Origin of the sequence: Paracraurococcus ruber, from assembly GCF_004353985.1 — a bacterium.
GTDB lineage: Bacteria > Pseudomonadota > Alphaproteobacteria > Acetobacterales > Acetobacteraceae > Paracraurococcus > Paracraurococcus ruber.
This window is the reverse complement of the sequence record NZ_SMOA01000003.1, coordinates 51,719-106,364: the sequence shown is the minus strand read 5'-3', so window position 1 is coordinate 106,364 and position 54,646 is coordinate 51,719. Positions and strand designations below refer to the sequence as shown.

The 54,646-nt window shown below is 72.1% G+C and carries 54 protein-coding genes and 2 tRNA genes (1 of these 56 only partly in view); 19 read left to right on the top strand and 37 right to left on the bottom strand.

Annotated features, from left to right (window positions below; all coding sequences use genetic code 11):
* Positions 1-40: 40 nt before the first annotated feature.
* On the bottom strand, positions 41-3,661 hold the full coding sequence (putA, locus tag E2C05_RS01950; RefSeq protein WP_133217912.1) for a trifunctional transcriptional regulator/proline dehydrogenase/L-glutamate gamma-semialdehyde dehydrogenase: 3,621 nt from the start codon (positions 3,659-3,661) through the stop codon (positions 41-43).
* A gap of 85 nt (positions 3,662-3,746) precedes the next feature.
* Positions 3,747-4,898, bottom strand: coding sequence for a DNA polymerase IV (gene dinB, locus E2C05_RS01945; protein ID WP_240046515.1), 1,152 nt, complete (start codon positions 4,896-4,898; stop codon positions 3,747-3,749).
* A 70-nt stretch (positions 4,899-4,968) separates the two neighbouring features.
* Between dinB and E2C05_RS01940 the strand changes: the two genes are divergently transcribed.
* The gene (locus E2C05_RS01940; RefSeq protein ID WP_133217910.1) at positions 4,969-6,651 is read left to right on the top strand and encodes a dihydroxyacetone kinase family protein; all 1,683 of its coding nucleotides are present in this window, start codon (positions 4,969-4,971) and stop codon (positions 6,649-6,651) included.
* A 205-nt stretch (positions 6,652-6,856) separates the two neighbouring features.
* Here the strand turns inward: E2C05_RS01940 and E2C05_RS01935 are convergent, their stop codons facing one another.
* A complete protein-coding gene (locus tag E2C05_RS01935; protein WP_205082681.1) occupies positions 6,857-7,621 on the bottom strand; it encodes a PPC domain-containing DNA-binding protein in 765 nt (254 codons plus the stop codon).
* Between the two features lie 438 nt (positions 7,622-8,059).
* Between E2C05_RS01935 and E2C05_RS01930 the strand changes: the two genes are divergently transcribed.
* The 7 genes from E2C05_RS01930 to E2C05_RS01900 are packed head-to-tail and all read left to right on the top strand — an operon-like array spanning position 8,060 to position 15,287.
* Positions 8,060-9,694, top strand: a complete 1,635-nt coding sequence (locus E2C05_RS01930; protein WP_240046514.1) for a TIGR04028 family ABC transporter substrate-binding protein — start codon at positions 8,060-8,062, stop codon at positions 9,692-9,694.
* Positions 9,694-10,629, top strand: coding sequence for an ABC transporter permease (locus tag E2C05_RS01925; RefSeq protein ID WP_200305290.1), 936 nt, complete (start codon positions 9,694-9,696; stop codon positions 10,627-10,629). Before E2C05_RS01930 ends, E2C05_RS01925 begins: the two co-directional genes overlap by 1 nt.
* Positions 10,626-11,456 carry an ABC transporter permease gene (locus E2C05_RS34485; protein ID WP_240046513.1) on the top strand — a complete coding sequence of 277 codons (831 nt, stop codon included), beginning with the start codon at positions 10,626-10,628 and terminating at the stop codon, positions 11,454-11,456. The genes E2C05_RS01925 and E2C05_RS34485 overlap by 4 nt, the downstream gene beginning before the upstream one ends.
* Entirely contained in the window at positions 11,453-13,057 is a 1,605-nt protein-coding gene (locus tag E2C05_RS01915) for a dipeptide ABC transporter ATP-binding protein (protein WP_240046512.1), read from the top strand. Before E2C05_RS34485 ends, E2C05_RS01915 begins: the two co-directional genes overlap by 4 nt.
* Positions 13,054-14,079 (top strand): putative FMN-dependent luciferase-like monooxygenase, encoded by a 1,026-nt coding sequence (locus E2C05_RS01910; RefSeq protein WP_133217906.1) that lies wholly within the window; start codon positions 13,054-13,056, stop codon positions 14,077-14,079. The genes E2C05_RS01915 and E2C05_RS01910 overlap by 4 nt, the downstream gene beginning before the upstream one ends.
* Positions 14,080-14,094: 15 nt before the next feature.
* Positions 14,095-14,691, top strand: a complete 597-nt coding sequence (locus E2C05_RS01905; RefSeq protein WP_133217905.1) for a CMD domain protein — start codon at positions 14,095-14,097, stop codon at positions 14,689-14,691.
* Positions 14,691-15,287 carry an alkylhydroperoxidase domain protein gene (locus E2C05_RS01900; protein ID WP_133217904.1) on the top strand — a complete coding sequence of 199 codons (597 nt, stop codon included), beginning with the start codon at positions 14,691-14,693 and terminating at the stop codon, positions 15,285-15,287. Before E2C05_RS01905 ends, E2C05_RS01900 begins: the two co-directional genes overlap by 1 nt.
* A 122-nt stretch (positions 15,288-15,409) precedes the next feature.
* On the opposite strand, the gene E2C05_RS01895 is transcribed toward E2C05_RS01900, so the two are convergent.
* The 6 genes from E2C05_RS01895 to E2C05_RS01870 all read right to left on the bottom strand — a co-directional run bounded on the left by E2C05_RS01895 (position 15,410) and on the right by E2C05_RS01870 (position 24,472).
* Positions 15,410-17,098, bottom strand: a complete 1,689-nt coding sequence (locus tag E2C05_RS01895) for a dipeptide ABC transporter ATP-binding protein (protein WP_133217903.1) — start codon at positions 17,096-17,098, stop codon at positions 15,410-15,412.
* The gene (locus E2C05_RS01890) at positions 17,095-17,940 is read right to left on the bottom strand and encodes an ABC transporter permease (RefSeq protein ID WP_133217902.1); all 846 of its coding nucleotides are present in this window, start codon (positions 17,938-17,940) and stop codon (positions 17,095-17,097) included. Before E2C05_RS01890 ends, E2C05_RS01895 begins: the two co-directional genes overlap by 4 nt.
* On the bottom strand, positions 17,937-18,968 hold the full coding sequence (locus E2C05_RS01885) for an ABC transporter permease (RefSeq protein WP_133217901.1): 1,032 nt from the start codon (positions 18,966-18,968) through the stop codon (positions 17,937-17,939). The genes E2C05_RS01890 and E2C05_RS01885 overlap by 4 nt, the downstream gene beginning before the upstream one ends.
* A complete protein-coding gene (locus E2C05_RS01880; RefSeq protein WP_133217900.1) occupies positions 18,968-20,581 on the bottom strand; it encodes an ABC transporter substrate-binding protein in 1,614 nt (537 codons plus the stop codon). The genes E2C05_RS01885 and E2C05_RS01880 overlap by 1 nt, the downstream gene beginning before the upstream one ends.
* A 117-nt stretch (positions 20,582-20,698) precedes the next feature.
* On the bottom strand, positions 20,699-22,396 hold the full coding sequence (locus E2C05_RS01875; protein WP_133217899.1) for a hydantoinase B/oxoprolinase family protein: 1,698 nt from the start codon (positions 22,394-22,396) through the stop codon (positions 20,699-20,701).
* 3 nt (positions 22,397-22,399) lie between these two features.
* Positions 22,400-24,472 carry a hydantoinase/oxoprolinase family protein gene (locus E2C05_RS01870; protein ID WP_158291886.1) on the bottom strand — a complete coding sequence of 691 codons (2,073 nt, stop codon included), beginning with the start codon at positions 24,470-24,472 and terminating at the stop codon, positions 22,400-22,402.
* Positions 24,473-24,654: 182 nt separating this feature from the next.
* On the opposite strand from E2C05_RS01870, the gene E2C05_RS01865 reads away from it, so the two are divergent.
* Positions 24,655-25,986 carry an MFS transporter gene (locus E2C05_RS01865; RefSeq protein ID WP_133217897.1) on the top strand — a complete coding sequence of 444 codons (1,332 nt, stop codon included), beginning with the start codon at positions 24,655-24,657 and terminating at the stop codon, positions 25,984-25,986.
* 186 nt (positions 25,987-26,172) lie between these two features.
* On the opposite strand, the gene E2C05_RS01860 is transcribed toward E2C05_RS01865, so the two are convergent.
* The 3 genes from E2C05_RS01860 to E2C05_RS01850 all read right to left on the bottom strand — a co-directional run bounded on the left by E2C05_RS01860 (position 26,173) and on the right by E2C05_RS01850 (position 29,849).
* Complete coding sequence (locus tag E2C05_RS01860) at positions 26,173-27,714, bottom strand: hydantoinase/oxoprolinase N-terminal domain-containing protein (RefSeq protein WP_133217896.1); 1,542 nt, start codon at positions 27,712-27,714, stop codon at positions 26,173-26,175.
* Entirely contained in the window at positions 27,711-28,880 is a 1,170-nt protein-coding gene (locus E2C05_RS01855; RefSeq protein WP_205082678.1) for a DUF917 domain-containing protein, read from the bottom strand. Before E2C05_RS01855 ends, E2C05_RS01860 begins: the two co-directional genes overlap by 4 nt.
* A gap of 399 nt (positions 28,881-29,279) precedes the next feature.
* Entirely contained in the window at positions 29,280-29,849 is a 570-nt protein-coding gene (locus tag E2C05_RS01850) for an NUDIX domain-containing protein (RefSeq protein WP_133217894.1), read from the bottom strand.
* An 85-nt stretch (positions 29,850-29,934) separates the two neighbouring features.
* On the opposite strand from E2C05_RS01850, the gene E2C05_RS01845 reads away from it, so the two are divergent.
* From E2C05_RS01845 to E2C05_RS35075, 5 genes are all read left to right on the top strand, one after another.
* Complete coding sequence (locus E2C05_RS01845) at positions 29,935-30,297, top strand: HPF/RaiA family ribosome-associated protein (RefSeq protein WP_158291885.1); 363 nt, start codon at positions 29,935-29,937, stop codon at positions 30,295-30,297.
* A gap of 145 nt (positions 30,298-30,442) precedes the next feature.
* On the top strand, positions 30,443-32,371 hold the full coding sequence (locus E2C05_RS01840) for a PHA/PHB synthase family protein (RefSeq protein ID WP_133217892.1): 1,929 nt from the start codon (positions 30,443-30,445) through the stop codon (positions 32,369-32,371).
* Between the two features lie 303 nt (positions 32,372-32,674).
* Positions 32,675-33,919 carry a non-hydrolyzing UDP-N-acetylglucosamine 2-epimerase gene (gene wecB / locus E2C05_RS01835; protein ID WP_240046511.1) on the top strand — a complete coding sequence of 415 codons (1,245 nt, stop codon included), beginning with the start codon at positions 32,675-32,677 and terminating at the stop codon, positions 33,917-33,919.
* Positions 33,916-35,022, top strand: coding sequence for a hypothetical protein (locus E2C05_RS01830; protein ID WP_133217890.1), 1,107 nt, complete (start codon positions 33,916-33,918; stop codon positions 35,020-35,022). Before wecB ends, E2C05_RS01830 begins: the two co-directional genes overlap by 4 nt.
* Positions 35,023-35,034: 12 nt before the next feature.
* Positions 35,035-35,811 carry a WecB/TagA/CpsF family glycosyltransferase gene (locus tag E2C05_RS35075; RefSeq protein ID WP_133217889.1) on the top strand — a complete coding sequence of 259 codons (777 nt, stop codon included), beginning with the start codon at positions 35,035-35,037 and terminating at the stop codon, positions 35,809-35,811.
* Positions 35,812-35,906: 95 nt separating this feature from the next.
* Here the strand turns inward: E2C05_RS35075 and E2C05_RS01820 are convergent.
* The 9 genes from E2C05_RS01820 to E2C05_RS01780 all read right to left on the bottom strand — a co-directional run bounded on the left by E2C05_RS01820 (position 35,907) and on the right by E2C05_RS01780 (position 43,536).
* Positions 35,907-35,992: transfer RNA gene (locus E2C05_RS01820), tRNA-Leu, on the bottom strand.
* Positions 35,993-36,243: 251 nt separating this feature from the next.
* The gene (locus E2C05_RS01815) at positions 36,244-37,161 is read right to left on the bottom strand and encodes an NAD(P)-dependent oxidoreductase (protein WP_133217888.1); all 918 of its coding nucleotides are present in this window, start codon (positions 37,159-37,161) and stop codon (positions 36,244-36,246) included.
* Between the two features lie 168 nt (positions 37,162-37,329).
* Positions 37,330-37,533 carry a hypothetical protein gene (locus E2C05_RS01810; protein ID WP_133217887.1) on the bottom strand — a complete coding sequence of 68 codons (204 nt, stop codon included), beginning with the start codon at positions 37,531-37,533 and terminating at the stop codon, positions 37,330-37,332.
* Positions 37,534-37,675: 142 nt separating this feature from the next.
* On the bottom strand, positions 37,676-38,767 hold the full coding sequence (locus E2C05_RS01805) for an enolase C-terminal domain-like protein (RefSeq protein WP_158291884.1): 1,092 nt from the start codon (positions 38,765-38,767) through the stop codon (positions 37,676-37,678).
* Positions 38,768-39,481: 714 nt separating this feature from the next.
* The gene (locus E2C05_RS01800) at positions 39,482-40,402 is read right to left on the bottom strand and encodes an SAM-dependent methyltransferase (protein ID WP_133217885.1); all 921 of its coding nucleotides are present in this window, start codon (positions 40,400-40,402) and stop codon (positions 39,482-39,484) included.
* Positions 40,402-40,770, bottom strand: a complete 369-nt coding sequence (locus tag E2C05_RS01795) for a DUF423 domain-containing protein (RefSeq protein ID WP_133217884.1) — start codon at positions 40,768-40,770, stop codon at positions 40,402-40,404. The genes E2C05_RS01800 and E2C05_RS01795 overlap by 1 nt, the downstream gene beginning before the upstream one ends.
* A gap of 129 nt (positions 40,771-40,899) precedes the next feature.
* Entirely contained in the window at positions 40,900-41,655 is a 756-nt protein-coding gene (nfi, locus tag E2C05_RS01790) for a deoxyribonuclease V (protein ID WP_133217883.1), read from the bottom strand.
* A gap of 63 nt (positions 41,656-41,718) precedes the next feature.
* Positions 41,719-42,627, bottom strand: coding sequence for a metal ABC transporter solute-binding protein, Zn/Mn family (locus E2C05_RS01785; protein WP_133217882.1), 909 nt, complete (start codon positions 42,625-42,627; stop codon positions 41,719-41,721).
* Positions 42,628-42,780: 153 nt separating this feature from the next.
* The gene (locus E2C05_RS01780; protein ID WP_133217881.1) at positions 42,781-43,536 is read right to left on the bottom strand and encodes a hypothetical protein; all 756 of its coding nucleotides are present in this window, start codon (positions 43,534-43,536) and stop codon (positions 42,781-42,783) included.
* Positions 43,537-43,693: 157 nt separating this feature from the next.
* On the opposite strand from E2C05_RS01780, the gene pip reads away from it, so the two are divergent.
* Entirely contained in the window at positions 43,694-44,641 is a 948-nt protein-coding gene (gene pip, locus E2C05_RS01775) for a prolyl aminopeptidase (protein ID WP_133217880.1), read from the top strand.
* A gap of 72 nt (positions 44,642-44,713) precedes the next feature.
* Here pip and E2C05_RS01770 read toward each other — a convergent pair whose 3' ends face one another.
* Complete coding sequence (locus E2C05_RS01770; RefSeq protein WP_158291883.1) at positions 44,714-45,223, bottom strand: ferritin-like domain-containing protein; 510 nt, start codon at positions 45,221-45,223, stop codon at positions 44,714-44,716.
* A 140-nt stretch (positions 45,224-45,363) separates the two neighbouring features.
* On the opposite strand from E2C05_RS01770, the gene E2C05_RS01765 reads away from it, so the two are divergent.
* Positions 45,364-45,440: transfer RNA gene (locus E2C05_RS01765), tRNA-Arg, on the top strand.
* Positions 45,441-46,198: 758 nt separating this feature from the next.
* Here E2C05_RS01765 and E2C05_RS01760 read toward each other — a convergent pair.
* The 12 genes from E2C05_RS01760 to E2C05_RS01705 all read right to left on the bottom strand — a co-directional run bounded on the left by E2C05_RS01760 (position 46,199) and on the right by E2C05_RS01705 (position 52,335).
* A complete protein-coding gene (locus tag E2C05_RS01760; RefSeq protein WP_133217878.1) occupies positions 46,199-46,684 on the bottom strand; it encodes a VOC family protein in 486 nt (161 codons plus the stop codon).
* Between the two features lie 105 nt (positions 46,685-46,789).
* Positions 46,790-47,011 (bottom strand): hypothetical protein, encoded by a 222-nt coding sequence (locus tag E2C05_RS01755; RefSeq protein WP_133217877.1) that lies wholly within the window; start codon positions 47,009-47,011, stop codon positions 46,790-46,792.
* A gap of 199 nt (positions 47,012-47,210) precedes the next feature.
* Positions 47,211-48,425 carry a site-specific integrase gene (locus E2C05_RS01750; RefSeq protein ID WP_133217876.1) on the bottom strand — a complete coding sequence of 405 codons (1,215 nt, stop codon included), beginning with the start codon at positions 48,423-48,425 and terminating at the stop codon, positions 47,211-47,213.
* The gene (locus E2C05_RS01745) at positions 48,373-48,744 is read right to left on the bottom strand and encodes a DNA-binding protein (protein WP_240046510.1); all 372 of its coding nucleotides are present in this window, start codon (positions 48,742-48,744) and stop codon (positions 48,373-48,375) included. The genes E2C05_RS01750 and E2C05_RS01745 overlap by 53 nt, the downstream gene beginning before the upstream one ends.
* A gap of 2 nt (positions 48,745-48,746) precedes the next feature.
* Complete coding sequence (locus tag E2C05_RS01740; RefSeq protein WP_133217875.1) at positions 48,747-49,097, bottom strand: DUF4326 domain-containing protein; 351 nt, start codon at positions 49,095-49,097, stop codon at positions 48,747-48,749.
* Positions 49,090-49,449: a hypothetical protein gene (locus tag E2C05_RS01735; protein ID WP_133217874.1), complete on the bottom strand. Its 360-nt coding sequence runs from the start codon at positions 49,447-49,449 to the stop codon at positions 49,090-49,092. Before E2C05_RS01735 ends, E2C05_RS01740 begins: the two co-directional genes overlap by 8 nt.
* Positions 49,449-49,664 (bottom strand): hypothetical protein, encoded by a 216-nt coding sequence (locus E2C05_RS01730; protein ID WP_133217873.1) that lies wholly within the window; start codon positions 49,662-49,664, stop codon positions 49,449-49,451. The genes E2C05_RS01735 and E2C05_RS01730 overlap by 1 nt, the downstream gene beginning before the upstream one ends.
* Positions 49,661-50,578, bottom strand: coding sequence for a hypothetical protein (locus E2C05_RS01725; protein ID WP_133217872.1), 918 nt, complete (start codon positions 50,576-50,578; stop codon positions 49,661-49,663). The genes E2C05_RS01730 and E2C05_RS01725 overlap by 4 nt, the downstream gene beginning before the upstream one ends.
* A gap of 4 nt (positions 50,579-50,582) precedes the next feature.
* On the bottom strand, positions 50,583-50,876 hold the full coding sequence (locus tag E2C05_RS01720) for a hypothetical protein (protein WP_133217871.1): 294 nt from the start codon (positions 50,874-50,876) through the stop codon (positions 50,583-50,585).
* Complete coding sequence (locus E2C05_RS01715) at positions 50,873-51,532, bottom strand: hypothetical protein (protein ID WP_133217870.1); 660 nt, start codon at positions 51,530-51,532, stop codon at positions 50,873-50,875. Before E2C05_RS01715 ends, E2C05_RS01720 begins: the two co-directional genes overlap by 4 nt.
* Entirely contained in the window at positions 51,529-51,924 is a 396-nt protein-coding gene (locus tag E2C05_RS01710) for a hypothetical protein (RefSeq protein WP_133217869.1), read from the bottom strand. The genes E2C05_RS01715 and E2C05_RS01710 overlap by 4 nt, the downstream gene beginning before the upstream one ends.
* Before the next feature lie 87 nt (positions 51,925-52,011).
* On the bottom strand, positions 52,012-52,335 hold the full coding sequence (locus E2C05_RS01705; protein ID WP_133217868.1) for a helix-turn-helix domain-containing protein: 324 nt from the start codon (positions 52,333-52,335) through the stop codon (positions 52,012-52,014).
* Positions 52,336-52,428: 93 nt separating this feature from the next.
* Here E2C05_RS01705 and E2C05_RS01700 point away from each other — a divergent pair, with 93 nt between their 5' ends.
* Complete coding sequence (locus tag E2C05_RS01700; protein WP_133217867.1) at positions 52,429-52,635, top strand: helix-turn-helix domain-containing protein; 207 nt, start codon at positions 52,429-52,431, stop codon at positions 52,633-52,635.
* 20 nt (positions 52,636-52,655) lie between these two features.
* Here E2C05_RS01700 and E2C05_RS01695 read toward each other — a convergent pair whose 3' ends face one another.
* The 3 genes from E2C05_RS01695 to E2C05_RS34130 form a co-directional block, all read right to left on the bottom strand.
* A complete protein-coding gene (locus tag E2C05_RS01695) occupies positions 52,656-52,946 on the bottom strand; it encodes a hypothetical protein (protein ID WP_133217866.1) in 291 nt (96 codons plus the stop codon).
* Between the two features lie 249 nt (positions 52,947-53,195).
* Positions 53,196-53,345 carry a hypothetical protein gene (locus E2C05_RS32730; RefSeq protein ID WP_158291881.1) on the bottom strand — a complete coding sequence of 50 codons (150 nt, stop codon included), beginning with the start codon at positions 53,343-53,345 and terminating at the stop codon, positions 53,196-53,198.
* 152 nt (positions 53,346-53,497) lie between these two features.
* The gene (locus E2C05_RS34130) at positions 53,498-53,635 is read right to left on the bottom strand and encodes a hypothetical protein (protein ID WP_205082675.1); all 138 of its coding nucleotides are present in this window, start codon (positions 53,633-53,635) and stop codon (positions 53,498-53,500) included.
* A 335-nt stretch (positions 53,636-53,970) separates the two neighbouring features.
* On the opposite strand from E2C05_RS34130, the gene E2C05_RS01690 reads away from it, so the two are divergent.
* Positions 53,971-54,213 carry a hypothetical protein gene (locus E2C05_RS01690; protein ID WP_133217865.1) on the top strand — a complete coding sequence of 81 codons (243 nt, stop codon included), beginning with the start codon at positions 53,971-53,973 and terminating at the stop codon, positions 54,211-54,213.
* A protein-coding gene (locus E2C05_RS01685) for a GcrA family cell cycle regulator (RefSeq protein WP_133217864.1) crosses the window boundary here: on the top strand, positions 54,210-54,646 show its 5' portion. 82 nt of this gene lie beyond the right edge of the window; only the first 437 of its 519 coding nucleotides appear in the window; the start codon lies at positions 54,210-54,212; its stop codon lies beyond the right edge, outside the window. The genes E2C05_RS01690 and E2C05_RS01685 overlap by 4 nt, the downstream gene beginning before the upstream one ends.

Here is a 54,646-nt window from a genome sequence, read left to right as displayed (position 1 = left end):
CAGGCGCGAGAGCCTTGCCGCCCCCCGCGATGCATCGGCGTCAGCCGATCGTCATCAGGGATGCATTGCCGCCGGCCGCCGTGGTGTTGGTGCAGACCGCGCATTCCCGCAGCAGCAGATCGGGCGGCGCATCGCCATCGGCCATGACGAGGACCGGGCGGATTGGGCCGTCCCAGCCCGCAACCTCCGCCAACAGGGCGGGCAGCGAGCCGGTATCGCCCCGCGCCAGCACCGCATCCGGCACGGCGCTGCCCACCGGCAGCACACGCCCGCCCAGACCGGGCAGCCCGGCCGAAGCCGGGACCAGCGCGCGATTGCCCTGGGCCAGCGCTGCGGCGGCCAGGTCGGGCAAGGCCCCCGTATCCGCCGCGACGCAGAGCACCGTGCCGCGCGGCCGCAGGTCGTAGCGGTTGCGCTCGCCGACCGGGCCAGGCAGGTCCAGCGCCGCGCCGTTGCGTCCCTGGGCGATGATGCGATCACATCGCGCCGCCGCTGCCGGATCGCGCCCCGCCAGCCAGCGGCGGAATTCCAGCGCCGCCGGATCAGGCGCCGTGGCGGGCAGCGGCGGCACGGCCGGGCAGGCCGAGAGCAGCCGACGGAGATAGAGCGGCCCGCCCGCCTTCGGCCCGGTACCGGACAGCCCGTGCCCGCCGAAGGGCTGCACGCCCACCACCGCGCCGACCAGGTTGCGGTTGACATAGATGTTGCCCGCCGGGGCCTGCGCGGTCAGCCACGCGATCGTCTCGTCGATGCGGCTGTGCACGCCGAAGGTCAGCGCATAGCCGGTGGCTGCGATCTCCCGCATCAGCGCGTCCAGCCCGTCCCGCCGGAAGCGCAGCACATGCAGCACCGGGCCGAAGACCTCGCGCTCCAGCTCCGCCACGGACCTGATCTCGATCAGCGTGGGCGGGACGAAGCTGCCTGCCGCGCAATCCGCCGGCAGCGGCAGGGTGTGCACCGCGCGGCCGCGGGCGCGCATGGCCGCAATATGCGACAGGATGGCCTGCCGCGCCTCCTCCGAGATCACCGGCCCCACATCGGTCGAGAGCCGGTCGGGGTTGCCGACGGAAAGCTCGGCCATCGCGCCCTTCAGCATGGCCAGCACGCGCGGCGCGATATCCTCCTGCACGCACAGGACGCGCAGCGCCGAGCAGCGCTGGCCGGCGCTGTCGAAGGCCGAGGCGAGGACATCCGCCACCACCTGTTCCGGCAGGGCGGAACTGTCCACCACCAGGGCGTTCTGCCCGCCCGTTTCGGCGACCAGCGGGACGGGGCGGCCATCGGGCCCGAGGCGCCGGGCAAGCTGCCGGTTGATCAGCCGCGCAACCTCGGTCGAGCCGGTGAACATCACGCCGCAGATGCGCGGGTCGGCGACCAGCTGCGCGCCCACCTTGCCGTCGCCGGGCAGCAACTGCACCACCGCCGGCGGCACGCCCGCCGCGCGCAGCAGGCGCACCGCCTCCGCGGCGGCCAGCGGCGTCTCCTCGGCCGGCTTGGCGAGCACCGGGTTGCCGGCCGCCAGCGCGGCCGCGACCTGGCCGGTGAAGATGGCCAGCGGGAAATTCCACGGGCTGATGCAGGCGACGGGGCCGAGCGGGCGATGCGTGGCATTGTCGAACCCGTCCCGCACCTGGGCGGCGTAGTAGCGCAGGAAATCCACAGCCTCCCGCACCTCGGCCACGGCATTGGCCAGCGACTTGCCGGCTTCCCGCACCAGCGGGCCAAGCAGCGCCGGCAGCCGCGCCTCCATCAGGTCGGCCGCATGCAGCAGCAAAGCGGCGCGTTGCGCGGGCGGCGTGGCGGCCCAGGCGGGCGCCGCCGCCACAGCCTGGGCCAGGGCGGACTCCACCACCCCGGGCGTTGCCTCGACCACATGCCCGACCAGGTCGCGCCGGTCCGCCGGGTTGCGGACCGGCCAGGCCTCGCCCGCGGCCTCGCCATCGCCGAGCAGCGGCGCGGCGTGCAGCGGGGTGGATGCGGCCAAGCTCCGCGCGAGATCCGCCAGCACCTGCTCATTCGCCAGATCGAGGCCGGTGCTGTTCGGGCGCTCCGGGTACAGGTCGCGCGGCAGGGCGATGCGCGGATGCGGCGCGCCCAGGGGCCCCTCGGCGCGCAGGGCGTCCACGGGGTCCTCGATCAGCGCCTCCACCGGCACGCATGCATCGCCGATGCGGTTGACGAAGGAGGAATTGGCGCCGTTCTCCAGCAGCCGGCGGACGAGATAGGCCAGCAGCGTCTCATGCGTGCCGACCGGGGCATAGATGCGGCAGGGGCGGCCAAGCTTCTCCTCGCCGACCACCTCCTCGTAGAGCGGCTCGCCCATGCCGTGCAGGCACTGGAATTCGTAGTCGCCCGGCCGGAAGGCATCGCCCGCCATGGCATGGATGGCGGCCAGGGTCTGGGCATTGTGGGTGGCGAATTGCGGGAAGACCGCATCGGGCGCCGCCAGCAGCTTGCGCGCGCAGGCGAGGTAGCTGACATCCGTGTGCCGCTTGCGGGTGAAGACCGGAAAGCCATCCAGGCCGTCCACCTGCGCGCGCTTGATCTCGCTGTCCCAATAGGCGCCCTTCACCAGGCGCAGCATCAGGCGGTGGCCCGTGCGCCGGGCCAACGCGATGATCCAGTCCAGCACGGAGGGCGCGCGCTTCTGGTAGGCCTGCACGACGAAGCCGATGCCGTGCCAGCCCGCGAGGTCGGGCGCCTCGCACAGCCTCTCCAGCAGGTCGAGCGAGAGGTCGAGCCGGTCGGCTTCCTCGGCGTCGATGTTCAGGCCGATGTCGTAGCGGCGCGCCAGCAGCGCCAACCCCAGCAGCCGCGGCCAGAGCTCCGCCATCACCCGCGCGCGCTGCGCCCGGGCATAACGCGGATGCAGGGCGGAGAGCTTGATGGAGATGCCCGGCCCTTCCACGATCCCGCGGCCGGCGGCGGCCCGGCCGATGGCGTGGATCGCCGCTTCGTAGGCACGCAGGTAGCGGGCGGCGTCCTCCGCCGTCACCGCCGCCTCGCCCAGCATGTCGTAGGAATAGCGGAAGCCGCCCGCCTCCATGGCGCGGCTGCGGGCCAACGCCTCCTCGATCGTCTCGCCGGTGACGAATTGCTCGCCCATCATCCGCATGGCGAGGTCCACGCCGCGCCGGATCAGCGGCTCCCCGCCGCGGGCGATCAGGCGGGTCAGGGCGGCGCCGAGGCCGGTCTCGTCCGCCGTGCCCGACAGCTTGCCTGTCACCACCAAGCCCCAGGTCGCGGCATTGACGAAGAGCGAGGGCGAATGGCCGATATGCCGCCGCCAGTCGCCGCCGCCGATCTTATCGCGGATCAGCGCGTCGCGGGTCGCACGGTCGGGGATGCGCAACAGCGCCTCCGCCAGGCACATCAGCGCCACGCCCTCCTGGCTGGAGAGGTCGTATTCCCGCACCAGGCCCTCCACCGGGCCGCGCATGCCCTTGGCCCGCAAGGCCTCCACCAGGATGCGGGCGGTGGCGGCGGCCTTAGCCCGGATGGGCCCGGGCAGGGTCGCGGCCTCGACCAGGGCGGCGACGCAGTCCGGCTCCGGCGCACGGGTGGCGGCCGCGATGGCGGCGCGCAGTGGCGGCAGGGCGCGGGTCTCGGCAGCCAGGGCGGCGAAGGGGACCGGTGCAGCAAGGGGAACGGGCACGTCCATGGCTGGCAGTTCCGGGGGTTGCGTGCCCCTGATGTGGGGTTGGCCGCGCCGAGGGCGATGCCGTCCCCGCGCCTCACCTGCCGTCTCAGCCGCCGGCAGGTGGCGCTGCCGGGCCTTCGGGATCCGAGGACCCTTCGGCCCCTGGCGGCGGGTGCCCGAGGGAGGCGTCGCCGCCCTCGAAATCCAGCGCCGGCTGCGCCTGATCATCGGCGGTGGAGATGGTGACGCCCAGCAGCCGCACCGGCTTCGCCAGCGGAAACAGCCCGCGCGCAAGGTCGATGGCGATGGCCGTCAGATCGTTCTGGCCGGCGATGGCCGCCGCGCGGGTGCGGCTGCGCGTGAGGGTGCGGAAATCCGCGTAGCGCAGCTTCAGCGTCACGGTCCGCCCGGACCAGCGATGCGTGTCGCACCAGGCCCAGACCTCGGCGGCCAGGGCGCGGATGCCGTCCTCCACCTGCGCCGGGTCGCGCAAATCCTGGGCATAGGTGGTTTCGCTGCCGGAGGATTTGCGTGGTCGGTCGGGCCGCACCGGCCGTTCGTCCACCGCCTGCGCGATGGCGTGGAAATGCGCCCCCGCCTTGCCGAAATGCTGCTGCAGGAAGGCCAGGCTGCACGCCCGCAGGTCGGCGCCGGTCCGGATGCCCAGGGCCTGCATCTTCGCCGCCGTGGCCGGGCCGACGCCGTGGAAGCGCGCCACCGCGAGCCCCGCCACGAAATCCGGCCCCATCGCCGGCGTGATGACGAATTGCCCGTTCGGCTTGCGGTGGTCGGACGCGAGCTTGGCGAGGAACTTGTTGTAGGACACGCCGGCCGAGGCGGTGAGACCCGTCTCGGCCAGGATCTCCGCGCGGATCGCGGCCGCGACCTGGCTGGCATAGGGCATGCCCTTGCGGTTCTCCGTGACGTCCAGATAGGCCTCGTCCAGCGAGAGAGGCTCGACCAGCGGCGTGTAGCTCTCGTAGATGTCGCGGATCTGGCGGGAGATGGTGCGGTACACCTCGAACCGCGGCTTCACGAAGACTAGGTCCGGGCAAAGGCGGACCGCCTGCAGCGACGGCATGGCGGAGCGCACGCCGAAGCGCCGCGCCTCATAGCTGGCGGCGGCGACCACGCCGCGCTCCCGCGACCCGCCGACCGCCACCGGCCGGCCGCGCAGGGCGGGGTCGTCCCGCTGCTCGACGCTGGCGTAGAAGGCGTCCAGGTCCACATGGCAGATCTTGCGGATCGCGGCTGTCACGGCGGGGCATCCTACCATGGCGCGCCCCTGCGTGGACGCCGCTGCCGCCTGCCGAGGGGAGGAAAGGCCGATGAAGAAGCTGCTGAACGACCCGCGCGCCACGGTGCGGGAGATGCTGGAGGGCCAGGTGGACCTCAACCCCGGCCAGGCGCTGCTGGCGGAGGCCGATGTGGTGGTCCGCGCCGACCTGCCGCCGCCGGGGGCGCGGGAGGTGGCGGTGCTGTCGGGCGGCGGCAGCGGGCATGAGCCGGCGCATGCCGGCTATGTTGGCCCCGGCATGCTGCACGCGGCGGTGGCGGGGGATGTCTTCACCTCGCCCGGGGTGGATGCGGTGCTGGCCGGCATCCGCGCCGCCGCCGGGCCGGCCGGCGCCCTGCTGGTGGTGAAGAACTACACCGGGGACCGGCTGAATTTCGGCCTGGCGGCGGAGCTGGCGCGCGGCGAGGGCATGCCGGTGGAGATCGTGGTGGTGGCCGATGACGTGGCGCTTCACGGCACGGTGGAGCCGGCACGCCGCCGCGGCATCGCCGGCACGGTGCTGGTGCACAAGGTGGCCGGCGCCGCGGCCGCGGCCGGCCTGCCGCTGGCGGCGGTGGCGGCAGAGGCGCGCGCGGCGGCGGAGGCGATGGGCAGCATGGGCGTGGCGCTGGGTGCCTGCACGGTGCCGGCGGCCGGCCGGCCGGGCTTCACCCTGGGCGAGGCGGAGATCGAGCTCGGCCTCGGCATCCATGGGGAGCAGGGGGTGCGGCGCGGGCCCCTGCGCCCGGCGGATGCGCTGGTGGCGGAGATGCTGGAGACCATCCTGGCCGATCGCGGCCTGGCGGCCGGGGCGCGGGTGGCGCTGCTGGTGAACGGGCTGGGCGGCACGCCGCCCATGGAGCTTGCGGTGGTGGCGCGGGCCGCGCTGGCCCTGCTGCGCGGCCGCGGGCTGGTGGTGGAACGCGCCTGGTCCGGCACGCTGCTCTCGGCGCTGGAGATGCCGGGCGTGTCCCTGACCGTGCTGCCGGTGGACGATGGAAGGCTGGCGCGGCTGGATGCGCCGAGCGCGGCACCGGCCTGGCCGGGCAGCGGGCGGATCGCACCATCGCGCATCGTGATCGGCGCGCCGCCCATGCCGCCCGAGGCCGCGCCGCAGACCCCGACGCCGGAAGGCCAGGCGGTGCGCCGCGCGGCCCTGGCCGCCGCGACGGCGCTGGAAGCGGCGGAGGCACGGCTGACCGAGCTGGACAGCGCCGCCGGCGATGGCGACCTGGGGCTGTCGATGACCCGGGGCGCCGCTGCGGTTCGTGCCTTGCCCGAGGGCGCCTGGGCGGATGCGCCCGCGGCGTTGCACGCGATGGGGGAGGCGCTGCGGCGCGCCATCGCCGGCAGTTCCGGCCCCTTCTACGCCACCGCCTTGCTGCGCGCGGCGCGGGCGCTGCCGCCGGGTGCGCCATCGCCGCAGGACTGGGCGAGGGCCTTCGCGGCCGGCGTCGCCGCCATCGCGGAGCTGGGCGGGGCGCAGCCGGGCGACCGCACCATGCTGGACGCGCTGCACCCGGCCGCCCGACGCCTGGGGGAGGCCGTGGCAGAGAGCCGCCCGCTGGCGGAGGCGTGGCGCGAGGCCGTCGCCGCCGCGCGGCAGGGCGCGGAGGCGACGGCCGGGATGCGCCCGCGCCTGGGCCGCGCCAGCTATCTGGGCGAGCGCGCGATGGGCGTGCCGGATGCCGGCGCGGTTGCCGCCCTGACCTGGATGGAGGCGCTGGGCGGATAGAACGGCTGGCCGGTGGCGCCGCGCGCCGTGGGCGCGGCCCTGAAGGCAATGATGCCGAGCGGATCGCGCATCGCAGCGGCTGCGCGCCCCGTTGCCGCGGCCTGCCATGCGAGCCCGCAGCGGCCCCGCGCCGATCCGCGCAGGCCGCAGGCGCCGCGGCGGCGGCCCGCCCATGCCGCGGCGGCTGGGCTGGACCGGCGGGCGGCTATTCCGCCACCTCCTCCAGCACCAGTTCGCAGGTGATGCAGGCGGCATTGGCACCCGGCCGCACGCGCCCCGCATGCACGCGCCCCTGCATGTCCGCCAGCGCGACGGAGAGTGTCGCGCCGTCCTCCGGCGTCACCCCGCCGCCCGTGACCAGCAGCTCCGTCGCGATATCCGGCACCGGCGGTGCATCGGCGAAGCGCGGGGAGACCAGGCTGCCGACCCCGCCGCGCAGCGCGGCACGGTCGATGCCGTGCTCTCGGCAGGCCAGCGCGATCGCCGCCACCGGGTCCTCGTTCGGTCGCACCCGCAGCACCACGGCGCGGCTGCCCTGCGCCGTGGGGCCGGACAGGGCGATGGGCTGGAACAGGGTGAAATTCGTCTCGGCATCGGGTGCGAACTGGAAGCCGGCGCCGGACAGCGCCCAGGCCTGGGCCGTGATGGGCGCGGCGATCACCGTTTCCTCCGGCAGGACATGGCCGGCGCGGCGTCCCGCCGCTTCCCGCCAGATGGCGTGGCAATGCAGCCATGGCGCGCCATCGCGCGTGCCGAAGGTGATCGCCGCCCGTTCCAGCGCCGCGCCGCCGGGCGGGACATGCCGGTCGCTGTACCAGGCGGCGTGGCGGGCATCCGGTGCCAGGGCGGGCAGCACATAGGCGAAGGGACCGAAGGCGCCGCCCGCCAGGTCCAGCACGGCATGCGCATGGCCTTGGGCAGCCAGCGCGGCGGCAATCGCATCCAGCAGGCTGCGGCCCGCCGGCAACACCAGGTCCAGGCGCGTTGCGCGGGCCGGCAGGCTAACCAGCCGCGGCTGCAGTGCTGGCCCCGGCTGCGCGAGGTACGGGGCGGCTTGCGCCCCTTCAAGTGATCCGGTCACGCGAAATCCTCCCCCAGCCCTGACCGCAGGCGGGAACGGCCGCGAGCCGCCGCGCCCGCTGCCGAAGCCCGACACCGGGGCATGACGCTACGCGGTTCGCGAGGCAGGCGGAACGCTGCGCCCGCCTGCCTCGTCATGCGACGGGCGCGCCGAGGGTCGGCGCCGGGATAGCCTTGCCTTTCCGCCACTCCGCATGTCTGCTTCGCTGCCGGCGCGGGCCCTTCTCCGAGCCGATTGCGACCTGATCCGCAGCGGAAAGTCGCCACTTGGCGTGGTCTTTGCCGCGGTGCACAATGGAGATCCACTTCAAGCAGCCGGGAAATGACGATGCCGCTTCGCCGCCGCGAAACTCTTGCCGCCGTTCTGGCATCGCCGGCCATCCTGCGCACCCTGCCGGCCGAGGCCCAGCCGGCCACGCCGGTACGCGGCGGCACGCTGATCTACCTGGAACAGCAGACCTACACGCAGCTCTACCCGCCCGCCGGCGGCTTCTATCCGAATGGCGGCGTGCTGAACCAGATCACCGACAAGCTGACCTACCAGAACCCCCGCACGCTCGAGATCGAGCCCTGGATCGCCGAGAGCTGGACCACCAACGCCGACCGCACGGAATACGTCTTCAAGCTGCGCCCGGGCGTCACCTTCTCCGACGGCACGAAATGCGATGCCGAGGCGGTGGCGAAGAATTTCGACAATTTCGGCCTGGGCAACCGCGACCTGCGCTACCCGGTCTCCGAGGTCATCAGCAACTACCAGCGCAGCGAGGTGGTGGACCCGCTGACCGTGCGCTTCGTCTTCTCCAGGCCGGCGCCGGGCTTCCTGCAGGGCACCTCGGTCATTGGTTCCGGCCTCGTCTCGCTGAAGACGCTGTCCACGCCCTTCGACCAGCTGGGCGATGCGACGAAGATCATCGGGTCCGGCCCCTACGTGGTTCAGCGGCAGACCCTGGGCCGCGAATTGGTGCTGACGGCGCGCACCGACTACGCCTGGGGCCCGAAGCTGCACCCACACCAGGGCCGCGCGCTGCTGGACGGCATCCGCTTCGTCGTGACCGGGGAGGACAGCGTGCGCATCGGCGCGCTGCTGGCCGGGCAGGCCCATGTCATCCGGCAGATCCAGGCCTATGACGAGAAGCAGGTGAAGGATCGCGGCTTCCAGCTCTTCGCCCCCTCCACCCGCGGGGTGAACAACAGCGTGGTGTTCCGGCCGGACAATCCGCTGGTGGCCGAGCTGGCGGTGCGCCGCGCCCTGCTGCACGCCACCAATGCGCAGGAGATCGTGGACACGCTGTTCTCCGCCAACTACCCGAAGGCGACCTCCATCATCGCCTCTACCGCCCAGGGCTACATCAACCTGGCGGAGAAGCTCACCTTCGATCCCGCGCTGTCGGCGAAGCTGTTCGACGATGCCGGCTGGACCATGGGACCCGGCGGCGTGCGGCAGAAGGATGGGAAGCAATTGGTGCTGACCGCCTATGAAAGCCCGCCGCAGCCGCGCAACAAGGACACGCTGCAGCTAGTCGCCCAGCAATGGGCGAAGGTCGGCGTGCGGCTGAACGTGCTGGCCGGCGACCTCGGCAGCCGCACGCTGGACAGCCTGGACCCCGCGCGCACGCCGGTCGCGCCCGCCATGGTCGGCCGTGCCGACCCGGACGTGATCCGCAGCCAGTACCATCCCCTGACGCGCAACGTGCTGCTGCAGGCCGGCGGCGTCGCGACCAAGGTGCAGAATTTCGCCGATGCGCGGCTCAACGCCCTGCTGGACGGCATCGCCTCGGAGCCGGATGGCGAGAAGCGCATGGCCCTGGTGGCCGATGTCCAGCGCTACGTGATCGATCAAGCCTACACCATCCCGATCTTCGAGGAGCCGCAGGTCTTCGCCGCCTCCCCCCGCTTGCGCGGCATGGGGTTCGAGGCGGTGGGACGGCCGAGCTTCTACGGCGCCTGGCTCGCCGCGCGCTGATGGGGCGGTATCTGGCGCAGCGGGTGGGGCAGGCGCTGCTGGTCCTGGCGGCGACCTTCACGCTGGCCTTCCTGCTGCTGCAGGCCCTGCCGGGCGATGCCGTGCTGATCAAGTTCCTCGAGTTGGGGCTCACTCCGGAGCAACTCGCAGACATCCGCATCGCCTATGGCGCCGATGCGCCGCTATGGCAGCAATACCTGCATGCCATGGGGGCCTTCCTGACCGGCAATTTCGGCTATTCGATCCGCGCCGGCGTGCCGGTGACGCAGTTGCTGGCGGAGAACCTGCCCTCCACCCTGCTGCTGTCTGCGCTGGCCTTCGCCGCCGCTAGCCTGCTGGCGCTGGTCCTGGCCCTGCTGGCGACGTTGGGCGGGCAGGGCTGGGTGCGCGCCCTTGTCCGCTCCGTCCCCTCGCTCTTCATCGCCATCCCGGTCTTCTGGCTGGGCATCATGCTGATCCAGGTCTTCTCCTTCCAGCTTGGCTGGATCAGCATCATCAGCCCCGAGCCCTGGGAGGAGCTGATCCTGCCGGTCGCGACCATCGCCGTGCCGATCTCCGCCCCGCTGGCGCAGGTGCTGATCCGCAACATCGACGCCGTGCTGGCGGAACCCTTCGTGACCGTGGCACGGGCCAAGGGCGCGTCGCATGCCTGGGTGCTGCGCTGGCATGTCGCGCGCAACGCGCTGCTGCCGGTGCTGACCATGGCGGGCGTGCTGTTCGGCGAATTGCTGGGTGGCGCGGTGGTGACGGAAGCGGTGTTCGGCCTGAACGGCCTGGGCGGCCTGACCCAGCAGGCGGTGGCGAACCAGGATGTGGCGGTGCTGCAAGCCATCGTGGTGATCTCGGCCGCTGCCTTCGTCGCGATCAACCTGCTCGTCGACCTTCTCTATCCCGTGCTGGACCCGCGGCTGGCCCGCGGGCGGCGCACGGCATGAGCGGCGCCGCGCTGCCGCTGCGCGCCGGCTGGCCGCGCCTGCAACCCGGCCTACTCCTCGCCTGCGCGGTGCTGGCGCTGGTCCTCGCCTGGGCGATCGCGCCCGGCCTGTTCACCGCGCGCAACCCGGTGCAGGGCATTCCCGGCGCGCAGCTTCTGCCGCCGAGCTGGGCGCATCCGCTGGGCACGGACGGGCTGGGCCGCGACCAGTTCGCCCGCGTGGTCTACGGCGCGCGGGAAAGCCTGGCGGGCGCCTTCGTCGCGGTCGCGGTCGGGCTGGTGCTGGGCACCGGGCTGGGAGTGCTGGCCGGGGCGCGCAGCGGCTGGGTGGATGCGGTGGTGATGCGCCTGGTGGACACGCTGCTGGCCATCCCCGGCCTGCTGCTCTCGCTGTCCATCATCATCCTGCTCGGCTTCGGGTCCATCAAGGCGGCGGTCGCGGTCGGCATCGTCGCCGTCGCGCAATTCGCCCGGCTGTCGCGGGCGGAGGTGCTGCGGGTGCGCGCCAGCGACTATGTCGAGGCCGCCTATGGCAGCGGCGGCCGCTTCGGCGCGGTGCTGTGGCGGCATGTACTGCCGAATTCGCTGACATCGGTGCTGGCGCTGGCGGCGCTGCAATTCGGCTCCGCCATCCTGGCGCTCTCGACCCTCGGCTTCCTCGGGTACGGGGCTCCGCCGCCGACGCCGGAATGGGGGCTGCTGATCGCCGAGGGACGCGACTTCCTGGCGCGCGCCTGGTGGCTGACCACCGCGCCCGGCCTGGTGGTGGTGCTGGTCGTGCTTTCGGCCGAGCGCATCAGCCGCGCCATCGGCGGGGCGCGCACGTGACCGCGCGGCTGCTGGAGGTCGCGGACCTCTCGATCCTCTACGATGGCCGGCCGGTCGTTCAGGATGTCTCCTTCGCCATCGCGCCGGGCGAGGTGCTGGCCCTGGTGGGGGAGAGCGGGTCGGGCAAGACCACCACCGCCATGGCCGTGCTGGGCCTGCTGCCGCCGAACGGCCGCATCGCCCGTGGCGCGGTGCGGCTGGACGGCACGGACATTGCCCGCTGGCCGGAACGCCGGCTGGCCGCGCTGCGCGGCGCTCGCCTCAGCCTGATCCCGCAAGACCCTGTCACCTCGCTCAACCCCGTCCGCAGCGTGGGTGCCCAGGTGGCGGAGGTGCTGCGCATCCATGGCGAGCGCGACGGGCCCGGCCTGCGTGCCCGCGTTCTGGAGTTGCTGGAACGGGTCGGGCTGGAACCCGCGGCGCTGCGTGCCGGGCAGTATCCGCACGAACTCTCCGGCGGCATGCGCCAGCGCGTGCTGATCGCGATCGCGGTGGCGTTGCGGCCGGCGCTGATCGTGGCGGACGAGCCGACCAGTGCGCTGGACGTGACGGTGCAGCGCCGCATCCTGGACCTGCTGGACGAGTTGCGCCGGCAGGATGGCACGGCGGTGCTGCTGGTGACGCATGACCTGGGCGTGGCGGCGGACCGCGCCGATCGCATCGTGGTGCTGCGGGACGGACGCATCCAGGAAGCCGGCCCGGTGCGGCAGGTTCTGGCAGCGCCGCGCAGCGCCTATGCAAGGCAGTTGCTGCGGGATGCGCCGTCGCTCACCACCCACCGGCACCGCCCGGCCGCGTCGGGCGGCGACCTGGCGGTGCAGGTCCGCGGCCTGGTGCAGGATTTCCCGGGGCGGGACGGCGCCCCCTTCCGCGCAGTGGACGGTGTCGGCTTCGCGGTGCGGCAGGGCACCACCCATGCGCTGGTGGGGGAGAGCGGGTCGGGCAAGACCACCACCGCCCGCTGCGTCGCCGGCTTCCTGCGCCCGACCGCCGGCGAGGTGCTGGTGGGCGACACCGACGTGACCGCCCTGCGCGGGGAGGCGCTGCGGCATTTCCGCCGGCAGGTGCAGCTTGTCTACCAGAATCCCTATGCCTCGCTCGATCCGCGGCAGACCGTGGCCCGCATCGTCGAGGAACCGCTGCTGAATTTCGAGCCGGTGGCGAAGGCCGAGCGCCTGCGCCGTGTGGCGGCGATGACCGAGCGCGTCGGCCTGCCGGGCGAGTTGCTGGCGCGCCACCCGCGCGCCCTGTCCGGCGGGCAGCGCCAGCGCGTCGCCATCGCCCGCGCGCTGATCCTGCAGCCGCGCGTGCTGGTGCTGGACGAGGCGGTCTCCGCCCTCGACGTCACGGTGCAGGCGCAGATCCTGGCGCTGCTGGAGGAATTGCAGCGCGGCCTCGGCCTCACCTACCTGTTCGTGAGCCACGACCTGGCGGTGGTCCGGCTGATCGCCGACACGGTCACGGTCATGCTGGCCGGGCGGGTGGAGGAGGCGGGGCCGGTCGAGCAGGTATTCCAAGCCCCGCGCTCCGACTATGCTCGGGAGTTGATCGAGGCCATTCCGGGGCGCGCGGCGCCCCAGACGCTGGAGTCCGTGCCATGACCGCGCTGCGCCGCCTGGGCTTCTTCACCCGCCTGCTGGATGAGGGCGATGCGGCGGAACGCTATCGCCTGGCCAGCGCGCAGATCCAGCATGCCGAGGCGATGGGCTATGAGTCCGCCTGGATCGCCCAGCACCATTTCCACGCCGACGAAGGCGGGCTGCCGGCGCCCTTCGTCTTCCTGGCGCAGGTCGCGGCGAAGACGTCGCGTATCCGCCTGGGCACCGGCATCGTGACGCTGCCGATGGAAATGCCGATCCGCGTCGCCGAGGATGCGGCAGTGCTGGACCTGATGTGCGGCGGGCGGCTGGAACTGGGCGTGGGGTCAGGCGGCAACCCGGCGGCCTTCGCCGCCTTCGGGCTGGAGGATGCGGAGCGCGGCGGCGTGTTCCAGCGCAACCTGTCGCTCCTGCTGGATGCGCTGGCGGGCCGGCCGCTGCCGGGCGGCGACCGGGTCTATCCGCCGCATCCGTCGCTGCTTTCGCGGCTGTGGTACGCCACCTTCTCCGTCAGCGGCGCGCGGCGGGCGGGCGAACTGGGCGCGGGCCTGCTGCTGTCCCGCACCCAGCCGCGGCCGGCGGACAAGCCGGATGCGACACTCGCGGACATCCAGGATCCGATGATCGACGCCTATCTGGCCGCGCTGCCGGCCGGCGTCGCGCCGCGCATCCTGGCCTCGCGGTCCGTCTTCGTCGCCGATGACCGGGCGGAGGCGATGCGCTTCGCCGGCATCGGCCTGCGCCGCTTCCACGAACGTCTGGTCTCGCTCGGCCGCGCCCGCGCCGGCGCCAACCCGACCACGGAGGAGCTGATCCGCAGCGCCGATACCCATCTCGGCACGCCGGAGGAGGTGACCGCATCGCTGCGCGCCGACCGCGTGCTGGCCCGCGCGACCGACTTGGCGGTGCAGGTGCATTCGGTGGACCCGCCGCACCCCTTCGTGCTGCGCTCGATCGAGTTGGTGGCGAAGCAGGTCGCGCCGGCGCTGGGCCTGGGCCGCGAAGCGCTGGCGCCGGCCGCCTGAGGGGAAGGGAATACCATGGACCTGATCGACCAGCTGGTCGGCGTCGCGCCCGGCTCGGCGCTGGATGCCATCCGCGCGCGCCGTGCGGTGGCGCGGGCGCAGTCGGTGGAGAGCTACCGCGTGCTGTTCACGCCCGCCGCGCCGGGCGAGGTGAGCATTGCCGAGCGCTTCGCGGTGGGCGCCTATGTCGCCGGCCTGCACGGCCCGTCCCCGACCGCCGAGCACTACATGGCGGAACTGCAGGCGCAGGCGCCGGCGCTGGCCGATGCGGTGGCGCAGGCCATCGCGGCGACCGCCGGCACCGGCCCCTACGGAAGCTTCCCCGCGGGGCCGCTGAGCGCCGAGGACGCGCCGGGCGCCGAGGCCGCGCTGTCGCCGGCACTGGCCGAGGCGCTGGGCCCACGCCTGACGGCCGCGCTGGCGCATGCGCATTTCCTGCTCTTCCACCCGCGCGATGCGGCGCCGGAACGCTTCGCGCCGCTGCTGGCGGCGGGCTGGAGCACGACGGGGATCGTCACGCTCTCTCAGATCGTCTCCTTCCTCGCCTACCAGATCCGCGTCGTCGCCGGCCTGCGCGTGCTGGCCGGCAACCTGGCCGAGGGGCTCGCATGATGACCGACACGATCCTGCAGCCCGAAGGCCACACCGTCCCCGCAGTCTTCACCCGCGCGCAGCTGGACTGGCTGCCCTGGCTGGAGCCGATGCCGGAAGCCGCGCTGACGCCTGAGCATGTGAAGGCGCTGGTTGATCCGGCGCGGGTTAAATCGGCCTATTTCCGCCTGCTGGTGCGCGACCCCGCGGCGCTGGAGGCGCGCACGCGCACCGACAAGGACATCTTCTACAACACCGAGGCCGGGCTGCCGCGCGCCGAGCGGGAACTGGCCGCCGCCGCGGCATCGCGCCTGAATGGCTGCATCTACTGCGCCTCGGTCCATGCCCGCTTCGCCACCACCTATTCGAAGCGGGAAGCCGATGTGGACCGGCTGCTGGCGGAAGGTGTCGGGGCGGAGCTGGGGGAGCGCTGGAACGCGATCGTCGCCGCCGCCGTGGCACTGACAGAAACGCCCATGCATTTCGGCGCGGAGCATGTGCAGCGACTCCGCGCCGCCGGGCTGGACGACCTGGCGATCAGCGACCTGATCCATGCCGCGTCCTTCTTCAACTGGGCGAACCGGCTGATGCTCTCGCTGGGAGAGCCGGCGGCGTAGCACGCCTCATCCCGGCCTGCATCAATGCCGACCGGGATGATCATTGTGTTTCGCGCTCAGCCGCCATGCCAACCCGGCGCGCGATACCGGCGAGCAGACCTCAGGACGTCTGCGCGCCGGTATCAGGCGGCCTGCGCCGCCGGGTCGAAATGCGGGATCGCGTCCAGCAACAGGCGCGTGTAGTCCGCCCGCGGGGCCTGGAAAAGCGCCGCGCTGGGCCCTTCCTCCACCACCCGGCCGCGCTGCAGGACGATGGTCCGCTCGCACATCATCCGCACCACGTTCAGATCGTGGCTGACGAAGAGGAAGGCCAGCCCTTCCTCCCGACGCAGATCGTCCAGCAGCCGCAGGATCACCGCCTGGACCGAGACGTCGAGCGCCGCCGTCGGCTCGTCCAGCACCAGCAGGCGGGGCCGCAGGGCGATGGCGCGGGCAATGCCGATGCGCGCCTTCTGCCCGCCGGAAAGCTGGTGCGGGAAGCGGGACAGCAGCGCGTCCGGCAGGCCGGCGCGGGCGGCGCATTCCGCCACCCGCGCCCGCAGCGCCGGCGTGTTGCCGAAGCCGCCCAGCCTCAGCAGCGGATGCGCGATGCAGTCGAAGGCGGTGAAGCGCGGGTTCAGGCTCTCATGCGGGTCCTGGAAGACGATCTGGATGTCCCGCCGCAGCGGCGAGCGGTGGAAGTCGCGGGCCGGCATCCGGCCCACATCCTGCCCGTCGAAGCGGATCTCCCCCGCCGTCGCGTCGACCAGCCGGCAGATCACACGGGCGATGGTGCTCTTGCCCGACCCGGATTCGCCGACCAGGCCCACGCTTTCCCCCGCCGCGATGGCGAAGGACACATCGTCCACCGCCGTCACCCGTGGACCGTAGCGCTTCAGCAGCCCCTTCACCTCCAGCAGGGGGCCGGCCGGCCGTGGTCGCGCTGGTGCGGGGGTGGGCCGCGCACCCTCCGGCGGCGCCAGATCGGCGATGGTCGAATGGCGCGTGGGGGATGCGGCGACGAGCCGCCGCGTATAGGGATGCGCCGGCGCGCCGAACAGCGCTGCGGGCGGGCCGCGCTCCACCACCTTGCCCGCCTCCATCACCGCGATCGCGCGGCAATACTGCGCCGCCAGGCCGAGGTCATGGGTGATCAGGATCATCGCCAGCCCGCGCTCGGCCACCAGCCCCGCCAGCAGGTCCATCACCGCCTTCTGGGTGGTGACGTCGAGCCCGGTGGTCGGCTCGTCCGCGATCAGCAGCGCCGGCTCGCAGGCGATCGCCATGGCGATCATCACGCGCTGGCACATGCCGCCCGACAGCTCATGCGGATAGGCGTCGAGGCGGTGCTCCGGGTCACGGATGCGGACGGCGCGCAGCAGGTCCAGCGCGCGGTCCCGCGCCGCAGCGCGGGACAGGTCGGCATGCGCCCGCAGCGCATCGGCGATCTGCCGGCCGACGGTGCGGATGGGGTTCAGCGCGGTGCGCGGGTTCTGGAACACCATGGACATGGCACTGCCGCGCAGCGCCTGTAACTCGCCCCGTCCCAGGCGGGTGATGTCGCGGCCGCGGAACCGGATGCTGCCCTGGGTGATCCGCCCGGCGCGGTCCAGCAGCCGTGTCATGGCGAAGGCGGTGACCGACTTGCCGCTGCCGCTCTCCCCCACGATGCCCAGCGTCTCGCCGGCGGCGAGGGAGAGGGAGATGCCCCGCACCGCCTCCACCACGCCGTTGCGGGTGGCGAAGGCGACATGCAGGTCGTCGATCTCCAGCAGCGGCCGCGCGGGCGCCGGGGGTGTGGCGGTGCGCGCCGCCTCCAGCACCGCGCTCATGTCCGCATCCGCGGATCGAGCATGTCGCGCAACCCGTCCCCCAGCAGGTTGAAGCACAGCACGGTCAGCATCAGCGCCAAGCCAGGCATGGCCACCAGCCACCACTTCCCGGTGGTGATGAAACGCGCCCCTTCCGCCACCATGATCCCCCATTCCGGCGTCGGTGCGGTGACGCCGAGGCCGATGAAGGACAGGCCGGCGGCGTTCAGGATGGCCCAGCCGAGGTTGAGCGAGATCTGCACCGCCATGGCCGGCAGCACATTGGGCAGCAGGAAGCGCAGCACCACGGACAGGTGGCTGTCGCCGCAGGCGCGCGCTGCTTCCACCCAGCCCAGGTCGCGGCGGATGTTCACCTCGGCGCGCGCGAAGCGGATGTAGAAGGGCAGGTTGATGATGGCGGTGGCCAGGATGATGTTCTCCACCCGGTTGCCCAGCGCCGCGACCATGGCCATGGCGAGGACGAAGAGTGGGAAGGCCATCAGCACGTCCACGACGCGTCCGACCGCCCGGTCCACCGCGCCGCCCGTATAGCCGCACCAGGCGCCGATGACGGCACCGACGACGAAGGAAAGGCTGACGGCGGAGGCGGCGATGGCGAGGTCGAGCCGCGCCGCGGCCAGCAGCCGGCTGAAGATGTCCCGCCCAAGCTGGTCGGTGCCTGCCCAGTGGTCCCAGCTTGGCGGCTGCAGCGCCTTCGGCACGTTGGATGCGATGGGGTCGTAGGGCATGATCCAGGGCGCGAAGGCGGCCAGCAGGACCAGGGCGGTGGCGCCGGCTGCCGCCAGCGCCGTGACCGGGTTGCCGCGCAACACCCAGCCGACATGGCGCAGCGTCGCGCTCATGCCGCCGTGGCCCGCGGGTCGGCCAGGCCGTAGAGCAGGTCCACGGTCAGGTTCACCAGCACGAAGATGGAGGCCATGAGCAGCACGAAGCCCTGGACCGGCGCATAGTCCGAGGCGAGCAGCGCATCCAGCGCATAGGAGGCGACGCCGGGCCAGGAGAAGACCTTCTCGACCAGCACATTCGCCCCGAGCATGGTGGAGAAGACGATGCCGGTGATGGTCAGCACGGGCACCAGCGCGTTGCGCAGCGCATAGACGACGATCACCCGCCCTTCCGCCAGGCCAAGCGAGCGGGCGGTGCGGATGAAGTCGCTGCCCAGCACGGCGAGCATGGAGGCGCGGGTCATCCGCGCCAGCGGCGCCAGGACGAAGAGCGCCATGGTGGAGGCCGGCAGGATCAGCTGGCTGGCCGCCGCCCACCAGCCTTCCCAATCGCCCATCAGGGCGAAATCCACCAGCAGGAAGCCGGTGATCTCGGGCCGGGAACTCGCAAAGATGTCGATGCGGCCGGTGGGGTCGGGCGCGATGCCGAGCACGACGTAGAAGACATAGACCAGCAGCAGGCCGGAGACGAAGGTCGGCACGCAGACGCCCATGGTGCAGACCAGCCGCACCGCATGGTCCAGCAAGGACCCCGGCCGCAGCGCCGCGAGGATGCCGAGCGGCAGGGCGAGCGAGAGCGCCAGGGCCAGGGCGGAAAAGGTCAGTTCGAGGGAAGCCGGCAGGCGCCGCCGGAGGTCCGTCATGACCGGCTGGCCGGTGGTCAGCGACCGGCCGAGATTCCCATGCGCGATATCCCCAAGGTAGCGAACGAGCTGGATCGGGATCGGCTGGTCCAGCCCCAGCTCCTTCCGCAGCGCCTCGATCTCCTCCTGCCCCGCGGTGGGGCCGGAGGCGAAGAAGACCGCCGGGTCGCCCGGCAGCACGCGCATCAGCAGGAAGGTCAGCACCACCACGCCGAACAGTGCGGGCAGGGAGGCGAGAAGCCGCCCCCCCACCCGCCGCCCGGCGCTGCGCAGCGCCCGCATCAGGCGCGGCTCAGGTCGCGGAAGTCGATCTGCCGGTAGTACTGGTAGGTGAAGCCTTCCAGGTTGCGGGCCATCACCGCCTCGAAATTCGGCTGCCAGAGGAAGAGCTCCGGCATCTCCTGCGCCAGGATGCCGACCATGCGCCGGCACATCGCCTCGTACTTCACCGGATCCAGCTCGAACTGCGCGGCCTCGGTCAGCGCATTGATCTCCGGGTTGTTGTAGTTGCTGAAATTCCAGCGCTGGTCGCGGGTGAAATAGAGCCGGACATAGTAGTCGGTCTCCGGCAGCCAGGCGGTGGCGCCGTCGACGAACATCGGCAGGCGCTTCTCCGCTTGGGCGGTGTTGAACTGCGCGTCCGGCATCTTCTGCAGCTCGACCTGGATGCCGATCCGCGCCAGCGCCTCCTTCACCAGCGCGGCCAGCGGCTCCATCGCCGCGGCCTGGCCGGCGCTGAAGCTGAAGGTGGTGCGGAAGCCGTCGGCGAAGCCGGCCTCGGTCAGCAGGCGCTTCGCGCGCGCCAGATCGGTATGCTGCGGCATGGGGCGCGGAAAGCTGGCATCCGGCGGCAGCTCGCTCCAGTTTCCGCCATAGAGCTTGCGGCCGCGGCCGAAGATGGAGGCCTGGAACATGTCCTCATAGGGCATGGCGGCGCCGATCGCCTGCCGCACCTTGACGTTGTCGAAGGGCGCCATGCGGGTGTTGAAGGCGATATGCGTGAAGCCGTTGGCGATGGGCGTGGAGAAGATCTTCACCCGGCCGCGCTGCTGCAGCGCCGGCACGTCGCTGGCGAGAAGGTCGATCGAGAGATCGGCATCCCCGCGCTCCACCAGGCTGGCGCGGGTGGCGGCTTCCGGCACGGTCTGGGCGATGATCCGGCGGAAGAAGGGCAGCTTGCCCTCCGGCCCGTTCTTCCAGGCGTCGTTTCGGCGGAGGATGAGCTGCTCGCCCGGCCGGTTGCTTTCCACCGTATAGGCGCCGCCGCCGGCGGTATTTTCCTTCATCCATTGCTGTGCCCAGGGATCGTCCGCCGTGGCGTGCTTCTTAGCCAGGGTGCTGTTGATCATGATCACATAGGGAACGCAGAGATTCATCAGCCCGCGGCGGTCGGGCTTCGCCAGCACCGCTTCGACCGTCATCGGGTCCAGGATGCGGAACTGGTCAGGGCTGACCCAGTTGCTGATCTGCAGCTGGCTCTTTGCCAGGGAGTTGGCCGAGACATGGCGGTCGAGCGACCACTTCACGTCCTCGGCCGTCACCGGGGTGCCGTCATGCCACTTCGAATCGCGGCGGATGCGGAAGGTGAAGCGGGTGCCGTCGGGGGAGACGGTGTAGCTCTCGGCCAACTCGCCGCGGATGTTGGTGTGGTCGAAGCTGAAGCCGCCGAGGACCGGCTTCTTCCCGAAGGCGACCAGCCGGTCATAGACCTGCATGCCGATGCCGAAGGATTCGCGCGTGGCGCCCGGCATGGTCAGGTCGAGCGTGTTGATGGTGTTGCCGGTGACCTGTCGCAGGGTCTCGGCGCGCGTCTGCGCCCCTGCGTCCCGCGGCATCGCCGCCAGTGCCGCCGCCCCCGCCAGGCCCCTCAGGCCGCCACGCCGTCCGATCCGCATCCTCGCCACCCTCGCGCTGATCCCGCGCGTGATGGCGTCCCGTCCCGAGCCGGCCCCTTTGCCGGGGCGCTGTGCTTCGGCGCAGGCTACAAGCAGCCGGCGCCGCGACCAAGCCCCCTAACGCATGCCGTAGTCGCGCGCCGCGGCATCCGGCGTCACATAGCCATCCGCCAGGTCGTCCCGCAGCGCCTGGGGATCGCGCCCGGCGGGCGGGCCGAAGCCGCCGGACCCCGGCGCCTCCACCGTCACCACGGATCCGGGCGGGGTGGTGAAGGCGCCCTTGCCGGGCAGCGGCCGGCGTGTGCCATCCGGCAGGTCGATCCAGAGCCGCGCATTGCTGCCGGGCAGGCCGCCGGCCTGGCCGAAAGGCGGCGTCACCGCCCGCTCGAAGCACATGGCGCCGCGCAATTCATGCCCCAGCACGCGCCAGGACCGTCGCACGCCAAGCCCGCCGCGCCAGGTTCCGGCGCCGCCGCTGTCGGGCACCAGCGCGTATTCCTCGACGCGCAGCGGCGCGCTCATCTCCAGCACCTCGACCGGCGTGTTCAGCATGTTGCTGATGACGGCCGAGACGGCATTGATGCCATCCTTGACCGGCCGGGCGCCGAAGCCGCCCTTGGTACTCTCGTAGCTGACGAAGCGCTGGCCGGTCCGGTAGTCCAGCCCGCCGAAAGTGGTGATGCCGCTGGTGCCCTGCGATCCCGCCAGAACCCGGTCCGGCGTGATGGCGTGCATGGCGGCGAAGACCATCTCCGAGACGCGATGCGACATCTCGTGGTTGGCATAGACCACGGGAGAGGGTTCCTGCGCATTCACCACGCTGCCCGGCGGCGCCGTGACCGTCACCGGCCGCCAGCAGCCGCTGTTGGGCGGGATCAGGCTGTCGGGGTCCAGGATCATCTTCAGCGCTGCATAGACGCCGGAGGCGGTGACGCTGAGCGGCGCGTTCATCGGCCCGGGCACCGCGGGGTCGGACCCGGCGAAGTCGGCGGTGATCGTATCGCCGCGCTTGCGCAGCGCCAGCTGCAGGCGGAAGGTCCGGTCGTCCGTGTCGCCCTGCTCGATCACGCCGTCGCCGTCGATGATGTCGGCGAAGCCCGCATCGCCATCCGGCAGGGCGGCCAGCGCCTGGCGCAGCATCGCCTCCGAATAGTCCAGCACGGCATCCATGATGCGCAGCAGCTCATCCGTGCCGTATTTCCGGGCGAGGCCGAGCATGCGCTCCACCGCGCGACGATTGGCCGCGACCTGGGCGCGGATATCGCCCAGCCGCTCCGCCGGCGTGCGGACATTGGCCAGGATGATGGCCTCGACGGACGGATCCGGTTCGCCGTTGCGATAGAGGCGGACGGGCGGCAGGCGCAGCCCTTCCCCGTAGATCTCCGTCACCGCGCCATAGCTGCCGGGCGTGGCGCTGCCGATGTCGGGCCAGTGCGCGCGGACGCAGCCGAAGCCCAGCAGCCGCCCCTCGTGGAAGGCCGGCATCACCACGTTCACGTCCGGCAGGTGGGACCCGCCGCGATAGGGGTCGTTGTGGATGAAGACATCGCCCGGGGCCACATCCGGGAAGGCGCGCGCCACGCTGCCCACCGCATCGGGCATGGAGCCGAGATGGATCGGCAGGTCCGGGCCCTGCGCCACCATCTCACCCCGCGCATTGAAGATGCCGCAGGAATAGTCTCCGGCCACCTTCAGCAGCGGCGAATAGGCGGTCTTCGCCAGGACGATCTTCATCTCCTCGGCGGCGGAGAGGAGGGCGTTCTTCACCACCTCGAAGCGGGCGGGATCGATGCCGTGCAGGGCGGGGTGCGGCATGGGTCAGGCTCCCCGCGCCAGGCGCAGCATGCCGTGCTCGGCCACGCCGGCGGTCCAGCCCGGCGGGACGACGGTGGTGCTGTCGAGCGCCTCGATTACCGCCGGGCCGGCAATGGCGGCGCCGGGCGGCAGCCCGTCCCGCCACAGGATGCGGGTCGGGTGGGGCCTGCCGCCGAACCAGGCGGTGCGCTCGCCCTCCCGCGCCGCGCCGGGGCGGCTGGCCTGGGCCAGCGCCAGGCGCGGCTGCCGGCCGAGCACGGTGAGGCGGAGATTCACCATCTGCACCGGCTCCTTCTCATTCGCATGGCCATAGGTCTGGGCGTGCTTCGCATGGAAGGCGCCGGACAGGGCACGCAAGGTCTCGGCTGTCACCGGCCCGTCCTGCATGGGCACGGTCAACTCATAGGCCTGCCGGCCATACCGGCAATCGGCCTGGCGGAGCAGCGCCCACCGCGCTTCCGGCACGCCGGCGGCGCGCAGCATGGCCAGTCCCTCCGCCTCCATCGCCGCCACCGCATCGGCGACGCGGGCCGGGTCCACGCTGTCCAGCGCCGCATAGAGCGTGCGGGAGAAGTCGCGCCGCAGGTCCGTGGCAACCAGGCCGAGGGCGGAGAAGGCGCCGGGCGCCGGCGGCACCACCACCTCCGGCACCTGCAACTCCTCCGCCAGGAAGGCGGCATGCACCGGGCCGGCGCCGCCGAAGGCCATCAGGCTGAACTCGCGCGGGTCGTGCCCGCGCTCGATCGAGACGATGCGCAGCGCGTCGCACATGTTGGCGTTCACCACCTCGATGATGCGCGCCGCGGCTTCCGTCACGCTCAGGCCCAGCGGCCCCGCCACATGCCCGGCGACCGCCCGCTCGGCCGCCGCGCGGTCGATCCGCAGGCGGCCATCCAGCAGCGCGCCGCTGTCAAGATAGCCGAGCAGGATATTGGCATCCGTCACGGTCGGCTTGGTGCCGCCGCGGCCATAGGCGGCGGGGCCGGGCATGGCGCCGGCGCTGTGCGGGCCGACCTTCAGCGCGCCGCCCGGATCCACCCAGGCGATGCTGCCGCCGCCGGCGCTGACTTCCGCCAGGTCCACCACCGGCACGCGGATCGGGTGGCCGGTGCCGGCGATGAAGCGCTTGCCGTTGACGCCGCCGCCCACCTCGTACTCGGCGGTGACCGTCACCTCGCCATCGGCGATGACGCTGGCCTTGGCCGTGGTGCCGCCCATGTCGAAGGACAGGATGTTGGGCAGGCCGAGCTGCTCGCCGACCAGCGCCGCCGCCACCACGCCGGCGGCCGGGCCGCTTTCCACGATGGCGGCGGGCATGCGCAGGCATTCCGCCACGTCCAGCACGCCGCCGCCGCTGCCCATCACATGCAGCGGCGGCAGGCCAAGGGTGCCGGTCGCCGCCTGCAGCCGCGCCAGGTAGCCTTCCAGCAGCGGGCCGACATAGGCGCAGACGGCCGTCGTGCTGGCGCGCTCGTATTCCCGGATCTCTGGCAATACCTCCGACGACAAGAAGACCTGCACCCCCGGCAGCGCCGACCGCAACCGGTCGCCCAGGCGCCGCTCATGCGCATCGTTCAGGAAGGAGAAGAGGAGGGAGACGCCGACCGTCTCGGCGCCCGAGGCGCGGATGGCATCGACCAGCGCCGGCACCTCGTCCTCGGCCATGGGTGTCACCACCTGCCCCTGGGCATCGATCCGTTCGGTGATCTCGAAGCGGCGGCGGCGCGGGATCAGCACGCTCGGCCCGTCCTGGAACAGGTCGTACAGGTCGGCGCGGGCGCTGCGGCGCAGTTCGAGCACATCGCGGAAGCCGCGGGTCGATACGAAGGCGGCCGTTGCCCCCTTGTGTTCCAGCAGGGCGTTGGTCACGACCGTTGTGGCATGCGACAGCAGTGTGACCGCGGCGGCGTCGATCCCCTGCTCCGCCAGGCCCTGCCGCAGCCCGTCCAGGACGCCCTGGCCGAAATCCGGCGGCGTGGTCAGCACCTTGGCGACGGCGATGCGGCCCGTCGCCTCCTCCACCATGGCGACATCCGTGAAGGTGCCGCCGATATCCACGCCGATGCGCCAGGCCATGGCTCCGATCCCCCTGCGCGGCCGGAAGCCGGGCGCCGTGCGGCAGGCAGCTTTCCTGGCGGCCGTTGCGGGGTCAAGCGCCGGTGAGGCGGCCGGACCCACCGCTCGCGAACCGCGGTGGAACCTTTGCCACCCCGGCAACGCTTCCATGCTCCCGGCCGCGTCAGAGGGAGGGCGGAGCCATGCAGGACATCGAAACAACCACGATCCGCAAGGTCATGTGGCGGCTGATGCCGTTCCTCGTGGTCTGCTATTTCGTCGCCTATCTCGACCGCGTGAATGTCGGCTTCGCCAAGCTGCAGATGAACAGCGCCTTGGGGCTGTCCGAAGCCGCCTACGGGCTGGGCGCCGGGCTATTCTTCATCTCCTACTTCCTGCTCGAGGTGCCGTCGAACCTGGCGCTGGACCGCTTCGGCGCGCGGCTCTGGATCGCCCGGATCATGTTCACCTGGGGCCTGATCTCCGGCCTCTTCGCCTTCGTAGAGCCGATCGCCCAATGGACCGGCCTGTCCAACGAATGGACCTTCTACATCCTGCGCTTCCTGCTGGGCGCGGCGGAGGCGGGCTTCTTCCCCGGCATCATCTTCTACCTGACCTTGTGGTTCCCCTCGGTCTATCGTGCCCGGGTGGTGGCGCTGTTCATGCTGGCCATCCCCTTCTCCTCCATCGTCGGGGCCCCCGTGTCAGGCGCGCTGTTGAACATTACCGGCTGGGGGCTGGACGGCTGGCAGTGGCTCTTCATCATCGAGGCCATCCCGTCCATCCTCATGGCCATCGCCGTGGTGGTCTTCCTGACCGACTATCCGGCGCAGGCGACCTGGCTGACGCCCGAGGAACGGCGCTGGCTGCAGACGCGGATCGACGAGGAGAACCGCCAGAAGCAGGCGGCCGAGCATTTCAGCATCGGCCGGGCGATGAGCGACCCGCGGGTGCTGGCCTGCGCCTTCATCTATTTCTGCCTGAACGCGGCCAGCTACGGCGTCGCCTTCTTCCTGCCCACCATCGTCAAGGGCTTCGGCGCGACCAATTTCCAGACCGGGCTGCTGGCGGCGCTGCCCTTCGTGTTCGGCGCCATCGGCATGGTGCTGCTGGGCCGCAATTCAGACCGCACGCTGAAGCGGCGGGAACATGTCTGCTTTGCCATGGTGCTGGCGGCGATCGGTGTCGGCGGCGCCGGGCTGGTGGACACGCCGGTGATGATCCTCGGCCTGCTCTGCCTTGGCCAGATCGGCGTCTCCGCCATGCCGCCACTGTTCTGGCCGATTCCCAGCGCCTTCCTGACGGGCACCTCGGCCGCGGCCGGCATCGCCGCCATCAACTCCATCGGCAACCTCTCGGGCTTCGCCGGGCCCTATGTGATGGGCTACCTGAAGGACGCGACAGGCAACTTCACCGCCGGCCTGCTGCTGCTGGGCGGCTGCGCGCTGGTCGGCGGCATCACCGCGATGCTGCTGCGGGTGAACACGCGGCTGGAAAGCACGGCCTCCGGCCCCAGGGCAGCGGCGGCGGAGTAGCGGGAGCGGCCAGCCGGCCTCAGGCCGTGGCCAGGCGCCGCCCTCGGCATGCCCGGGCGGCCGCCCGGCACGACCGGAGACGGCGCGTCGCTCTCTGCTGACCGCCGCAGTCCTTGCGTCCGCATGGCACCTACTGCCCGCGCGAAGGGCGCTGTACCGGGCTTGGCCGGGCCGGGGGCGGGCGGGTCAGCCCGCGACCGTACCGGACGCGATGTCGCCTATGACGCGGGCGCGCACCCGCAGCGCGCCGCCGGGAAGATAGGCGATCGGCAGGTCTTCCTGGTCCACCAGCATCAGCGTCCGAGGATCGGCGCCGGCCTCCACCGCGCGGGCGCGGGCGATGCGGCCCGCTTCGTCCAGCGCCTCCGTCCGCGACAAGCCCTGGAACACCTGATCCACCTCGCCCGAAACCTGTGCGATGGCCGCGCCCACTGCATTCGCCACCGCCGCGTGGTCGGGGCGCAGCAGGGCCGAAATGCCCGGCAATCGGTCCGGCACCAGGAAGGCGCCGCCACCCACGGCCAGTAGCGGCACCTCCGCCGCATCGGTCTTCATGCGGTCCACCGCCTCCTCCAGCATCCGCGCGGCCAGGGCCAGCGCATCCTGCACCAGCGTCGACGGCAGGTCGGCCACCCGCGCGGCATCGCCCAGGGCCAGGCGCCCGGCCGCCACCGCGATGTCGCTCGCGGTCAGATCCGGCCCGCCGAAGATGCGCGCGCGGTCGGGCAGGCGATAGCCGACGCTGACCGGGCCGATCGCCAGCGGCCATTCCGTCACCAGCGAACCGCCGCCGAGGCCGAAGGAGAGCAGGTCCGGCATGCGGAACAGCGTCCGCACGCCGCCCACCTGCACCACCGCATTCGCCTCCCGCGGGAAGCCGTGGCGCAGGGCGCCGACATCGCTGGTGGTGCCGCCGACATCCACCACCAGCGCATCCTTCACGCCGGTCAGGAAGGCCGCGCCGCGCATGGAGTTGGTGGGGCCGGAGGCGAAGGAGAGCACGGGGAAGCGCGCCGCCAGCTCCGCCCGGATCACCGTGCCGTCGTTCTGCGTGACGAACAGCGGCGCCGCGATCCCCGCCGCCGCCAGGGCCTGTTCGAAGGCCCGCACCGTATGGCGCGCCAGCGGCGTCAGGCAGGCATTCAGCAGCGCGACATTCTCCCGCTCCAGCAGCCCGATCCGGCCGAGATCGTGCGACAGGGTGATGGAGACCTCCGGGATCTCCTGCCGGACGATGTCCGCCGCCCGGTCCTCCATCGAGGGGTCGAGTGGCGAGAAGATCGAGGACACCGCGACGCAGCCGATTCCCGCAGCCCGCATCGCGCGCGCGGCCTGTGCCACCGCGCGCTCATCCAGCGCCATGATCGGCCGGCCATCATAGTCATGCCCGCCTTCGGCCATATGGACCTGGCCGCGGACGATGCCCGCCAGATCCTCCGGCCAATCGCAGAAGGGCGGCAGGCTGGCCGCGGCCGGCAGGCCGAGCCGCAGCGCGCCCACCCGCGCCAGGTGCCGCCGCTGCACCACGGCGTTGACGAAATGCGTGGTGCCGATCATCACCGCCTGCACCTCGCCTGCCCCAGATGCGGAAACGGCGCCCAGGGCGGTGCGGACGCCGGTGAGCACATCCGCGGTGGTCGGCGTCTTGGTGGCGAAGGCCACGCGGGCGCCATCCAGCAGCACGGCATCCGTGTTGGTGCCGCCGACATCGATGCCGATGCGCCTCATGGGCTGGCCATCCGATCCGGCGTCCTGCGCGCCTCGGGGTCTCCGCGAAGCGATGCATCGCTTGTGTCCCCACCGGCGCTCCGAGCATCGGGCGGCTCGAACACCGAATGGAAGTCGAGGTCGTAGCCGAAGGCCCTGGGCCCGACATGCTCCAGCCCGCGTTGGGACAGGAATATCTTCGGCGCCCGCAGGGCGATGACCGTGACGCGCTGGCCGTAACGCAGGGTCTCCGTCCCGATCGCCTCGCCAGAGACGGTGTCCAGCACGCAGATCAGGTCCGGCGTCATCACCCGCGGCACGCCATCCTCCCAGCCAACGGCCCATTCGTTCTGGAAGGCAAGGTCGAAGCGACGGCCGCGCGAGTCTTCCAGCCCATCCAGCGCCGCGGTGCCGCGCAGGAAGCCTTCGGTGGTGCGGCGGGCGATGTCGGCGACCTTGCCGCGGAACAGCAGGCGTCCATCCTCGGCGTCCAGGATCGCCTGGATGGGGTCGCGGTGCTCGCGCTGCGCGCGGCGGATCGCCTGGCCCAGCGCGATGGCCTGGGTGGTGGTGTGGTGGATGCCCCAGTCCTTCACCTCCCGTCCCGTGCGCGGCGCCTTGCAGGTGGAGGCGATGGAGCCGACCTCCACGCACATCTTCCGCGACAAGCGCTCCATCCATGTCCAGCTCGGCACCCTGGCGACGATGCCTTCCACGCCGCGCGGGTCCACCATCGACAACGGCCAGGGCTTCAGGCCGCCGACCGCAAAGCTGGTCATCTGCGCTTCCGGATAGGCGCGGCCCATCGCATCCGCATCCACGACCGGCTTGTTCAGATGCGCCGCCGCAAGCATCGGCTGGATGCCGTTGTTGCCGCCGATCTCCACCGACATGATGGCGCGGAACTCGCGGCCGAGATATTCCTCCATCAGGGTGACGGCGCGGGCCATGTTGCGGCTGTCGGTCAGCCGTTCCTGCCCCACCAGCGGCGCCCCCATGTTGGACACGACGGCGACCAGGTCGTCATCCGCTAGGTCCTCCGGTGGCATCAGCCGGATACGCGCGCCATCGCGGTAGAGCCGCCGCATGGTCAGCAGGCCGAGATAGGGCGACCCGCCGCCGCCGGTGCCGAGCACCCAGGCGCCGACCGCCAGCGCCTCGACATCCTCGGTGGAGAGGTCTCGCATCATGGTCCCTCCGGCAGCAGGTTGGCCGCCGCGCGCGCCGGAACGACGGCCGACGGCAGGTTGGGGCAGGCGGGGCTGTCGAGCGGGACGAGGTCGGCCGTCGACGCCGCCGGCCGCGGCGCCCCCACGAACCGCAGCCCTGGCCTGGAGCGCGCGGCGCCGGGCCTTGCCACCCGTTCCGACAGGCGCAGGCGGCGGTCGGGCGCCTGCAGCGCTGCGGGCGCGGGCAGCAGCCCGGCTGCGGATGCACCGGGCCGGCCGGCCAAGGCCTGGCGCGGCGATGGCGGGATGATGCGGCGCTGCCGTGGTGTCGCCACCTGCCGCCTCCGTCCCGGCGGCGCTGGCCGGGCAGGTTCTTGCTGCGGCAGCGCAGCATGTCTGCGTGCCGGCGGCACGTGGTCAGCGCCGCAGCAGCAGGTGCTGCAGCAGCAGGATGGTCTTGGCGTCCATGATCTCGCGCCGGCCGACCAGGGCCCAGGCCTCGGCCAGCGGCAGTTCCACCACCTCGATCTCCTCGCCCTCCTCCGCCAGGCCGCCGCCCGTGCCGGTGCGGTCGGCCGGGTCGTAGTCGGCGGCGAAGAGATGCACCACCTCCTGCACCACGCCAGGGCTGGAATAGGCCGCCATCACCTCCTGCACCGCGGCCAGTTCAAGGCCGAGTTCCTGGCGCGCTTCCTTCCGGATGGTCTGCTCCGGCGTCTCGCCCGGGTCGACCATTCCGGCGCAGGCTTCCAGCAGGCGCGGCCCGTCGCCTTCCAGCAGGGCGGGCAGGCGGAACTGACGCACCAGGAGCACCGTGTCGCGGCGCGGGTCATGCGGCACCACCGCCGTGGCATGGCCCAGCGCATAGACCTCCCGCTGCAGGCTTTGGCTGCTGCCGTCCCGGCGCCGCTGCCGCAGGCGGTAGCGGCGCAGCGGCCGCCAGCCCTCCGACAGGGTTTCCACCGCCTCGATCTCCACTGCCGCCATGCCGGCCCTCCGCGCGCCCCGGTTGCAACGGTGCCGTCATGCCCGCGTTCGCCTTGCTGCGCCATCAACGGGAGGGAGGAACCGCATGGAGCCACGCCAGACGGGGGACGACGCCGCCCCCAACGTCATCGTCTCCGGCCACCAGGTGGATGTGGGGGACGCGCTGCGCGGCCATGCGACCGAGCAGCTGCAGGCGCTTTCGCAGAAATACTTCGGCGGGGCGCAGGACGTGACCTGCACCTTCTCCCGCATCGGCAATGGCGGCTTCGGCTGCGCCATTCGGGTGCATAGCGGCCGCGACCTGTATTTCGACGGGGAGGCGGAACATGCCGCCGCGCCGGGCGCCTTCGCCCTGGCATTGGAACGGGTTTCCAAGCAGCTGCGCCGCCGCAAGCGGGAACTGCGGGAGGACAAGCCCACAAATCCCACGCGCGACGGCGTGTTGTAGGGGCGGCGCGACGGCGGGGCTGCCCGCGGCGCCGAACCGCGTATGATTGCTGCGGGTCCGCCCGTTCCGGGCCGCCGGGCGCCCTTCGCGGCAGTGCCTGGGCGGTCGGGCCGGCGATGCCAGGCACAGGGCGAGGAGCGCTAGGATGGCCGACCAGACGGGCGGGCGGGACGGGCCGAAGGGCTTCGCCGGAATGCCGGGAATGCCCCCCGGGCTAGCCCAGGCGATGCCGGGGGCGGAGGCGATGCTGGCCTCCCTCGCCTCCTGGACCGCGGCCATGCCGGCCGTGGCGCCGGGCGCGACCATGATGAGCGACGCGGCGGTGGCCGAGATGCTCCGCCAGGCCAAGGCGCTGGTCGACCGCGACCCGCTGCTGAAGGCGGTGGATTCCATGTGGAACGCCAACCCGCTGAAGGACGTGATCCCGGTCGATTGGGGCGAGGTGGCGCGGTCGCTCCGCATCGTCTGGATGCAGTCGCTGGCCGACCCCGCCGCCACCCTCGCCTCCGCCACGCAGCTCGGCGCCAATGTCTGGCGCGCGGCGCTGGATGCCTGGGGGGAAGCGGGGAAGCGCTGGCTGGGCGACGGCGCGGCGGAAGCGGCGAAGCCCGCCGCCGACAAGCGCTTCGCCGCGCCGGAATGGCACGCCAACCCCGTCTTCCGCACGATGAAGGAAGCCTATCTGCTGGCCTCCGACTGGCTGCTGAAGCAGGGGCATGAGGCGCCGGGGCTGGACGCGGCGGAGCGGCAACGCATCGACTTCCACCTGCGGCAATTCGTCGATGCGATGAGCCCGACGCTGATGCTGGCCAGCAACCCGGTGGCGCTGAAGCGGGCGATGGAGACCGGCGGCGCCAGCCTGGCCAATGGCGCGCGCAACCTGATGGAGGACCTGCAGGCCGGCCGCCTGTCCATGGTGGACGAGAAGGCCTTCGCCCCCGGCCGCAACTTGGCGCTGACCCCTGGCAAGGTGGTCCACCGCAACAAGCTGGTCGAACTGATCCAGTACAGCCCGCAGACCGAGACGGTGCATGCCGTGCCGATCCTGGTCCTGCCGCCCTGGATCAACAAGTTCTACATCCTCGACATGCAGCCGAAGAACAGCCTGATCGGCTTCCTGGTGAAGCAGGGCTTCACCGTCTTCGTCGTGTCTTGGAAGAACCCGGATGCCTCGATGGAGGAGACGACCATCGAGGACTACATGGATCTCGGCGTGCTGGAACCCAGCGACGTGGTGCGCGAGATCACCGGCAGCAAGACGCTGAACGTCATGGGCTACTGCATTGGCGGCACCCTCCTCGCCATGGTGCTGGCCTGGCTGGCGGCCGAGGGCGACGAGCGGTTCAACGCCGTGACCTTCATGGTGTCGCTGCAGGATTTCTCCCGCGTCGGCGACACGGCCGTGTTCCTCGGCGAAGGCGCGATCGACGCGATCGAGGCGCAGATGATGCAGCGCGGCTATCTCGACAGCCGCGAGATGTCGAACATGTTCAACCTGCTGCGGTCCAACGACCTGATCTGGGCGAATGTGGTCAACAACTACCTGCTGGGGGAGAAGCCGCCGGCCTTCGACCTGCTCTACTGGAACAGCGACGGCACACGCATGTGTCGCGCCGCCCATGCCTGGTACCTGCGCAACACCTATGTCGAGAACAACCTGATGGTGCCGGGGCGCGTCAACCTGAAGGGCCGCGCCCTCGACCTCGGCCGCATCCGGCAGGATGTCTATGCGGTGGGCGCGGAGAAGGACCATATCGTGCCCTGGGATGCCGCCTGGCAGATCTCGCGCCTCGCCGGCGGCACGGTGCGCTACATCCTCGGCTCCTCCGGCCATATCGCCGGCATCATCAACCCGCCGGGCGGCAAGGGCAGCTACTGGATCAACGACACGCCCGGGGCGAAGACCGCGGCGGACTGGCGCCGCGGCGCGACCAAGCATGACGGCAGCTGGTGGCAGGACTGGTCGTCCTGGCTGGCCGAGCGAGCCGGCAAGCGGGTTCAGCCCCCCTCGGTCGGCAGCGCCGCGCATCCGCCGCTGGCCGACGCACCCGGCACCTACGTGCTGGAAAAGTAAGCTCTCTCGGGCGCGCAGCGCCCGGGCCGCATCGGTTGCAGGCGATTGCCCGAGAATAATTCACGTGCGCGTGTGGCCCTTGCGCCACACGCGCTGGTTACGATTCGCATTCAGTGACGCCGTGTAACTTCCACATCGAAACGGAGGTGAACGGCCTGTCATGACTCGGAACAACGGGTCGCTGACCCGGCGAATACATCCCGAACCGCAGTAACGCGGTGCGGCATGCGGTGCCGCCACGGCCCCGCGCCAGAAGCGACATTCCCCCATCGGTTCATCCCCCAAGGCACAAGGGAGACGCGCGTGGCGACGTCCACGGTCTTCTGCGTTGTCGGCACGCGCCCGGAAGCCATCAAGATGGCGCCGGTGGTCCGGGCCCTTCGCCGCCGCCGCAACCTCACGGTCCGCCTCCTGCTGACCGGCCAGCACCGCGACCTGCTGCATGATGCGCTCGCCGATTTCGGCCTGCGTGGCGACCTCGACCTCGATCTCATGCGGCCGGACCAGGGGCTGTCCGGCCTCGCCGCCCGCATCCTCGACGGGATCGACCCGGTGCTGGCGACGGCCCGCCCCGCCATGGTGCTGGCGCAGGGCGACACCACCACCGTCATGGCCGCCGCCATCGCCTGCTTCCACCGCCGCATCCCCTTCGGCCATGTCGAGGCGGGGCTGCGCACCGGCGATCTGGGGCAGCCCTTCCCCGAGGAGTTCAACCGCATCGTCGCCGGCCGTGCCGCGACGCTGAACTTCGCCCCGACCGAAGGCGCGCGCCTCGCCCTGTTGCGGGAGGGCGTGGCGCCGGACAGCATCCATGTCACCGGCAACACGGTGATCGACGCGCTGCTCGCGGTGGCCCGCAGCCGGCCGCCGCTGCCGCCCGGCCTGCCGCGCAACGGCCGGCTGGCGCTGCTGACGCTGCACCGGCGGGAAAGCTTCGGCGCCCCGGCGGAGCGGGTGCTGCAGGCCGTCCGCCGGCTGTGCGAGGCGGTGCCCGACCTGCACGTGCTCTACCCCGTGCATCCCAACCCGCAGGTGCGGGACCGCGCGCATGCGCTGCTCGGCGGCCATCCGCAGGTCACCCTGGCGGGCCCGCTGCGCTACCCCGAACTGGTGGCGGCGCTGCAGGCCTGCACGCTGGTGCTGACCGACAGCGGCGGGCTGCAGGAGGAAGCGCCGGCGCTCGGCAAGCCGGTGCTGGTCCTGCGGGAGGTGACCGAGCGGCCGGAGGCCGTCGCGCTCGGCGTTGCCCGGCTGGTCGGCACCGACCCGGACCGCATCCTGGCCGAAGCGACGCGGCTACTCGTCTCCCCCGCCGACCATGCCGCCATGGCGCGAGGCGTCTCCCCCTATGGCGATGGCCGGGCCGCCGACCGAATCGCCGCCCTGGTCGCGGCCGCGGTGCGGCCCCGCCCGAGGCCCCGGCGGGACCGTGCCGCCCCGCCTTTCCACGGATCCGTCCCCCAGCCCGCCGCCGAGACCGCGGCATCGCCTGCCGCGCAGCCTTCCCTTCCCCCCGCTGCCTTCGCCCGAGGAGCCACCGCCCCATGAGCCAGACGCTGGCCACGCGGTTCGACCATCTGCAGGACCTCTGCATCGCCCGGCTGCGGGACTGCGTCGATCCGCGCACCGGCCGCTTCGGGCGGCAGATCCGCGACGGCGCCTGGGCGGCGACCCAGGGCACCGAGAGCCTGACCAGCTCCGCCATCTGCCTGATCGGCCTGTCGCGGGCCGGCATCCCGGCCGATGCCGTGGTGCCCGATGCGGCGGGGCTCTGCCGCCAGCTTGCGGTGCGGGTGCGGCAGGAAGCCTATCCCGGCGGCTTCGGCCTCGTCCTCTGGGCCGGCAGCGCGCTGCGCGCCGGCGGCCCGCTGGCGCTGCTGGCGGAGGCGGGGTTCGAGCCATCGACGCTGCGGCTCGCCCTGCCGACGCTGACCTCCATGGAGACTGCCTGGCTCGCCAGCGGCCTGCTGCATGCCGACCTGCCCTGCCTGCGCCCGACGACGGACGCGGCGCTGGCCGAGCTGACGCGCCGGCTGAACCCGGCGGTGATGGTGTTCCGCCACGCCGCGGTGGAGGCAAGACTGGCGCACCGGCTGCGCGCCCGCATCGCCAATTTTGCCGACCAGGTCTATCCGCTGCAGGCGCTGGCCTTCGCCGCCATCGCCCGGGGCGATGCGGCATGGCGCGACCTGGCGGACCGCCTGGCCATGGCGATGGTGCAGCGCCAGGGCCCGCTGGGGCAGTGGTGGTGGCACCATGATGCCGTCACCGGGGCCGTGGCCGAACGCTATCCGGTCTATTCGGTGCACCAGCACAGCATGGGTCCCATGGCGCTGCGGGCGCTGGCGGTGGCGGGCGGGCGCAGCCATACGGCGGCCGCCACCGCCAGCCGCGCCTGGCTGCAGGCGAACGAGCTCGGGCTGGACATGGCAGAGCCCGGCAGCGGCGTGATCTGGCGCAGCGTGGAGCGGGACGAGACGCGGCTGGCCCGCCGCGCCCGCCATGCCTGCGCGCTGCTCGCCAAGCCGACCGCGGAGCCGGACTGGCCGCTGTTCCGGCTGAACCGGGAGATCCGCCCCTATGAATGGGGCTGGCTGCTCTATGCCTCCGCGATCGAGGGCAGCCCGCCGCCGGCCGGGCACATCGTCTGACGGGGGCGGACCATGGCACCGCCCCTTCGCCCCCCCGCCATCCGCATCCTGGACTGCCCGGTGGACGCGCTGCCGCAGGACGCGGTGCTGCGCTGGTGCCTGGATGCGGCGCGGAATTCTCCGCGGGCGCGCATCCTCCTGACCGCCAATGCCTCGCATCTCGTCGCCATGCAGGACGACCCGGCGCTGCACGCGGCGGCGCAGGCGGCCGACCTGGTGACGCCGGACGGCATGTCCCTGGTCTGGGCGGGGCGCTGGCTGGGCGGGCGCATTCCGCAACGGGTGACCGGGATCGACCTGCTGGCGGCGCTGCTGGACCATGCCGCGCGGGACGGGCTGCGGGTGTTCCTGCTCGGCGCCCGGCCGGCGGCGATCGGGCGCTTCGTCGCGCATTGCCAGATGGCCTATCCGGGCCTCGAGATCGCGGGCTGGCGGGACGGCTATTTCGGCCCGGCGGAGGAGGCGGCGTTGGTGCGGCAGGTTGCCGCGTCGCGGGCCGACATGCTGTTCGTCGCCATGCCCTCGCCCTTCAAGGACATCTGGTGCGAACGGCACCGGGACGCGCTGGGGGTGAGGCTCATCATGGGCGTCGGCGGCGCCTTCGACGTGCTGTCCGGGCTGGTGCCGCGGGCGCCGCGCTGGATGCAGGCGGCCGGGCTGGAATGGGCCTGGCGGCTGGCGCTGGAGCCGCGGCGGCTGTGGAAGCGCTACCTCATGGGCAACAGCCGCTTCCTCTGGCTGGTGGCCAAGGAATGGGCCCGGCGGCGGGCGCCGGCGGTGCAGGCCTGACGGACCGCGGGCCGGTGGGGCTCGGGGCCTGCGCGTCCGGCGCAGGGCAGCCGATGCTCAGGCTGGCCAGCCTGCGTGCCGGCCGGGCCAGGGGATGGTGAGGGCGGCGGGACTCGAACCCGCATGGGCTGGTGCCCGAGAGATTTTAAGTCTCCTGCGTCTGCCATTCCGCCACGCCCTCGGACGGAGCCGCCGGTTGGAGCAGGTCGCGGAATGCCATGACCGGCGCGCAGCGCGAATCCGCCCCAACACCAAAGCGATACAGCGGTACGACGTTCAGCCTCGCACGCCAACCGCTCCAGGGCACATCCCGATCAGGTGGAATCATCTGATCGGGTGAAGATGCTCGTAGAGCCAAATGACCAGGGCGGTGCCGTGAGCCATGGCGAACGGACACCGCCTTAGCAGGCCTCGGCCATGGCCAGAAGCCGGCTACCGCCCCTCCCGCAGGATCCGCCGGCAATGCTCCAGCGCGGCGCCGATCAGGTTGTCGCTCGCCTCCGGCGTGCGGAAGGCGGCGTGGGAGGCCAGCGTGGCGTTGCGGATGCGCCTTAGGCGGTGGCCGGCCGGCAGCGGCTCCTCGACATACACGTCCAGCGCGGCGTGGCCGAGTTGCCCGCCCTCCAGCGCGTCGCACATCGCCTCCTCGTCCACCACCGCGCCCCGGGCGGTGTTCACCAGGATGGCGCCCTGCTTCATTCGGGCAATGCGCTCGCGCGACAGGAAGCCGCGCGTCTCGTCGTTCAGCAGCAGGTGCAGCGACACCACGTCGCTCTCGGCCAGCAGCCGGTCGAGGTCGACGGACTCCACCCCCGACACGGATTTCGGCGTGCGGTTCCAGCCCAGCACCTTCATGCCGATTCCGGCGCAGAGCCGCGCCATCTCCGCCCCGATGCCGCCGAGGCCAATCAGGCCAATCGTCTTGCCGGTAAGCTGCATGCCGACGACGCGCGGCCATTCGCCCGCGCGGATCGCCGCATCCATCATCGAGATCTGCCGCGCGGCATCCCACAACAGGGAAAACGCCATCTCGGCCACCGCCGTGTCGCCATAGCCCTTGATGATGTGGACCATGACGCCGAGGGCTTCCAGCTCCTCCGGATTCATGTAGCTGCGGGCGCCGGTGCCGAGGAAGACGACATGCTTCAGGTCCGGGCACCGCTTCACGATGTCGGTCGGGAACTGGGTGTGGTCGTCGATCGCGATCTCCACGCCCTTGAGCAGCGCCGGCAGGTCCTGCGGGGTGATGTCGGGGTTGCGGTGGATCGTCACCGGCGGGTCGTCGGGGCGCAGCAGCCGCTCGGTCACCTCGGCCAGCGAGTCATTGGCGTCGACGAAGATGGCGCGCATCGGCTTGGCTCCCCGGCCTGGAGCGCCTCATGCGTTCGCTGGAACGCGCGGGCCGCCCCCGGTGGTTGGTTGCGGGGCGGATTCACGCTCCGGGCCCCTTGCGGCCCGGAGCGATCGGCCCCGATCGGCCGGCATGGTAACGGCCGCGGCGGAGCGGTCCAGGGCGGCTCAGCGGCGCTCCGCCGGCGGCAGGCGATCCACGCTGGTGAGGCCGCTGCGGGCGCCCATCGCCTCGTCATGGGTCATGCTGCCGCGGGTCGGGCCGCCGGGAAGGCGCAGGCCGACCACCTCCCCGGTGCAGCCGCCGAGCAGGAGCAGCGCCAGGATCGGTGCCGCGCGGCAGCGCCAGCCACGCGGCTTGCGGAGCGGCATCGCGGCGCTGCCCGGCGCGCCGGCATCGCTGCCCGGGACCCTCGCGCCGGCCTGCGTGCGATCCGGCGCGGCAGGCCCGGATGCCGAGGGATCCTGATCCGTCCGCATGCCGAAGACGCAGGACCCGCGTCGCATCAGGGTATCAGACATCCGCCGCCCACCGCGCCAGCGCCGCCGCGTCCCAGTCCAGCCCCAGGCCCGGCCGCTCCGGCACCAGCGCCATCCCGTCGCGCACCTGCAGCGGCTCCCGCAGCAGCGGGCCGGCGACGTCCAGGTGCTCCAGCAGATGCGCCGTCGGCGTGGTTGGCAGCAATTGCGCGCTGGCTTCGACGAAGATGTGGGACGACATGGGCACCCGCTGCGCCGCCGCGATCGCCGCCGCCTGCAGCCAGCCGGTGACGCCGCCGATCTTCATCGCATCCGGCATGCAGAGATCCACCGCCCCGGCCGCCAGCGCCCGGGCCATGCCCTTCGGGCCCCACCAATTCTCCCCGCCCTGGACCGGGATGCGCAGCGCCCCGCGCAGCGCGGCCAGGCCGGCATCGTCGTCGACCGGCAGCGGTTCCTCCAGCCAGCGGACATCGAGGTCCTGCAGCGCCAGGCCGCGCCTTTCCGCCTCCGGCCGGGTCAGGCCCTGGTTGTAGTCCACCAGGATGTCCACGGGTTGCCCGACCGCGTCCCGTACCGCGCGCACGGTGTCCAGGTCGTCCTCCAGCCGCGCCTGGCCGAGCTTGAACTTCACCGTCCGGGCGCCGAGCGCGGCGACGGCCTGGCCCGCCTCCTCCGCCAGCATGGCGGCGCCCCAGCCCCGCAGGGATGCATAGATGGGCAGCGGCCGCGGCTCCGCCCCCAGCAGCCGGCAGAGCGGTTGGCCACTCGCCCGCCCCAGCGCATCCCACATCGCCATGTCGAGGCAGGAGAGGGCGATCTGCACCAGCCCCTCCGTCCCCAGGATGCGGAAGCCGTTGTGCAGCTCGGACCAGAGCGTCGTCGGCGCCAGCGGTCGTCCCGCAAGCCCGGCGCCGATGTTGCGCACCAGCGCCGCCGTCGCCCCCAGCGCCACGGGCGTGTAGGGGAAGACATAGGCATTGCCGGTCACGCCTTCCCGCGTCCGGACCTCGGCGATCACCAGCGGCGCGCGCGGGATCACGTTCAGGCTGTTGCGCAGCGGCGGGTCCAGCGGCGCGTCCACGGCGCGCACCGCCACCTCCTGGATCGTCAGCCTCGGCAGCATGGGCGGTCCCTCCGCCGCGATGGTGGCGGTGGGGCGGGGCGGCGGCAACCGCCGGGCCACCGGGCACGGCGGCGCCTCCCCCGATCCCTGAAGCTGGCTGCCATGGCCGGGTCGCTCCGCAGGACCAACCCCGCCGGGCACCTGGCCGGCGCCACCCTCCAAGCCGCACGGCATTCCCGGCCCGGACGGCACCGGCGCCGGGCTGCAGCCGGACCGGGACCCGGGCGATGCCCCGCCGGGGTGCGTCGCGCCGGCCGGGCAGGCGCCGGTCAGCGCCCGGGACCGTCAGGCGAAGCGACAGATTGAGGCGCTGCCGAAGCGTCCGGCCCGGCCCGGCCCCCGGCGACCGGCTGACCCCGCTATGCGGTCCCCGCTCACCTCGGCACGGCGCGGAGGGCGAGATCGTGGCGAGCTTCCGCCAGCCGGAGGTGGCGGGGCATGTCCGCCTCGGGCTCCCCCGACGACTACGCGGTGCGCTGGCTGCCCGGCATCCTGGCGCGCTTTGGTGTGGCGGCCGCGCGCCCAACACGATGAACCTGCCGGCCGAAACGAGGCGGCGGATGTCGCGTCATCGGAAGCTCGCGCGCGCCGGAAGCCCCGACTGGGCGGCGGCGGATTGTGGCCCTGTGCCGAGGCACATGCTGAACCCGCGAGCTGGGCAGGGGCGACCGGCCGGCGGGGAAGCGACGGCGCGCCGCATGCGGCGCGCCGGCATCAGTCGCCCAGGCGGACGAACATCGCCTCATGCTTGTTATGGGCGCCGTGGAACACCACCGCGCCCGGGATGGCGGCGAATTCCGCGGTGACGGCATGGTCCGTCTCGCCCTGGAACTTGATGGTGCAGCAGACATGCCGCGCCCGCCCCGCCTCCAGCCAGCGCCGCACCAGCGCCAGAAGCCGCGCCGGGTAGCAAATGATGTCGCTGAACAGCCAGTCCACCGGCGGATGGTCGCGCGGGTCGAGGCCGAAGGCGCTTTCCTGCCGCATCGTCACGCCGGGCATGGCGGCGATGCCGGGGTCGAGCGGCGCCTTGTCCACCGCCGTCACCTGCGCGCCGAGCTTGGCCAGCGCCCAGGTCCAGCCCCCGGGGGAGGCGCCGAGGTCGAGGCAGGTCTCGCCAGGCTGCGGCCAGCGGCCGGCGCGGGTCAGCGCCTCCCACAGCTTCAGGTAGGCGCGGCTGGGCGGACCTTCCCTGTCCTCCACGAACCGCACTTCGCCATTGACGAAGGGGCTGGTCTTGGTGGGGCTGGCCAGCATCCGGTCCGGCGCCAGCAGGGTCCAGGCGCCCAGATGGGCGCTGGGCGCCGGTACCGGGAAGGTCAGGGGGCGGGCCTTCACCGGCGGCAGCCGCGCCTCGATCAGCGCGGCACGGCGGTGGTGCCCGGCGGCGTAGAGCGCCCAGTTGCGCTGAATGCCGCGCAGCGCGTCGGCGGCGGCCTTCACCGATGGGGCGGGGAGATCGCGCGGGTCGGTCCAGGTCTCCAACGCCCAGGCCATGGCGGCGGGCGGCGCCTCCGACAGCGCCAGGCGGCCATGCCAGGTCGCGGGTGGGCGGCCGGCGCGGCGCAATTCCTCCTCCAGGTCGCGCTCGAAGCCCTCGGCGGCCAGGTAGGCGGCGCCGATCCGCGCCGGCATCACCGCGGGACGACGGCGGAGGCGGCGAGCATGCCCCAGGCCGCCATCAGCGTGATGCCGCCGATGGGTGCGACGGGCCCGAGCGAGAGGCCGGCCAGCGCGCTGGCATAGACCCCGCCGCAGAACAGCAGCAGGCCGAGCGCGAAGCCGGCGGCGGCGAGATGCGGCAGCAGGCCGCCCCGGCGTTCGGCCCAGAGTGCGGCGCCGACCAGCGCCAGCGCGTGCCAGCCCTGCAGGCGGATGCCGTTGTCGAGCGCCAGCAGCGCCCGCGCATCCAGCCGGGCCGGCGCGGCATGCGCCGCCCAGGCCGAGAGGGCGACGGCGCCGAGCCCGCACAGCGCGCCAAGAAGAAGCCAGAGACGATGCATGGCGCCCGGATTAGCGCAGATCGCGTGGGCGCGCGAAGACCCGGACCGGCGCCGCTGGACGCCCGCCGTAACGCCGGACCGGAACCTCGGGGCGCGAGCCGGGTCCCGTGGCGCCGGGCGCGCCGTCGCTCAGCCTGCCGGCCCGGCGGGCGGCGCGGGAAGGCTGCCGGCCAGCGCCGCCCGGCGGACCTCGTTCGCCGCCAAATGCGCCTGCCGCGTCGGTTCCGGCAGGCGGTAGCCGCGCAGGCAATCCCGCACCCATCGCACCGCCCCGGCCTCCGAGACCCGGTGCCCGGTGGAGAGGTACAGCGGGTTCGACCGCCGCTTCGTCCGCAGGACGGTGCCCAGGCGCCGCCCCTTCCACAGCAGGGGCTGCGCCGCGCCCGGTTCCTCCCCCAGCGGCGCTTCCGGCCGGCCGACCAGCGGCGATTTGGCGACGCCGATGGTCGGCAGGTCCAGCACCACGCCCAGATGGGTGGCGATCCCGAAGCCGCGGGGATGCGCGATGCCGTGCCCGTCCACCAGCACCAGGTCCGGCTTCACCGCCAGCCGCGCCCAGGCGGCGAGTAGCGCCGGCACCTCCCGGAAGCCGAGATAGCCGGGAATGTAGGGGATGGTGGCACGCGCCATGGCGGAGGCCCGCGCCACCACCGCCAGGCCCGGCCAGTCCAGCACGACGACGGAAGCCCAGATCCGGCCTTCCGGGTCGAAGCGCTGGCTGCTGATGTCCACGCCGGCCAGCAGGCGCACCGGCGGATGCGCATCCTCCCGCACCACCCGGGCGGCGAGGGCGATCTGCGCTTCCCGCGCCACGGCCAGGTCGGGCGGTTCCAGCCAGTCCGGCCGGATGCCGGGGGCGATCAGCGCCGCGACGTCCTGGTCCATGCCCCGTCCCGCTCCCGGCCACTGCAACCCCGCCCGGCGGGGGCGGGTTCCGGCGCGGGGGCGTCATCCCAGCATCGCCGGCACCATCAGCCCGACATTGTGCCGCACCATCGCCTCGTAGCCCGGCGCCGGGCCATCGGGCAGGGAGAGGGTGTCCGCATAGAGCCGCCCGCGCGGCACCACGCCGGCATCGCGCGCCAGCCGCTCCATCACCGCCTGGCTGCCGGGGCCTTCCAGGAAGACGGCGGTGATCCGATCCTCCCGGATGCGGCGGATCAACGCCGCCACCTGCTGCGCGGAGGGCTGCGCCTGCCCGCCCATGCCCTGCGGCGCCAGCACCCGCACCCCGTAGGCGGCGGCGAAATAGCCGAAGGCGTCGTGGCTGGTGACCAGGACGCGGCGGCCTTCCGGCACGCTGGCGAACTGGCCGCGCACCCAGGCATCCAGGGCGCCAAGGCGGTCGAGGCAGGCCTCCGCCCCCGCCCGCACCGCGGCACCGGCCTGGGGCGCGGCACCGGCCAGCCCTGCGGCGATCCGCCGGGCATAGGACTGCGCCAGCCGCACATCCTGCCAGGCATGCGGGTCCGGCGCGTCGGCGCCGTGGCTGTGCCCCGGCATCGGCGCCGCCCGCAGTGGCTGGATGCCGTCCGTCGCCGTGGTCACCGGACCGGCGAAGCCGGTGCTGCGCAACAGGCGGTCCAGCCAGGGCTCGAAGCCTAGGCCGTTGCGCACCACGAGGGCGGCGCCCCGGATGGCCTCGGCCTCCGACGGGCGGGGCTGGAAGACATGCGCATCCGTTTCCGGCCCCGCCAGGACGCGCAACGCGACCGCATCGCCGGCGACCTGCCGGACCAGGTCCCCGAGGATCGAGAAGGATGCGACGACCACCGGCCGCGCCTGGGCATGCAGGGCGGGCGCCGGCAGGCCGGCGAGGAGCAGCGGCAGGAGCGTGCGGCGCGAATGGCAGGGCATTTTGCTATGTTATAACATAACTTACACTGAGCCAACCAGGGTCGTGCCGGCTGATGCCCCGCCGCGCTGCCGCAGGCCCACGGCGATGCCCCGGCCCGGCCCTGGCTGGTCGATCCGCCCCTGGTAGCCGGCCCAGCGGCAGCGCCGCGGCCTTCAGCCGCGACCGAGCCAGCGCTTCAACTTCGCCACGAAGCCTTCGCCGCGGCCCGCCAGCTTCTGGTGTGTGACATGCGGCCGCCGCGCCGGCGGCGGAAGGGCGCTGGCCACGGTGTGCCGCCCGGCATCGCGGGCCGCGATCAACCGCAATTCCAGGCTCAGTACCTGCGCCACCGCCTCTGGCGGGTCGGCGAGGCCCAGCGCCTCCCCCGTGGCGGAGGCATCCGCCCAGGCTTCGGCCCGTCGCAGGGCATCGATGACGCGCACCGTCTGCTCCGGGTCCAGCGGCGGGCCCCCCCGCCATAGCGCCACCGCGTCCAGCCGCCACATCCGCGCCAGGTCGTCCTTGCCCAGGTCGTCCGCTACCCAGGCCGCCTGCAGCGTCGCCTCGGCCGCCGCGTGCAGCGCCCCCGTCTCCTCCAGCACATGGGCCCAGACCAGGAAGCGGCGGGCCAGGGGCGGGTAGCCGGCTTCCGCCAGCAGGGCCCGGAAGGGCGCCGCCGCCACCGCCTGCGCCGCGGCGGGATGCGCCTTCGTGATGTTCGGCGCGGCATAGCCGCAGGACGGGCATTGCTGCAGCCAGCGCGACATGGTGGACCGCACCGGCTCCCCCGGCCGCAGGTCGAGGTCGGGCGCCTGTTCCGGCGGGCTGGGACGGAACGGCGGTTGCCGGCTGCCCGTGCCGCAGACGCCGCAGCGCGGCAGGGGATCGGCCGCTTGGGGTCGGGGCGGGGCGGGGGACGGGACCGGCATTGCGGGGGAAGGTAGGCATGCCAGCGCGAAAGGCGAAGGGGGCAGCGCCGCGGCGGGGCAGGAATCGCCGCGGCGGGTCGGGCCGGGCGGCCCGCCGCGCATCTTTCCGCCGAAGCCGCTGTTGCCCGCGCCGCGCCGCGTGGCGATAGTGCGGCCCATGCCGCGCGGCGACCTGTTCCCCGACATTGCCCCCTACGAGACCGGATTGCTGCCCCTGTCGGGCGGGCACGTGATGTACTGGGAGCAGGTGGGCAACCCCCGCGGCCAGCCGGTCCTGTTCCTGCATGGCGGGCCCGGCGCCGGCGCTGGCGCGGTGCATCGCCGTTTCTTCGACCCCGGCCATTGGCGCGTGGTGATCTTCGACCAGCGGGGCGCCGGGCGGTCCCGCCCGCTGGGCGAGTTGCGGGACAACACCACGCCTCACCTCGTCTCGGATATCGAGGCGCTGCGGCGATCGCTCGGCATCGACAAGTGGCTGCTCTTCGGCGGGTCCTGGGGCTCCACCCTCGCCCTTGCCTATGCCCAGGCGCATCCGGACCGGGTCACGGGCTGCGTGCTGCGCGGCGTCTTTCTCGGCCGGCATGAGGAAGTGGAATGGTTTCTCACGGGCCTCCGGCGCATCTTTCCCGATGCCTGGTCGGCCTTCGTCGAGCATCTGCCGCCGGAGGAGCGGGGCGACATCCTCGGATCCTATCTGCGGCGGCTCTGCGACCCCGACCCGATGATCCACCTGCCGGCGGCGCGGGCCTGGAGCCAGTATGAGGGGTCCTGCTCGACCCTGCTCCCCAGCCCGGACACGGTGGCGAGCTTCGCGCAGGATCGCACCGCGCTGGGGCTCGCGCGGATCGAGGCGCATTACTTCGCGCATGACCTCTTCCTGCCGGAGGGCGGGCTGCTCGCGCATATGCACCGCATCGCCCACATCCCGGCCGAGGTGGTGCAGGGCCGCTACGACATGGTCTGCCCGGCCGAGACCGCCTTCGACTTGGTTGCCGCCTGGCCGCGTGCGCGGCTGACCGTGGTGCCGGATGCCGGGCATTCCGCGCTGGAACCCGGCGTGCGCACCGCGCTGGTGGGCGCGGTGGAACGCTTCCGCCGCCGCTGATCCCCCAGGCCGGTGCCGGCATCGGCCGGCAAGCCGGCACGGCGCCGGCATCTTGTCAGCGCATCAGGCGGATCAGATGCCGGCTTTCTGGCCGCTGGCGGTCCGCTGCATGTATGTGCGGGTGGTGGCATCGAGATTGTCCTCGATCCACTTCGCCATCCGGATCTCCTCGTTCAGGCTTTCCTGCAGCAGCTTCGGGCCGGAGTTGTCGCCGGCCAACTCTGCCATCGTGAGCAGGGAGCGGTAGGAGGCGATCTCGAAATGCTCGAAGGCGAAGTTGGCAAAGGTGTTCTTCATCACCTCGTCCTGCATCGGCACATGCGCCAGCGCCGCCAGCGTGCCGGTGAGCTTGGTGGCAAGGTCCTTCAGTGTGGAATGGCTGGTGCCGAGGGAGGCGAGAATCTCCTCGAGCCGCGTTGCCTGGCGGCGGGATTCCTCGATGTGCAGCCGGATCTGCTGCAGCATCTCGGGATAGGACTCGATCCGCTCCGCTTGGCGGGAGAGCAGCGAGATTGCCTGTTCCTCGAGCGCATGGGCGTTGACGAGACCGGTGATGTAGATGTCCTTGATGGACGAAGCCATGGGGTGAAGCCTCCTCGTTGGGTCGCTGTTCCGGAACGGAGGCCTGGGGGCGGGGGTTGCTTGCGGCGCCGCACCGGGGCAGGCGGGAGCGGGGCGGGGCGCTTCATCTGCGCCGCCGGGCATGCTAGCTACGAGTGAGCGTCTCCGTAGCTCAGCAGGATAGAGCACCAGATTCCTAATCTGGGGGCCGTGGGTTCGAATCCCGCCGGGGACACCAATCTTCAAGCACTTACGGACCGCGCCCGTTGCTGCATCCGGGTGTTTTGCAACAGGCGTTGCAGAACCCGGCAGTGTCCTGGTGCGCCTCAGCGTCTCCCGCCGTGTACGGGAGGATCTCCAAGGTCGTTGACGCTTTTGGCGATTGATGGGAGAACCCGAGAGGGCGGTGCCGTCACCGCTCTACTCTGACCGCTCTGCTAGAACGTCAGTTTCAACTGCATCGGCCACGACCGCCAGTGAGCGCGCACACGCTCCTGGCGGCCGTACCGGACCCGGTCGTATTCGCGAACGAACACGGCCCTGTCGTCCCATCGGGACATGGCAACCTCCACTCCATCTGGCGAGGACGAGCTCGCCGCTCCGAGACGCCCCATGCGCCCCGCGGCCAGAAGGCGCTGCGGGCGGACCGGGCAGGAGAGGAGTGCAGTGACGGCACCGACATCCAATTGGGGTGAATACTACCCCGGAGTCAAGAAACTCTCCGGATTATCGCGCAGAAGGCGATAATTTGCGGTGGGGCGTTGGTTTCTTGGGCCTTAATTTGCCGACTCCGGATGTTGACGAATCGGGCAAGTCAAGACTGAATTGTGATGCGGTTTGCACTTGTGAGAGGAGGCATAAACATCACCGCCGCCTCCGCTCGGCCAGCGGCACCACCGTCGGTGCGGGCAACGCCTCTTACCACTCCGTCCTAGTGGATAAAACCTGACGCTTGGTACCCGCGCAGTAGGTCGGACTTGGGCGGAAAGCGGCCCCTCAACTGGTGGGATCAGTGGTCACCGTCACCAGAGGCGGCTGCATGAACTCGATCGTTGCGCCGTCAGGACCAACGGCGTAGATCACCCGCGTTCCGGCCCGCGCGCCGCTCGCGATTGGCTGGGGTGTGCCCTGTGCCATCCAACCATAGGCAGCGATCCGCGCGAGGAGCGCGTCGATATCGTCGACCACGAGAGCGAGATGCGCGAAGCCCGGGTCGAACGGTTTGGCCGGCGCGCTCGGCCGGTCCAGGCCCTGATATTCCAAGAGTTCGATCGTCTGATCCGCCAACGACACTATCGCCAAGCGCACCCGTGCCCCATGTGCCCCCGTCACCTGGCCGAGGAACTCGCCCCCCATCCCACCCGTCCGCACGAGCCGCGCGCCGAGCCCATCAACCCAGAACCGAAGGCTCTCATCGAGAGACGCAACCGCAAAGCCGACATGGTCTGCGCGTTGCACTTGGATGTTTGCGTGTCCCATCATGCGGGCCGTTCTACCGGCAAACGAGCCGGGCGTCTGCTTTTGGGTCGAGAGCGGCTATGGCGCGATGGGTACCAAGCGTAAGATTTTGGCCACTAGTTCTACGCTTCAGGTGCGGTCGAGCAGTCGCAGCAAGACGGTCTCCACGGTTGTCATGGCTTTCTCGCGGCTCGGCTCGGCCCCTTGAAACAATGAGCCATCCGGCCGCTTGATCTGCCATATCCAGGTCGCCGCAGTGGTGCTGGCCATAAGCAACAGGCCAAATCCAGCAACCGACGCTGAGATAAGCGCGACACTGGTGTGTCGTGTCTGAGTCCAGCCGATCTGCATGCCAATCCCCCAGCGACCTGAACCTATCTGGCCTAAATCACTTGCCTGCTCTGATATTATACTTCGGGTTGAAAGTTACCGTCGCCAAGATAGATGCATGTCAGCATGGCTCCTGTAGGCCAAGACGCGAAGATTACATGGAGCGTTGGGTGCAGGCATTTGATCCACCGCAAGCGGGACAGCGCCAGAGCGAACGCCTTCACCGCCGCTTCCGCCCGGCCAGCGGCACCACTTTCGGCGCCGGCGCCGCCTCCCAGCGTTCCACCCCACCCAGCGCTACCTCGCCGCGCCGCGGCAGATAGGTCTCAACGATCCGCTGGGCATGGTCGATCTTCCAGCCCGTCAGCGCGGCAATCTGCGGGATGGTCGCGCCGGCCAGAGCGAGCTGCACCACGCCGGTCCGCCGTAGGTCTCGGCGCTGCAGGTCGCTGATCAGCGCCGCTCGCACCGCCGCTTTCGCCGCCTCCCGCGCCTCCTCCACCCGCGCCAGCGGCAGGCCACCCCGGGCCCGCAGCGCCTGGCGGGCAAGGCGAAGGTTCGCCCGCGCCACCACCCGATCCCACATCCGGGCGAAGTTCCTCATGCGCCAGGGCAGGCCGCGCGGGCTGGGCAGCAGCAGCGTGCTCGGCTGCGCGCCGGGCTTCGCCGGCGGCTCCGGCGCCGCCAGCTCCGCCCCCAGCCGGGCGTGGCAGGGCACATCCACGGCCTCGCCGGTCTTCGCCTGGCGTAAGCGGATCCAGGTCCTCCCCTCCCCGTCCTGCCACATCATCGGTCGCGCCATGGTCAGCACATCGCCGGGCCGCTGGGCGGTGTAGAGCAGCAAAGCCAGTGCCTTCCGCATCCGGGGCGCCACGGCCGTGGCCGCATCCAGGAAGGCGTCGATCCGCGCCTGGTCCCAGACCTGGCTGCGCGGGCTGGTTTCGTGCAGGTCGAAATGCGCGGCCGGGTTCCGCACCAGCCCGGGCAGCTCGAGGTCATGGATGCCGAAGTTCAGCACCAGGCGCAGGGTCCGCAGGATGGCGTTGCCGCGCCAAGGCGTGGCGGCATACCCGGCGTGCAGCACGGCAACCGCCTTCCGGGTGATCCCGGCCACGGGCACGCCCTCCCAGGCACTGCGCAGGATCTCGATATGGTCGCGGTATTCCTGCTGAGTCCGGGGCGCGCGCCGTTTGAATTTCGGGCTGGCCAGGTAGAGGGCGCAGAGCTCGCCGAAGCTGCCGGAGGGCGGGCCGGACGGCGCGCGCATGTCCTCGTCCATCTCGGCGGCGATCGCCAGCGCCCTCTCGCGCGGCATGCCGTCGCGCTCCCGGCCGATCAGGCGGCCGGTCGGGCGGTGGTACCAGTCGAAGGTGGCGGTGCCGTCAGCGCGCTTGCGGCGGACGGGGTTTAGGCCCGGGCCTTTGGGTCGCGGCACGCTTGGCTCCCTCGATCGCGGCGGCTTCGGCGGCGGCCTGCTGCGCGGCCTCGGCCGCAGACTCCGGCAGCGCCTCCCGCCGGCCCGATACTATGTCGGCACGATCGTCCAGGGCGAGGCGATCCCAGGTGTCCAGGCCACCCTTGGCGCCACGGCGGACCGGCGGCGGCCACCAGCCTTGCGCGACCTCCCAGGTGAAAACGTCCGGCGAGACACCGACATATTCAGCCGCCTGGTCGCGCCGCAGGAACCGTGGCGCCAGGCTAAGCGGTAGGCTGGATGGCCGGCGGGTGCGGGACGCGAGGCTGCCGTCTGGCATTGTCAGCCCGCCTCGCAGGCCAGCGGGGCATTGGCGAGCTCGATCAGCACATCGGCGTGGCAGGGCTGCCCGGGGCGGCACCAACAGGCCAGCGTGCGGCCACGTAGCTCCGGCAGGTGGCGCTGGACGTGCCGCAGGGTCGCTTCCTGCCGCGCCGGCGTGGCGTGGGTGGTCAGGCAGACCAGGCCTCCCAACAGTCGGCGGTACAGCGCCACGCAATCGGCCGCGGTGCCATCCTCGCTGACCACGAAGGGGTTGCCCCAGGGCGTGCTGCGGTCCACGCAGATCGCGCCCTCGGGCAGAGTCCAGCCGGACGTGCGACGGCGCTGGATGCGCTGCGGCAGGTCAGCCATGGCCACCTCCCACCAGCAGCGCCAGCAGCGCGGTGGCCGCGCCGTAGGCGGCGAAGCCCAGCAGCGCGAGGCTGGCCAGCACCAGGCCAGCCAGCTGCGCCAGGCCGCCGGCCGTCATGGGCTGCTGCGGGTCCGGCTCCTCCGGCCGCAACGTGAAGCCCAGCACGCGCAGGGCGTGGTGCATCCGGCCGGCGCGCTCGGCGTCGGCCTCGCCGGCCGCTTCGGTGTTCTCGCCGTCGCCGGTATGGCGCAGGGCGACCGCCAGGGCGTGTTCGGCGCGGATCTCGGGCGGCAGCCAGGTCAGGGCGGTGCGCTCTGCGTCCAGCGCCGCGCGGGGCGGGGCATGCGACATCATGCGCGCGTCCTCCGGGTGACCCGGTCGACCTCGGCGGCCAGCGTGTCGGGCGCGGTGATGAGCCCGCCCCCGTTGATGATGACCACCCGGGGTAGCGCGCGCAGGAAGGCGGCGATGGCGCGCGGGATCATCAGGCTTGCGCACTCCTCGGCTTCCGCGATGCCGCCGGCGCGATGGGCCGCCCGCAGGGCATCGGTGATGGGGTCACTCATGCCGCGACGCCCTTCTCCTGGGCCGCGATCGCGGCCAGGTGGCGATGCACGTCGTCCAGGCCGATGCCCAGCTCCTCCTTGATCGCCCGGGCGCCCATGCCGGCCGCGCGGCACTCCCGCACCTCCTCCCGGATCCTGGCTTCCTGGCCGGCCACGGTGATGACCGCGCCGCTGCTGGGGGACAGCGTCGGCGCCTTGGCCGCCGAGGCCGGCGCCGCTTGCGCAGGCGCTGGGGGCGGCGCGGGTTGGCCTTCGTCGGTCTCCGTCCGCTGCGTCGGCAGGCCCAGGCGCTGCGCCAGGCTGTACAGGCTTGTGCTGGCGGCGAAGCGCTGCCCCGGCAGGCCATTGATGGCCCGCAGCACGTCCGACGCGGATCTGGTCCTATCCGGCCAGAGGCGGCGGAAGAGCGCCTCCTGCTCGGACGTCAGCATGCCGCGGCCGCCGGGTGCTGGCGCCGGCGCCGGCGCCGCGGCGACCGGGGCGGGCGGCGGCGCGGCAACTGGTGCAAGGGGGCGTGCACCAGTCGCGGGCGAGGCAGGGCGCGCCCAGTCCGGCAGGGTGATGATCAGGACGCCGGGCGCCTCGATCTCATGCGTCACTTGCTCGGCCAGCCGGCTCGGCATGTCGGCCAGCCAGGGCAGCGGGGCGGTGAAGGCCAGCCCCTTGGCCGAGCTGCCGTGCAGCGCGCGGCCGGCCTGCGCCCGCTCCGCCCGGATGCGGCCGGTGGCCCGGTCGACGGCCAGTTCCACCCGCTCCCGCTCCTTCCAGCCGAGTGCTGCGGCGAGCTGGCGGTTGATGTTCGCGGTCAGGTGCTTCCCGCCGCTCTTCGACTGCTGCCGATAGGCGACGGTCACCCGCGGCGCGCCGGTGCTGGCCATGGCCGAGGCGCGGAATTCCAGCTTTTCCCAGGCCATCGCGTCAGCCCTCCGCCGTGAAGGGCAGGCGCGGGGCGCAGGCGAAGGCGGGCGCTTTCTGCCGCAGCCGGTCCGCGAAGCGGCCGAAGGCGTCGCTCTCGGCCTCAGCCATCACCGTGGCGAGGGCATCGGCCGCGACCTGCGCCTGGTCGGCCAGCAGCAGCAGCCAGTCCGACCCGAAGGGAAGCGCCTGGGCATTGCCGATGGCGCGGGTGGCGGCGGCGTCCAGCCGATCGGCCAGGGCCAGCACATCGCGGCTGCATGCGGCGGCGTCGGGCCGCAAGGCGGGGGCGGTCATGCCTGGCCACCCCGCGACGCGTCGCGCGTGGACAGCGCCGCGATCTCCCGCGCCGCGCTGCGCAGCAGGGCGGCGGCGGCGGTCCATTCGCCCGCCGCGCGGTCCACGGCGTGCGAGGCCTGCTGCAGATCCTGCGACCCATGGCCCTGGCTGTGCAGCAGCCGCGCCAGCGCGGCGGCGGTCAGCGCCGGCTGGCCGGGCGCGTCGAAGCCCATGCGGCAGAGGCTACCCCAGATGGCCCGCGCCTCGGCATTGCTGCGGGTGCATTCGAGATGCGCCAGGAGCTCCTGCCGGGTCACCGGCTTCTGCAGCGGGAAGACCTGGGCGCCTTCCCGGGCGAAAGGGTGCGGCCGCGGCTGCGGCGGCGGGCCGGCCAAGCGGGCGCGGCGGGCCTCGGCCAGCGCCTGCGCGGCCTCTGCCACCGCCGGGTAATCCGGCCCGTCCGGCGCGGCCAGGGCGCGGGCCATGCTGTCCAGCGTGTCGGCCAGCTGCACCAGGCTCTCGGCCAAGTGGCCGGCGGCCTGGGCGCGGGCAGCTTCCAGGCGGAAGCCGGGCGCGAGGCCGACCAGGCTGCGGAAGGCCGCCAGCACGGGCGGCGGCGGGGTCAGCGCCACGGCGCCGCCGGGGATGGGTGGGATGCCGATGTCGGGGGTCATGCGCCGCCCAGCTCCCGCTGCGCGGCGGCGGCGATGGCCAGCGCCTTCGCGTCCCGGTCGGCATCGGCCTGGCACTCGACTAGGTCGGCGAAGCGCAGCGCCAGCGCGTCGGCCAGCATGCCGTCCGAGATGTCGCCCCAAAGCGAGCGCATGGCCGCGGCGGCGCCCCGCAGCGCGACGATGGCCTGGCCGAGGACGGTCATCACCAGGCGGTTGCGGGCGTCTTCGTCGTCGTCAGCGCTGGAGATCTCGGCGGCGGCCGGCGCGCTGAAGCCGAGGGCGCGTGGCAGGATGAAGTCCGGCAGGTCGGCGTTGGCGCCGACCGCGGGCAATGCCGCGCCTTCGGTGGCGAAGATGCCCCCGGGCTGCGGCGTGGTGGAAAGGCTGGGCATGTCGCTCCCCCGTGGGTTGACGGGGGTGGAATGTGCAGTGACTGGACATATTGGGCAAGCGCAATTTGCGCAGTCAATGCACAATGGCTAGTTGCGCGGTTTCATCCGCTCCGCAAAGCCTGCGATGACCGAAAGGCCTTCCTCATCCATGTCGCGGATTGCCCGTAGGATTCTATCCATAGCGCGCGCTTTTTCGGCGTCATTTGGGTGCGCAGACAGCTCGGCAATCGAGATGCCATACGCCTTTGCTATGGCCTCGAAGGTAGCATCGTCCACCCCAGTCGTCCCGGCCTCGTAGCGCAGAACCGTAGAATGGACCGTTCCGATTTCGTTCGCAAGCCATTCGGCAGTTTTTCCTAGGCGCTTGCGCCATGCCCGCAGGAACGGGCGTGTCGGATGCTTGCGGATCATGCGACGATCGTTGCACAGCGCGCCCGGGGCGACCTTCGCAGTCACTGCACAAAACGCCTTGCGGAATGTGTCCAGTCACTGCACATTCGGGCCATGACCCTCGCCGAGTATCTCGCGCAGCCGAAGGTGACGTCCGTGGCGGTGGCCCGGCGGCTTGGTGTTGCCCATTCCACCGTCCTGCGGTGGGCCGAGCGGCGAGTGCCGGCAGACCGCGTGCGCCCGCTAGCGGCCATCACCGGTCTGCATCCGCACGAGCTTCGGCCCGACCTGTACGACCCCCCAGCCGAGGCCGCCGCCTGATGGCATGCAGCATCACGGTTCTACTGCAGCCCTTGTCCGCTGGCGGCTTTGAAGGCTGCGAAGGCGCTTCGGCCGCGGCTGTCCATCACCAGACCGCGTGCAGCGCAGAATGCGCGCAGGTCGTCGAGTTGCACATGCACGCGGATGCAGGTTTCGAGGCTGATTCCTTGCTGCTTCAACTGGCGCTCGAAGCGTTGCCGCCACTGGTCCCAGGTCGCCGGCAGACGGTCGGCATCGACCTGTGCGGCACGGAAGGTGGCGAAGTCCTCTTCGGGCAGCCAGGCAATGGCTGCGCGGATCGCGGGCGACATTCGGAATCCTCCATGGTTTGTCGGGGGACATCCATGGTGCTGGGGCCGGTGCGTAATCGCAACGGTCATGTGCCGGCCCCTGAGGCCGCCGCCTGATGCACCGGACCATACGACCGTCGTGGGAGGCGCGCCGGGTAGAGCTGCGCAAGCGCGCGGCGCTGCCGGATTGGTACCGGCAGGCGCTGCTGCCACGCGCCCCCGATCCGGTGCGGCAGGTGGCACGCGAGCTGCGGGCGCAGTGCCTTTCGATTACGTCGCGGGTGGCACGGGAGTCTGCTTCTTGATCGCCTCCTTCAGTTCGGCGACGTTCGCGCCCAGCACGGCCACCGTCGCATTCAGCGCCGCCAGGGACGCCCGTGTCTCTTGCAGAGCGCGCATCAGCTTCTCGGCCGGGTCCATTGCATCTCCCATCTGTAGTGTAACGCTGGCCATGGTCGTCCAGTCCTGGGCGGAGCTTCAACGGTCCCGGCCCAGGCTTTTTCTTGCCCATATTCTCAACCCTGACGTGCTGAACGGCGGAGCCGATGCCGCCTGACGCGCCGGCCGTCATCTCAGGGCCCCAAAAGCAGCGCCATCGCGACCAGCGCCAGCGCCAGCGCGGCCATCATCAGCAAAAGGCCCGCGGCGGACTGGCATCCACCGCGGGCCTCGCTCTCCTCCTCTTCCTGCTGCTGCCGGGGTCCATCCATGCCCCGCAGTATGGAGGTAATCGTGGTTGAGATGTCGCAAATCCCTTGTCAGGCCTCGCACGATTCGTGCGAGGCGGAGCTGGCGCAGATGCGCGAATGGGTCCGGCAAGCCGCCGAGCCCTGCCCAGCCGGCGACACGGTGAAGGCCGCAATCGGCCGCGCCGCCCGCCGCCTGGGCCTCGATTACGCCAGGGCCTTCGGGTTTTGGCATGGCCGCGCCCGGTCCGTGTCCGCGCGCGAGTGGAACCAGGTCATTTCAGCCCGTCGTCATGTGCTCGCCGCAGAGCTGGCCCGATTGGAGGCCCGCAGCGAGCAGATTGCCAGGGAGTTGGGGGATGGATCGTCCGACGGCGCAAGAGGCGCGGGCGCGCGAAGCGGAATTGCTGGCGCAGGCGAAGCTGCTGGAAGCCCGCGCCGGCGCGCGGCTTGAAGATATGGCCGCGGCCACCGAAGCCGGGCGCCGCGCCGAAGCGGAGATCGCGGCCGCCCAGCGGGAGGCCGCGCGGCTGCGCGCCGAGGCGGAGCAGGCTCGGCGCGCCGGGATTCGCCTGCTGAATGGCGGGGAGGGTCGGGCATGAGGCGCGCCTGGTCTGAGCTGCTGCCGCAACTGCAGGCGCTGGCGGCAGAGAAGAAGAGCGCGGCGGAGATCGCCCGGACCATCGGGCAGGGCCTGACGAAGAACGCGGTGGCCGGCGCCTGCTACCGCTACGGCGTGCCGCTGCTCTGCGACCCGGTACGGGCGCGGCAGCTCTACGCCGCGCGCTGGGGCACCCAGCCGAAGGCGGCGCCGGCGCCGAAGCCGCTCAAGCCGACACGATCTGCGGCTGCCTCGGCTGTGACGGCGGCGGCGCCGAAGCGGCCGGTCGGCCCGCATGTCGCCCTGCCGCCCGCGCTGCCGCGCACCGCGCCGACCGTGGGCGTCATGAAGGGCGGCTGCCGCTGGCCGCTGTGGGGCAACTGGAAGGACGCGAAGAAGGACGGCCCGGTGCCGATGCCGCCGCCCTTCTGCGA

Bases quoted from the DNA above. Each gene is read 5' to 3' on its own strand.
- E2C05_RS01755 (WP_133217877.1), bottom strand. From the start codon at position 47,011: ATGCAGATCGGCTGGACTCAGACACGACACACCAGTGTCGCGCTTATC.
- E2C05_RS01800 (WP_133217885.1), bottom strand. From the start codon at position 40,402: ATGCCGGCGCGGATCGGCGCCGCCTACCTGGCCGCCGAGGGCTTCGAG.
- E2C05_RS01770 (WP_158291883.1), bottom strand. From the start codon at position 45,223: ATGGCTTCGTCCATCAAGGACATCTACATCACCGGTCTCGTCAACGCC.
- E2C05_RS01710 (WP_133217869.1), bottom strand. From the start codon at position 51,924: ATGCCCAGCCTTTCCACCACGCCGCAGCCCGGGGGCATCTTCGCCACC.
- E2C05_RS32730 (WP_158291881.1), bottom strand. From the start codon at position 53,345: ATGGACCCGGCCGAGAAGCTGATGCGCGCTCTGCAAGAGACACGGGCG.
- E2C05_RS01910 (WP_133217906.1), top strand. From the start codon at position 13,054: ATGACCGCGCTGCGCCGCCTGGGCTTCTTCACCCGCCTGCTGGATGAG.
- E2C05_RS01735 (WP_133217874.1), bottom strand. From the start codon at position 49,449: ATGTCGCATGCCCCGCCCCGCGCGGCGCTGGACGCAGAGCGCACCGCC.
- E2C05_RS34485 (WP_240046513.1), top strand. From the start codon at position 10,626: ATGAGCGGCGCCGCGCTGCCGCTGCGCGCCGGCTGGCCGCGCCTGCAA.
- E2C05_RS01845 (WP_158291885.1), top strand. From the start codon at position 29,935: ATGGAGCCACGCCAGACGGGGGACGACGCCGCCCCCAACGTCATCGTC.
- E2C05_RS01850 (WP_133217894.1), bottom strand. From the start codon at position 29,849: ATGGCGGCAGTGGAGATCGAGGCGGTGGAAACCCTGTCGGAGGGCTGG.
- E2C05_RS01815 (WP_133217888.1), bottom strand. From the start codon at position 37,161: ATGCGCGCCATCTTCGTCGACGCCAATGACTCGCTGGCCGAGGTGACC.
- E2C05_RS01785 (WP_133217882.1), bottom strand. From the start codon at position 42,627: ATGCCCTGCCATTCGCGCCGCACGCTCCTGCCGCTGCTCCTCGCCGGC.
- E2C05_RS01925 (WP_200305290.1), top strand. From the start codon at position 9,694: ATGGGGCGGTATCTGGCGCAGCGGGTGGGGCAGGCGCTGCTGGTCCTG.
- E2C05_RS01795 (WP_133217884.1), bottom strand. From the start codon at position 40,770: ATGCATCGTCTCTGGCTTCTTCTTGGCGCGCTGTGCGGGCTCGGCGCC.
- E2C05_RS01905 (WP_133217905.1), top strand. From the start codon at position 14,095: ATGGACCTGATCGACCAGCTGGTCGGCGTCGCGCCCGGCTCGGCGCTG.
- E2C05_RS01830 (WP_133217890.1), top strand. From the start codon at position 33,916: ATGAGCCAGACGCTGGCCACGCGGTTCGACCATCTGCAGGACCTCTGC.
- E2C05_RS01730 (WP_133217873.1), bottom strand. From the start codon at position 49,664: ATGAGTGACCCCATCACCGATGCCCTGCGGGCGGCCCATCGCGCCGGC.
- E2C05_RS01715 (WP_133217870.1), bottom strand. From the start codon at position 51,532: ATGACCCCCGACATCGGCATCCCACCCATCCCCGGCGGCGCCGTGGCG.
- E2C05_RS35075 (WP_133217889.1), top strand. From the start codon at position 35,035: ATGGCACCGCCCCTTCGCCCCCCCGCCATCCGCATCCTGGACTGCCCG.
- E2C05_RS01940 (WP_133217910.1), top strand. From the start codon at position 4,969: ATGAAGAAGCTGCTGAACGACCCGCGCGCCACGGTGCGGGAGATGCTG.
- nfi (WP_133217883.1), bottom strand. From the start codon at position 41,655: ATGGACCAGGACGTCGCGGCGCTGATCGCCCCCGGCATCCGGCCGGAC.
- E2C05_RS01740 (WP_133217875.1), bottom strand. From the start codon at position 49,097: ATGGCTGACCTGCCGCAGCGCATCCAGCGCCGTCGCACGTCCGGCTGG.
- E2C05_RS01700 (WP_133217867.1), top strand. From the start codon at position 52,429: ATGACCCTCGCCGAGTATCTCGCGCAGCCGAAGGTGACGTCCGTGGCG.
- E2C05_RS01885 (WP_133217901.1), bottom strand. From the start codon at position 18,968: ATGCGGGCGCTGCGCAGCGCCGGGCGGCGGGTGGGGGGGCGGCTTCTC.
- pip (WP_133217880.1), top strand. From the start codon at position 43,694: ATGCCGCGCGGCGACCTGTTCCCCGACATTGCCCCCTACGAGACCGGA.
- E2C05_RS01860 (WP_133217896.1), bottom strand. From the start codon at position 27,714: ATGAGGCGCATCGGCATCGATGTCGGCGGCACCAACACGGATGCCGTG.
- E2C05_RS01900 (WP_133217904.1), top strand. From the start codon at position 14,691: ATGACCGACACGATCCTGCAGCCCGAAGGCCACACCGTCCCCGCAGTC.
- E2C05_RS01690 (WP_133217865.1), top strand. From the start codon at position 53,971: ATGGATCGTCCGACGGCGCAAGAGGCGCGGGCGCGCGAAGCGGAATTG.
- E2C05_RS01890 (WP_133217902.1), bottom strand. From the start codon at position 17,940: ATGAGCGCGACGCTGCGCCATGTCGGCTGGGTGTTGCGCGGCAACCCG.
- E2C05_RS01870 (WP_158291886.1), bottom strand. From the start codon at position 24,472: ATGGCCTGGCGCATCGGCGTGGATATCGGCGGCACCTTCACGGATGTC.
- E2C05_RS01875 (WP_133217899.1), bottom strand. From the start codon at position 22,396: ATGCCGCACCCCGCCCTGCACGGCATCGATCCCGCCCGCTTCGAGGTG.
- E2C05_RS01880 (WP_133217900.1), bottom strand. From the start codon at position 20,581: ATGCGGATCGGACGGCGTGGCGGCCTGAGGGGCCTGGCGGGGGCGGCG.
- E2C05_RS01745 (WP_240046510.1), bottom strand. From the start codon at position 48,744: ATGCCAGACGGCAGCCTCGCGTCCCGCACCCGCCGGCCATCCAGCCTA.
- E2C05_RS01705 (WP_133217868.1), bottom strand. From the start codon at position 52,335: ATGATCCGCAAGCATCCGACACGCCCGTTCCTGCGGGCATGGCGCAAG.
- E2C05_RS01855 (WP_205082678.1), bottom strand. From the start codon at position 28,880: ATGCGAGACCTCTCCACCGAGGATGTCGAGGCGCTGGCGGTCGGCGCC.
- E2C05_RS01930 (WP_240046514.1), top strand. From the start codon at position 8,060: ATGCCGCTTCGCCGCCGCGAAACTCTTGCCGCCGTTCTGGCATCGCCG.
- E2C05_RS01720 (WP_133217871.1), bottom strand. From the start codon at position 50,876: ATGACCGCCCCCGCCTTGCGGCCCGACGCCGCCGCATGCAGCCGCGAT.
- E2C05_RS34130 (WP_205082675.1), bottom strand. From the start codon at position 53,635: ATGGATGGACCCCGGCAGCAGCAGGAAGAGGAGGAGAGCGAGGCCCGC.
- E2C05_RS01810 (WP_133217887.1), bottom strand. From the start codon at position 37,533: ATGCCGCTCCGCAAGCCGCGTGGCTGGCGCTGCCGCGCGGCACCGATC.
- E2C05_RS01695 (WP_133217866.1), bottom strand. From the start codon at position 52,946: ATGTCGCCCGCGATCCGCGCAGCCATTGCCTGGCTGCCCGAAGAGGAC.
- E2C05_RS01840 (WP_133217892.1), top strand. From the start codon at position 30,443: ATGGCCGACCAGACGGGCGGGCGGGACGGGCCGAAGGGCTTCGCCGGA.
- putA (WP_133217912.1), bottom strand. From the start codon at position 3,661: ATGGACGTGCCCGTTCCCCTTGCTGCACCGGTCCCCTTCGCCGCCCTG.
- E2C05_RS01895 (WP_133217903.1), bottom strand. From the start codon at position 17,098: ATGAGCGCGGTGCTGGAGGCGGCGCGCACCGCCACACCCCCGGCGCCC.
- E2C05_RS01865 (WP_133217897.1), top strand. From the start codon at position 24,655: ATGCAGGACATCGAAACAACCACGATCCGCAAGGTCATGTGGCGGCTG.
- E2C05_RS01760 (WP_133217878.1), bottom strand. From the start codon at position 46,684: ATGATGGGACACGCAAACATCCAAGTGCAACGCGCAGACCATGTCGGC.
- E2C05_RS01725 (WP_133217872.1), bottom strand. From the start codon at position 50,578: ATGGCCTGGGAAAAGCTGGAATTCCGCGCCTCGGCCATGGCCAGCACC.
- E2C05_RS01780 (WP_133217881.1), bottom strand. From the start codon at position 43,536: ATGCCGGTCCCGTCCCCCGCCCCGCCCCGACCCCAAGCGGCCGATCCC.
- E2C05_RS01805 (WP_158291884.1), bottom strand. From the start codon at position 38,767: ATGCTGCCGAGGCTGACGATCCAGGAGGTGGCGGTGCGCGCCGTGGAC.